Source organism: Klebsiella sp. 141153 (assembly GCF_032601995.1).
GTDB lineage: Bacteria > Pseudomonadota > Gammaproteobacteria > Enterobacterales > Enterobacteriaceae > Klebsiella > Klebsiella aerogenes.
The window spans coordinates 402,071-459,741 of sequence record NZ_JAQIRJ010000002.1 but is presented as its reverse complement, the minus strand read 5'-3'; the positions used below and the strand labels follow the sequence as shown (position 1 = coordinate 459,741).

The 57,671-nt window shown below is 47.7% G+C and carries 57 protein-coding genes, 1 tRNA gene and 1 pseudogene (2 of these 59 running past the window's edge); 36 read left to right on the top strand and 23 right to left on the bottom strand.

The window, feature by feature from the left end; translation table 11 throughout:
• The 6 genes from PGS10_RS05165 to PGS10_RS05140 form a co-directional block, all read left to right on the top strand.
• Nucleotides 1–211, top strand: partial view of a DUF1090 domain-containing protein gene (locus tag PGS10_RS05165; protein WP_064590745.1) — the 3' portion only. Its footprint begins 188 nt before the window's first position; 211 of the gene's 399 nt are visible here — the last part of the coding sequence; the start codon falls outside the window, past its left edge; its stop codon occupies nucleotides 209–211.
• 367 nt (nucleotides 212–578) lie between these two features.
• Nucleotides 579–1,115, top strand: a complete 537-nt coding sequence (locus PGS10_RS05160) for a fimbrial protein (RefSeq protein ID WP_049061436.1) — start codon at nucleotides 579–581, stop codon at nucleotides 1,113–1,115.
• A 109-nt stretch (nucleotides 1,116–1,224) separates the two neighbouring features.
• A complete protein-coding gene (locus PGS10_RS05155) occupies nucleotides 1,225–1,908 on the top strand; it encodes a fimbria/pilus periplasmic chaperone (protein ID WP_289576948.1) in 684 nt (227 codons plus the stop codon).
• Between the two features lie 43 nt (nucleotides 1,909–1,951).
• Nucleotides 1,952–4,549 carry a fimbria/pilus outer membrane usher protein gene (locus PGS10_RS05150; RefSeq protein ID WP_316422520.1) on the top strand — a complete coding sequence of 866 codons (2,598 nt, stop codon included), beginning with the start codon at nucleotides 1,952–1,954 and terminating at the stop codon, nucleotides 4,547–4,549.
• Nucleotides 4,549–5,061 (top strand): fimbrial protein, encoded by a 513-nt coding sequence (locus PGS10_RS05145; protein ID WP_049061433.1) that lies wholly within the window; start codon nucleotides 4,549–4,551, stop codon nucleotides 5,059–5,061. Before PGS10_RS05150 ends, PGS10_RS05145 begins: the two co-directional genes overlap by 1 nt.
• 71 nt (nucleotides 5,062–5,132) lie before the next feature.
• Entirely contained in the window at nucleotides 5,133–6,149 is a 1,017-nt protein-coding gene (locus PGS10_RS05140; protein WP_316422519.1) for a fimbrial protein, read from the top strand.
• Nucleotides 6,150–6,232: 83 nt separating this feature from the next.
• Here the strand turns inward: PGS10_RS05140 and PGS10_RS05135 are convergent, their stop codons facing one another.
• Entirely contained in the window at nucleotides 6,233–6,613 is a 381-nt protein-coding gene (locus PGS10_RS05135; RefSeq protein ID WP_161801954.1) for a helix-turn-helix domain-containing protein, read from the bottom strand.
• Nucleotides 6,614–7,257: 644 nt separating this feature from the next.
• On the opposite strand from PGS10_RS05135, the gene PGS10_RS05130 reads away from it, so the two are divergent.
• The 12 genes and pseudogenes from PGS10_RS05130 to PGS10_RS05075 all read left to right on the top strand — a co-directional run.
• Entirely contained in the window at nucleotides 7,258–8,157 is a 900-nt protein-coding gene (locus tag PGS10_RS05130; RefSeq protein WP_316422518.1) for a winged helix-turn-helix domain-containing protein, read from the top strand.
• A 1-nt stretch (nucleotide 8,158) separates the two neighbouring features.
• Nucleotides 8,159–8,617, top strand: coding sequence for a hypothetical protein (locus PGS10_RS05125; protein ID WP_049061429.1), 459 nt, complete (start codon nucleotides 8,159–8,161; stop codon nucleotides 8,615–8,617).
• Between the two features lie 670 nt (nucleotides 8,618–9,287).
• A complete protein-coding gene (locus PGS10_RS05120) occupies nucleotides 9,288–10,019 on the top strand; it encodes a GntR family transcriptional regulator (protein ID WP_000647589.1) in 732 nt (243 codons plus the stop codon).
• Nucleotides 10,016–10,453, top strand: coding sequence for a PTS sugar transporter subunit IIA (locus PGS10_RS05115; protein ID WP_001071841.1), 438 nt, complete (start codon nucleotides 10,016–10,018; stop codon nucleotides 10,451–10,453). Before PGS10_RS05120 ends, PGS10_RS05115 begins: the two co-directional genes overlap by 4 nt.
• 3 nt (nucleotides 10,454–10,456) lie before the next feature.
• Nucleotides 10,457–11,239, top strand: coding sequence for a PTS mannose/fructose/sorbose/N-acetylgalactosamine transporter subunit IIC (locus PGS10_RS05110; RefSeq protein ID WP_045375555.1), 783 nt, complete (start codon nucleotides 10,457–10,459; stop codon nucleotides 11,237–11,239).
• On the top strand, nucleotides 11,232–12,011 hold the full coding sequence (locus PGS10_RS05105) for a PTS system mannose/fructose/sorbose family transporter subunit IID (RefSeq protein ID WP_316422517.1): 780 nt from the start codon (nucleotides 11,232–11,234) through the stop codon (nucleotides 12,009–12,011). Before PGS10_RS05110 ends, PGS10_RS05105 begins: the two co-directional genes overlap by 8 nt.
• A 27-nt stretch (nucleotides 12,012–12,038) precedes the next feature.
• Entirely contained in the window at nucleotides 12,039–12,530 is a 492-nt protein-coding gene (locus PGS10_RS05100) for a PTS sugar transporter subunit IIB (RefSeq protein WP_047041836.1), read from the top strand.
• A 3-nt stretch (nucleotides 12,531–12,533) separates the two neighbouring features.
• Entirely contained in the window at nucleotides 12,534–13,238 is a 705-nt protein-coding gene (locus PGS10_RS05095; protein ID WP_316422516.1) for a sugar isomerase domain-containing protein, read from the top strand.
• 9 nt (nucleotides 13,239–13,247) lie between these two features.
• Nucleotides 13,248–14,414, top strand: coding sequence for a glycoside hydrolase family 88 protein (locus tag PGS10_RS05090; protein ID WP_316422515.1), 1,167 nt, complete (start codon nucleotides 13,248–13,250; stop codon nucleotides 14,412–14,414).
• Nucleotides 14,411–15,169, top strand: coding sequence for an SIS domain-containing protein (locus PGS10_RS05085; RefSeq protein WP_316422514.1), 759 nt, complete (start codon nucleotides 14,411–14,413; stop codon nucleotides 15,167–15,169). Before PGS10_RS05090 ends, PGS10_RS05085 begins: the two co-directional genes overlap by 4 nt.
• Nucleotides 15,170–15,219: 50 nt before the next feature.
• A complete protein-coding gene (locus PGS10_RS05080; protein ID WP_316422513.1) occupies nucleotides 15,220–16,632 on the top strand; it encodes an OprD family outer membrane porin in 1,413 nt (470 codons plus the stop codon).
• A gap of 131 nt (nucleotides 16,633–16,763) precedes the next feature.
• A pseudogene (locus PGS10_RS05075) lies at nucleotides 16,764–17,101 on the top strand (DUF4942 domain-containing protein); the annotation flags it as partial.
• Between the two features lie 119 nt (nucleotides 17,102–17,220).
• Here the strand turns inward: PGS10_RS05075 and PGS10_RS05070 are convergent.
• Nucleotides 17,221–17,308 (bottom strand) — tRNA-Ser (locus PGS10_RS05070).
• Between the two features lie 143 nt (nucleotides 17,309–17,451).
• A complete protein-coding gene (locus tag PGS10_RS05065; RefSeq protein ID WP_316422512.1) occupies nucleotides 17,452–19,080 on the bottom strand; it encodes an ABC transporter substrate-binding protein in 1,629 nt (542 codons plus the stop codon).
• A gap of 265 nt (nucleotides 19,081–19,345) precedes the next feature.
• Here PGS10_RS05065 and yccA point away from each other — a divergent pair, with 265 nt between their 5' ends.
• Nucleotides 19,346–20,005, top strand: a complete 660-nt coding sequence (gene yccA / locus PGS10_RS05060; protein WP_015704916.1) for an FtsH protease modulator YccA — start codon at nucleotides 19,346–19,348, stop codon at nucleotides 20,003–20,005.
• Nucleotides 20,006–20,092: 87 nt separating this feature from the next.
• On the top strand, nucleotides 20,093–20,422 hold the full coding sequence (tusE, locus tag PGS10_RS05055; RefSeq protein ID WP_316422511.1) for a sulfurtransferase TusE: 330 nt from the start codon (nucleotides 20,093–20,095) through the stop codon (nucleotides 20,420–20,422).
• On the opposite strand, the gene yccX is transcribed toward tusE, so the two are convergent.
• Entirely contained in the window at nucleotides 20,419–20,712 is a 294-nt protein-coding gene (gene yccX, locus PGS10_RS05050) for an acylphosphatase (protein WP_316422510.1), read from the bottom strand. The genes tusE and yccX overlap by 4 nt on opposite strands.
• A 381-nt stretch (nucleotides 20,713–21,093) precedes the next feature.
• Here yccX and PGS10_RS05045 point away from each other — a divergent pair, with 381 nt between their 5' ends.
• Nucleotides 21,094–21,969, top strand: coding sequence for a hypothetical protein (locus tag PGS10_RS05045; protein ID WP_316422509.1), 876 nt, complete (start codon nucleotides 21,094–21,096; stop codon nucleotides 21,967–21,969).
• On the top strand, nucleotides 21,950–22,393 hold the full coding sequence (locus PGS10_RS05040; RefSeq protein WP_316422508.1) for a hypothetical protein: 444 nt from the start codon (nucleotides 21,950–21,952) through the stop codon (nucleotides 22,391–22,393). The genes PGS10_RS05045 and PGS10_RS05040 overlap by 20 nt, the downstream gene beginning before the upstream one ends.
• Nucleotides 22,394–22,532: 139 nt before the next feature.
• On the opposite strand, the gene PGS10_RS05035 is transcribed toward PGS10_RS05040, so the two are convergent.
• From PGS10_RS05035 to PGS10_RS05025, 3 genes are read right to left on the bottom strand one after another with little or no spacing between them, the layout of a single operon-like run.
• Nucleotides 22,533–23,336: an abortive infection system antitoxin AbiGi family protein gene (locus PGS10_RS05035; protein ID WP_316422507.1), complete on the bottom strand. Its 804-nt coding sequence runs from the start codon at nucleotides 23,334–23,336 to the stop codon at nucleotides 22,533–22,535.
• 12 nt (nucleotides 23,337–23,348) lie between these two features.
• Nucleotides 23,349–24,059, bottom strand: a complete 711-nt coding sequence (locus PGS10_RS05030) for a hypothetical protein (RefSeq protein WP_316422505.1) — start codon at nucleotides 24,057–24,059, stop codon at nucleotides 23,349–23,351.
• A gap of 13 nt (nucleotides 24,060–24,072) precedes the next feature.
• Nucleotides 24,073–24,969 carry a hypothetical protein gene (locus PGS10_RS05025; RefSeq protein WP_316422504.1) on the bottom strand — a complete coding sequence of 299 codons (897 nt, stop codon included), beginning with the start codon at nucleotides 24,967–24,969 and terminating at the stop codon, nucleotides 24,073–24,075.
• A 344-nt stretch (nucleotides 24,970–25,313) separates the two neighbouring features.
• Between PGS10_RS05025 and PGS10_RS05020 the strand changes: the two genes are divergently transcribed.
• A complete protein-coding gene (locus tag PGS10_RS05020) occupies nucleotides 25,314–25,880 on the top strand; it encodes a recombinase family protein (RefSeq protein ID WP_059306504.1) in 567 nt (188 codons plus the stop codon).
• 214 nt (nucleotides 25,881–26,094) lie between these two features.
• On the opposite strand, the gene PGS10_RS05015 is transcribed toward PGS10_RS05020, so the two are convergent.
• The 3 genes from PGS10_RS05015 to PGS10_RS05005 all read right to left on the bottom strand — a co-directional run bounded on the left by PGS10_RS05015 (nucleotide 26,095) and on the right by PGS10_RS05005 (nucleotide 27,837).
• A complete protein-coding gene (locus tag PGS10_RS05015; RefSeq protein ID WP_316422503.1) occupies nucleotides 26,095–26,511 on the bottom strand; it encodes a lysozyme inhibitor LprI family protein in 417 nt (138 codons plus the stop codon).
• A 15-nt stretch (nucleotides 26,512–26,526) separates the two neighbouring features.
• Nucleotides 26,527–27,387, bottom strand: a complete 861-nt coding sequence (locus PGS10_RS05010; protein ID WP_316422501.1) for a hypothetical protein — start codon at nucleotides 27,385–27,387, stop codon at nucleotides 26,527–26,529.
• Between the two features lie 186 nt (nucleotides 27,388–27,573).
• Entirely contained in the window at nucleotides 27,574–27,837 is a 264-nt protein-coding gene (locus PGS10_RS05005) for a helix-turn-helix domain-containing protein (RefSeq protein ID WP_084833159.1), read from the bottom strand.
• Between the two features lie 99 nt (nucleotides 27,838–27,936).
• On the opposite strand from PGS10_RS05005, the gene PGS10_RS05000 reads away from it, so the two are divergent.
• On the top strand, nucleotides 27,937–28,548 hold the full coding sequence (locus tag PGS10_RS05000; RefSeq protein ID WP_316422500.1) for a LexA family transcriptional regulator: 612 nt from the start codon (nucleotides 27,937–27,939) through the stop codon (nucleotides 28,546–28,548).
• A 1,625-nt stretch (nucleotides 28,549–30,173) separates the two neighbouring features.
• On the opposite strand, the gene PGS10_RS04995 is transcribed toward PGS10_RS05000, so the two are convergent.
• Nucleotides 30,174–31,904: a recombinase family protein gene (locus PGS10_RS04995; RefSeq protein ID WP_316422499.1), complete on the bottom strand. Its 1,731-nt coding sequence runs from the start codon at nucleotides 31,902–31,904 to the stop codon at nucleotides 30,174–30,176.
• 255 nt (nucleotides 31,905–32,159) lie between these two features.
• On the opposite strand from PGS10_RS04995, the gene rlmI reads away from it, so the two are divergent.
• Nucleotides 32,160–33,362 (top strand): 23S rRNA (cytosine(1962)-C(5))-methyltransferase RlmI, encoded by a 1,203-nt coding sequence (rlmI, locus tag PGS10_RS04990; protein ID WP_015367414.1) that lies wholly within the window; start codon nucleotides 32,160–32,162, stop codon nucleotides 33,360–33,362.
• 98 nt (nucleotides 33,363–33,460) lie between these two features.
• Nucleotides 33,461–33,778: a heat shock protein HspQ gene (gene hspQ / locus PGS10_RS04985; protein WP_015367415.1), complete on the top strand. Its 318-nt coding sequence runs from the start codon at nucleotides 33,461–33,463 to the stop codon at nucleotides 33,776–33,778.
• Nucleotides 33,779–33,834: 56 nt separating this feature from the next.
• Here the strand turns inward: hspQ and PGS10_RS04980 are convergent, their stop codons facing one another.
• Entirely contained in the window at nucleotides 33,835–34,248 is a 414-nt protein-coding gene (locus PGS10_RS04980; protein ID WP_032714178.1) for a CoA-binding protein, read from the bottom strand.
• 157 nt (nucleotides 34,249–34,405) lie between these two features.
• Between PGS10_RS04980 and mgsA the strand changes: the two genes are divergently transcribed.
• On the top strand, nucleotides 34,406–34,864 hold the full coding sequence (mgsA, locus tag PGS10_RS04975; protein ID WP_045395636.1) for a methylglyoxal synthase: 459 nt from the start codon (nucleotides 34,406–34,408) through the stop codon (nucleotides 34,862–34,864).
• Between the two features lie 30 nt (nucleotides 34,865–34,894).
• On the opposite strand, the gene helD is transcribed toward mgsA, so the two are convergent.
• Nucleotides 34,895–36,949, bottom strand: coding sequence for a DNA helicase IV (gene helD / locus PGS10_RS04970; protein WP_047045647.1), 2,055 nt, complete (start codon nucleotides 36,947–36,949; stop codon nucleotides 34,895–34,897).
• Between the two features lie 123 nt (nucleotides 36,950–37,072).
• On the opposite strand from helD, the gene PGS10_RS04965 reads away from it, so the two are divergent.
• Both PGS10_RS04965 and yccS read left to right on the top strand, forming a co-directional pair.
• On the top strand, nucleotides 37,073–37,519 hold the full coding sequence (locus PGS10_RS04965) for a YccF domain-containing protein (RefSeq protein WP_045395640.1): 447 nt from the start codon (nucleotides 37,073–37,075) through the stop codon (nucleotides 37,517–37,519).
• 17 nt (nucleotides 37,520–37,536) lie between these two features.
• On the top strand, nucleotides 37,537–39,672 hold the full coding sequence (gene yccS, locus PGS10_RS04960; RefSeq protein ID WP_047045644.1) for a YccS family putative transporter: 2,136 nt from the start codon (nucleotides 37,537–37,539) through the stop codon (nucleotides 39,670–39,672).
• Here the strand turns inward: yccS and PGS10_RS04955 are convergent.
• Nucleotides 39,660–40,283, bottom strand: coding sequence for a TfoX/Sxy family DNA transformation protein (locus tag PGS10_RS04955; RefSeq protein WP_045395642.1), 624 nt, complete (start codon nucleotides 40,281–40,283; stop codon nucleotides 39,660–39,662). The genes yccS and PGS10_RS04955 overlap by 13 nt on opposite strands.
• Nucleotides 40,284–40,733: 450 nt before the next feature.
• On the opposite strand from PGS10_RS04955, the gene sulA reads away from it, so the two are divergent.
• Together sulA and ompA are read left to right on the top strand one after the other, a co-directional pair.
• Nucleotides 40,734–41,243 (top strand): SOS-induced cell division inhibitor SulA, encoded by a 510-nt coding sequence (gene sulA / locus PGS10_RS04950; RefSeq protein ID WP_020079240.1) that lies wholly within the window; start codon nucleotides 40,734–40,736, stop codon nucleotides 41,241–41,243.
• Nucleotides 41,244–41,595: 352 nt separating this feature from the next.
• The gene (ompA, locus tag PGS10_RS04945) at nucleotides 41,596–42,648 is read left to right on the top strand and encodes a porin OmpA (RefSeq protein ID WP_080473199.1); all 1,053 of its coding nucleotides are present in this window, start codon (nucleotides 41,596–41,598) and stop codon (nucleotides 42,646–42,648) included.
• 93 nt (nucleotides 42,649–42,741) lie between these two features.
• Here the strand turns inward: ompA and matP are convergent, their stop codons facing one another.
• Nucleotides 42,742–43,194 (bottom strand): macrodomain Ter protein MatP, encoded by a 453-nt coding sequence (gene matP, locus PGS10_RS04940; RefSeq protein WP_015367432.1) that lies wholly within the window; start codon nucleotides 43,192–43,194, stop codon nucleotides 42,742–42,744.
• 185 nt (nucleotides 43,195–43,379) lie between these two features.
• On the opposite strand from matP, the gene PGS10_RS04935 reads away from it, so the two are divergent.
• Together PGS10_RS04935 and fabA are read left to right on the top strand one after the other, a co-directional pair.
• Nucleotides 43,380–45,137 carry a Lon protease family protein gene (locus tag PGS10_RS04935; RefSeq protein WP_316422498.1) on the top strand — a complete coding sequence of 586 codons (1,758 nt, stop codon included), beginning with the start codon at nucleotides 43,380–43,382 and terminating at the stop codon, nucleotides 45,135–45,137.
• Nucleotides 45,138–45,206: 69 nt separating this feature from the next.
• Nucleotides 45,207–45,725, top strand: a complete 519-nt coding sequence (fabA, locus tag PGS10_RS04930; protein ID WP_015704907.1) for a bifunctional 3-hydroxydecanoyl-ACP dehydratase/trans-2-decenoyl-ACP isomerase — start codon at nucleotides 45,207–45,209, stop codon at nucleotides 45,723–45,725.
• A gap of 93 nt (nucleotides 45,726–45,818) precedes the next feature.
• On the opposite strand, the gene rmf is transcribed toward fabA, so the two are convergent.
• The 6 genes from rmf to rlmKL form a co-directional block, all read right to left on the bottom strand.
• Entirely contained in the window at nucleotides 45,819–45,986 is a 168-nt protein-coding gene (rmf, locus tag PGS10_RS04925; RefSeq protein ID WP_015704906.1) for a ribosome modulation factor, read from the bottom strand.
• Nucleotides 45,987–46,240: 254 nt separating this feature from the next.
• The gene (gene pqiC / locus PGS10_RS04920; protein ID WP_015367436.1) at nucleotides 46,241–46,804 is read right to left on the bottom strand and encodes a membrane integrity-associated transporter subunit PqiC; all 564 of its coding nucleotides are present in this window, start codon (nucleotides 46,802–46,804) and stop codon (nucleotides 46,241–46,243) included.
• A complete protein-coding gene (pqiB, locus tag PGS10_RS04915) occupies nucleotides 46,801–48,441 on the bottom strand; it encodes an intermembrane transport protein PqiB (RefSeq protein WP_042892880.1) in 1,641 nt (546 codons plus the stop codon). Before pqiB ends, pqiC begins: the two co-directional genes overlap by 4 nt.
• A complete protein-coding gene (gene pqiA, locus PGS10_RS04910) occupies nucleotides 48,431–49,699 on the bottom strand; it encodes a membrane integrity-associated transporter subunit PqiA (RefSeq protein ID WP_316422496.1) in 1,269 nt (422 codons plus the stop codon). Before pqiA ends, pqiB begins: the two co-directional genes overlap by 11 nt.
• 14 nt (nucleotides 49,700–49,713) lie before the next feature.
• Entirely contained in the window at nucleotides 49,714–51,621 is a 1,908-nt protein-coding gene (locus PGS10_RS04905) for an ABC transporter ATP-binding protein (protein WP_063414325.1), read from the bottom strand.
• Between the two features lie 12 nt (nucleotides 51,622–51,633).
• Nucleotides 51,634–53,739 (bottom strand): bifunctional 23S rRNA (guanine(2069)-N(7))-methyltransferase RlmK/23S rRNA (guanine(2445)-N(2))-methyltransferase RlmL, encoded by a 2,106-nt coding sequence (gene rlmKL / locus PGS10_RS04900; RefSeq protein WP_316422494.1) that lies wholly within the window; start codon nucleotides 53,737–53,739, stop codon nucleotides 51,634–51,636.
• Between the two features lie 98 nt (nucleotides 53,740–53,837).
• Between rlmKL and PGS10_RS04895 the strand changes: the two genes are divergently transcribed.
• Nucleotides 53,838–54,947 carry a YcbX family protein gene (locus tag PGS10_RS04895; protein ID WP_316422493.1) on the top strand — a complete coding sequence of 370 codons (1,110 nt, stop codon included), beginning with the start codon at nucleotides 53,838–53,840 and terminating at the stop codon, nucleotides 54,945–54,947.
• Here the strand turns inward: PGS10_RS04895 and zapC are convergent.
• Nucleotides 54,944–55,486 carry a cell division protein ZapC gene (zapC, locus tag PGS10_RS04890; RefSeq protein ID WP_045395659.1) on the bottom strand — a complete coding sequence of 181 codons (543 nt, stop codon included), beginning with the start codon at nucleotides 55,484–55,486 and terminating at the stop codon, nucleotides 54,944–54,946. The two genes, PGS10_RS04895 and zapC, sit on opposite strands and share 4 nt — an antisense overlap.
• Before the next feature lie 169 nt (nucleotides 55,487–55,655).
• Nucleotides 55,656–56,666: a quinone-dependent dihydroorotate dehydrogenase gene (gene pyrD / locus PGS10_RS04885; RefSeq protein WP_020079247.1), complete on the bottom strand. Its 1,011-nt coding sequence runs from the start codon at nucleotides 56,664–56,666 to the stop codon at nucleotides 55,656–55,658.
• Between the two features lie 248 nt (nucleotides 56,667–56,914).
• Here pyrD and ssuE point away from each other — a divergent pair, with 248 nt between their 5' ends.
• A complete protein-coding gene (ssuE, locus tag PGS10_RS04880) occupies nucleotides 56,915–57,490 on the top strand; it encodes an NADPH-dependent FMN reductase (RefSeq protein ID WP_045395662.1) in 576 nt (191 codons plus the stop codon).
• Nucleotides 57,483–57,671 carry the start of a sulfonate ABC transporter substrate-binding protein gene (locus tag PGS10_RS04875; protein WP_045395665.1) on the top strand. 774 nt of this gene lie beyond the right edge of the window, so 189 of the gene's 963 nt are visible here — the first part of the coding sequence; its start codon is at nucleotides 57,483–57,485; its stop codon lies off the right edge, out of view. Before ssuE ends, PGS10_RS04875 begins: the two co-directional genes overlap by 8 nt.

Genomic DNA, 57,671 nt, shown 5'->3' with positions numbered 1-57,671 from the left:
CAGAAGAGTAGAAGCGAACTGTAGCGATGAATCTCTGCGCTGGGAACATGAACAAAAAATCAGAGAAAAACAGCAAAAAGTCAGTGAGCGAGAATTTGAACTTAAAGAAGCCAAACGTAGCGGGGATCCGAAGGACGTGAACAAAAAGCTAAAAAAACTTAACCAGGCTCGAGAAGAACTCGCCGAGTATCAGCAGTCGCTTTATCCATAATAGTAACTTCAGCGAGAGCAGCACGTTGCAGCGATCCGCGCTGTCACCCTAAGTATTCAGTATCAATTTGACTGTTGGATATCGCCAGTACCAGCTTTTTGCTTTCGCTGAGTGGATATTCCCATACCATAAATAGGACTATTTTGAATAACCGCAAGAGGCGTCCTATATCTTTTGCTCTGTTACCGCCGTACTATCGTTAGTATAAAAGCGGCAACTTAGCTTTCAGTAGCCAATAAGCCAAGAAAACTCAATGTTTTATTATGTAATAAGTAACCGGAGCAGTCATCTCTGCTCCATGGAAATTAATCAACCTGATTAAGCCATCAGTTTTTTCACATTGCATTAATTAAAAAGGAATTAGTCCATGTTCAAAAAAAGAATTATTTATGCGTTAATTGCCTCTTCAACCTTATACTTTGCAGTTAACTCTGCATATGCCCTGCCGGTAACGGATGGTACTATTAATTTTACGGGTAAAGTTGTCGATGCTAGTTGTACCGTCGCAGCTGGCAGTGTCAGCCAGACTATTCCTCTTGACCCAGTAAGTACGACATTACTGAAAACAGCTGGTGATACTGCTAATCCTACGAATGTACCTATCGTACTTGAGGAGTGCAACACTAATACATCAAATACGGTACAGGTGGTTTTCTCAGGCAACAGCATCCCTGGCGATTCAACCGTATTATCTTTAGTTGACGGTGGAAACTCAGCAACTCAGGTTGGAATTAAATTGTATGATAGCGAAAACAATGAAATTAAACTGGATGAGCCAACCGCGCCAATTAGTTTAACTACCGGTCAAACTACGCTGAATTTCATGGCTAAATATTATGCATTAGGCCAGGCCGGCGCTGGTGATGTGAATGCTACTGCAACTTTCACCATGATTTATCCATAAGAACTTTTATTTAAAGTCATGTTCGTTCCGGGGGCATATTTATGCCCTTAATTGGATAAGCATTCACCAGTGCGAAAAATATTTTTCTTACAGTTAATTGGAGTGCATTTTGAAAAGTTTTTTTTCACTGTTAATTCTATCTACTTCCATAATTTTATTTTCTAGCAACTCCTCTTTTGCTGGCGGAGTCGGACTTGGGGTAACCCGTTTAATTTATCCCTCTGATGTCAGGCAATTATCTCTCTCAGTCAGAAATACAGACGAAAATATGGCGTTTCTGATTCAACCCTGGACTGAAGACTATCAGGGTAACCGAACCAGCGACTTTATGATCACTCCGCCACTCTCCGTGCTAAAGCCGAAGAGTGAAAAGCTTCTGCGTATAATATACGCGGGTCCGGAGTTACCGACAGATAAAGAAAGCCTCTTCTGGTTGACGGTAAAAGCGGTGCCTCCTGTAAACGAAGAGAAACAAGGTAATACATTGCAATTGGCATCGGCTAATCGCATTAAACTATTTTATCGTCCGCAGACCTTAACGATAAGGCCACAAGATGCACCAGCAATGTTAAGCGCTAAAAAAAATGGTAACGAAATCGAATTAGCTAACCCTTCGCCCTATTTTTTGACCATGGTAAATATAACCGTCAATGGGCGTAATTTAAATCCACTAATGGTTCCGCCCCAGCAAAGCATTAAAATTAAAAATGGCGCAACACCAGGTGGAGTAATAAAGTTTCAGACAATTAATGACTATGGTGCTCAAACCAAACCAATAACGTTGCATTTCTAATTTGTCTGGATGATATGATTCGACTCTCAGGACTTGAAGTAAAATGGATGCTGAACATTCTCTTATACACACTACCCCCCTATTTTTAGCAACTGGTTTTGTTATAATTTTCTTCACCCTAACACATGAAAGTCAAGCTGCCGGCTATAAATTCAACCCTGCATTCATCAGTGATAAAAACAATACAGTTGCCGATCTATCATCGTTTGAACAAGGCCTTGAATTACAGCCTGGATATTACAAGGTAGATATTTTTGTAAATAATAAGTATCTCAAAACTGATACTTTTTTGTTTGAGGTTCAAACCAGAAATAATACAGCCATTTTAGCCCCTTGTGTTTCCTTTGCTGCCCTGGGAAACCTGGGTTTGAACCCAATTGTCTTGAAAAAATTTAAATCTACTCATGCTACAGAATGTATAGATTTTAGCCTATTCCCTGATATATCAGTAATATTTGACCAGCAATTGATGAAACTCTCCTTTTCCATTCCTCAGATTTTATTAAAAAATAAAGCGAGAGGAGCCATCGCCCCCGAAGAATGGGAAAACGGGATCACTGCGGCAATGCTTAACTATACGTTTAGCGGCAACGATTATCATTACCGTTCGGGTACTAACTCTCCACAGAGCAATTATTTTCTCGGCCTTAATGGAGGAGTCAACTGGGGTCCATGGCGATTAAGAAACCAGCAAAACTGGGTTTATAACACCCACAATGGCGGTGAGTGGAGCCATATTAATAGTTATTTACAACGTGATATTCGTGTTCTCAGGAGCCAAATCACTCTGGGTGAAACGAATACCGCCTATAACATATTCGACACCGTTGGACTTCGCGGAATTCAACTTGAATCGAAGGATTCCATGCTGCCAGACAGTCTACAGGGATTCGCCCCGACAGTACGCGGGATTGCGAAAAGTAATGCCCGGGTGACTATCAGGCAAAATAATAATGTTATTTATCAGACGTTCGTTGCGCCTGGTGCTTTTGCTATTGACGATTTATACCCAACATCAGCCAGCGGAGATTTGAACGTTGAAGTGATGGAAGAGAACGGGCAATCAACAAACTATATCGTACCCTACTCTAGCGTCCCTAACCTTGTCAGAGAAGGACACCTAAAATATGCGCTCAGTGCAGGTCATTATCGTTCTGGTTTAAAAAGCGAACAAAACAAGCCTTTTTACACACAAACTTCTTTATTTTGGGGCTCCCCCTGGGGTTTGACGCTGTATGGTGGAGTGCAATTATCACAAAGATATAAGGCGACCGCACTGGGCCTCGCCAGAAACATGGGGGCATGGGGAGCCATTTCCCTGGATATTACCCATGCGGAGAGTCAGCTATCAAACGATGAAAAACATCGTGGTAATTCACTGCTACTTCGTTATGCCAGGTCACTTACTGATTTTGGTACCAACTTTAATTTTGCTGCATATCGCTACTCTACCGATGGCTTCTATTCATTTAGTGATACCACTTATAAAAAGATGAAAGGTGAAACCATCGAGTATAATACTGATGAAAATGGCAAACCGGTGATTAACACAACTAATAGCTATAACCTGCGCTATGCTAAAAAGGCGATGTCTCAAATCCTGATTTCGCAAAGCTTACACGGGCTTGGCTCCGCTTATGTATCGTTCAACCATCAGGACTATTGGCGTTCAGAGAAAAAAAATACCAACTTGCAATTTGGCTATTCCGGCAGCGTGGGCAATCTTTCTTATACCCTAAGCTATGCTCAGAACCGTAATCCGTGGAACGCAGAAAAAGATAAAATCGTCAATCTGGCGTTTTCTTTGCCTATTTCGAGTTTTTTAACCAACGCTTCTAAAACTACAGCAAGAATCAATACTTCAATGATGAGAACTGATAAAGGTGATTATAATGAGATTATCGGCCTTAGCGGTAATGCACTTGATTATAATAAGCTAAGCTACAACCTCTATCAATATCACCAACGCCATTCACCTGTCGGCGGTAATATAGCCTTGAATTATAAAGGACGCTATGGCATTACCGATCTTGGTTATAGCTATTCCCGGGATAATCAGTCTTTGAAATATGGATTTACCGGAGCAATGGTCCTCCATGAAGACGGACTGACGCTGGGCCAGCAGTTAGGAAACACAAATATTCTGGTGAAAGCCGTGGGGGCGTCTGATGCAGAACTGGTGAATGGGACCGGCATCCAGACTGACGGACATGGATATACGATTATTCCTTATGCAACCGCCTATCGTGAAAATCGAGTTCAACTACGCGAGGAGACATTAAACCAGGACGTTGAATTGGATGAAGCAGTTAAAACGGTCATCCCTTCAGAAGGCGCGCTGGTGCGCGCGACCTTCAAAGCGCGAGTCGGTAAGAAAGTCATGTTCAGACTCGTTAAAGACGATCGACAGCCTTTGCCTTTTGGCACCATCGTCAACGCTGAAACGGATGATGGCGCCATTAATAACGGCATCGTTGATGATTCTGGTTTTGTTTATATCAATGGACTAGCAGATGTTGGCCAATTAACCGCCAGATGGGGAAAATCTAATACTCAAGTTTGTACTGCAAAATACGATATCAGGGCATTAAAAAGCAATACAGTGACAGGTATTTATTCGACGTCAGTAAGGTGTAAATAATGAAAATTGTCATGCCGTTATTGGTTTTATTTATGCCGTTTTTGATACGCAACGCTTTCGGATATGATGTTTTACTTAATGTTACCGGACAAATTACCGCTAGCGGTTGCGTCGTTGAAAACGACTCCAGAATGATTGATGTAGATATGAAAGAGATCAATATAACACAGCTGACGCAGACCAATAGCAGCGCACAAATGGTACCTTTCACCATCCGATTAATGGATTGTGCGGCCTCGGTCAGCGGTGCGGTAGTGACATTTTCCGGCGTTCCCGATCGAACAAATAGCGATTTTTTAGCATTGTCCGAAGGTGGCGCCAGCGGCGTCGCGATTAAAATCTTGAATGAAGATAAAACGATCGTTCCTCTGGGCAGCGCATCAAAAAATTACTTGCTGAACGAAGGTAACACCATGGCATTACAGTTTTATGCTCAGTACATTGCCACCGGCGCCTCACTTAGCGCAGGAGAAGCAAATAGTACGGCGACTTATATCGTTACTTTCCCGTGATTTTATCTAGTAGGTCAATTTTTCATTCTATTCTCGCTAACTTATTAGCTATAAAATGGACCCCATCATTAATGAAAATTATATTAAAAATATTAATTACGATTTTATCTATTTCATATAGTTACTTAGCGTTGGCCATTACCGCCACGACACCTCAGATTGTGCTTACCCCTGCGCCAATCAGCGTCACACAAAATGCTGACGCCTCCACCTTTGGTCAGCAGATAGGCGCTACCACTACAGTCAGCGTAGACAATGTTTTTAACTGTCCAAACATATTCTTCCTTTGTAGATCAGCAACCGTTAGGCTTGCCAACGGAATACAACCTTCTGGCGTCACATTAACGGTAGATGGTCAGGTTTACGGTGTTTATGAAACAGGCGTACCTGGTATCGGTTTTACTATTGGCGTCAAGGATACTAATGCTTCTAAGTATATTCCGCTGACCGATCAAGAGAGCCAAACCTGGAGCGGTACAGTTAGCTATATAGGCTTTAGTGTACAGATTCATTATGTTAAAATTAGCGGGCGTCTGGAAACCGGAATAGTTACAACGCCTGAAATTACTGCCGCAGTGCTGACCGGACTTGAGCATGGAACAGGGGTAACAGCCACTTCCAATATAGTGATTAGTCCTACCACTATCTCAACAACTGCCAATGGCTGCGAGGTGGACCAATCTTTAATCAACTTTCCCATGGGAGAGGTCAGCGAGAGCGTATTCAAAGGCGTGGGAAGCCGCTCCGACGGCATTTCATCCACAATTACATTGAACTGTGATGCCAATATAGCATTGGCAATGGTTATTACCGATCAATCTGATGTATCTAATACCAGTAAAACCGTAGGATTGACCCCTGACTCTGATGCAAAAGGGATCGGCGTACAGTTTTTTGTTGATAGCGAAGAACCCATTTCGTTAGGGCCCGATAGTTCATTAAAAGGCACCACCGGCCAGATTCAACTGGTCACAACTAAAGAACAGGGAAATGTCGCTATTCCCGTTACGGTAAGATATGTGCAAACTGGGGAGATTACGGCTGGTAGCGCGAATGCAATTGCCAGTATAACTTTCTCCTATCAATAGAAAAATATCACCAGTGGTTGCTATAATCCGCAAGAAAATGGTTGTGCCAGAATAAGCCATGCAATACCTTGCATGGCTTATTATCAAGTATCGAAGATATTAATATTGTTTTTAAATTTTTGAATGTATAGCTCATTAAAAGTTCTCAGCCCATGGCGTCTGACTGCTTTCATTTTATATCCGCTGACCGTTGTCACAGATAGATTTAATATTTTTGCTATTTGGTTTTGAGTGTAACCCTTAAAAAGCAGGTCGAGGACTTCATACTCTTTCTGTGTTCCTTTCAGGACATTCCCCCAAATATCGCCCAGAAAATAGTCCTCAGTATCCTTTGGCGGTGCTTTTAGCATCCACTCTATCGCTTCTTTTAAAAATGAATATGATGCTTTCTTGCATATCACCAGGTCGGACAAATGATTAATTATCGTCGAGTAATTTTTCTTCCTCGCGGTTAGCGTTACCATAAAAATGTTCTTACCGCGCTTCCTTTCGAGATAAATCTTTTTAGCATGCAGACTAACGTTAGGCGAGTCTCCATCTATAAAAAAGACATAGCAATTGCTGTTATGGTATAAACCGCTCAAGGTTTTGTTCATATCATCAATAATTGATGTAAACGTGACATTACTTAATTGGCAAGGATAATCGGATCGACTAAGAATCAAGGCGCATTCTCCCTATAAAACACTCGCATAAGATAACTTTGTTGATTATTCATTTGTCTTTTGTTGAACAATCTTTAAGATTTATCCTACTTGTGTTCCATAAATTTCCTCACTCATTTTTTCTGAATCTTTCTCTGTCAGTTACATTCCCTAAAATAAGAATTCATGAGTTCTCATGAGAGCCATAAAAAACCAATTAAAACAATATATTGCGTTAAACTTGTCATAAATAAATGATAATCAATATTGCTTGCGTTAACGTTTAAATGAAGCAACAAAAAATTATAAAAACCTGTCATGCATTTATTATTTCACTACTGATAACAGTAACGCTTTACATAATTTTCACCAATTAACCATCAATACATATTGTTGTGTTATATGTTTTTTTGTCATATACTTTTATCGTAACAGATCTATCATATTAATTAGCGTTCTAATGAATGAAAGAAAAATATCTTATCAATAACAGTGTGTACTTCTACCCTGCGCAGCAATTATTAGTACCAATATCAGAAGAGTATGCGCAAGTTTCTTTAAATGTGCCGGCAAGCAGGTGCTTAACCCTACTATTAGAAAAGAAGGGTGAGATCGTCACAAAATATGATTTTTCGCAAGATGTTTGGCAAAGCAGGGGTCAATACACCAGCGCCAATACGCTTTATCAAAACATTTCGCTAATACGTAAAGCTCTGCGAGAAGTAGGTATTTCTCATGATGCTATCCATACCATACCTCGAGAAGGATTCAGCTTTCTGGGTACAGCTATTCTTATGCAGGAGGATAATACCCCTACAGAAAACGTACCTCCTGGAGGATCTGCGTCTAAGGAAAAGCGTCATGATGTATCTGTAAGTTATAATATGGAAATTATAAATAATGACTACAGTGCCCATGGTATATATTCCCCTACACAACATAAAATACCAGAGATTAACCCTGGACCTCCCCAGAGAACCAGCGTTTCTCCCTTGAAAGCTACGCTTAATTTCATCGACATTATTTATCAATACAAATGGCTATCAGTTTCTGCGGCCCTATTATTGATGCTATCAATTTTCACCTTTTATTATTACTTAAGTGATAACACTCATGATTACTTTAAAAACTATTACAGCATAGGTGATATAAACAACTGTACCTTAATGAAAAGTGAGAAGGATAAGCTTAGACAAAAAGCGGATTATTTTTCTATTTTTCAGCAGAAAGATATTCACTGTGAAACGGCAAAAAATGTCTACATCGCAATGAATACTCGTGCCACGAAGATTTTTATGCATTTTTGTAATAAAAACACCGATGATACCTCTTCTTGCTTTTCAACTTTTTTTATCGAGCGCTAACATGAAAAAGAAATGGATTTTTGTTTTGGTATTGTTAACCCTCGCCTTATCTCCATTGTTACTCAATGTCACTGAAAATTATGATAAAGATCACTTCTCCTGCTGGGGGAAAATTAGTTTTAACAGGCAAGCGGGAACTTACTCAGTGAAAGTGAGATATGTTTTTAATGGCGATACCGGAAAGGTTATTACGATTGGAGAATATAATGAACCAGGATTGCCTGCGCGCAAAGTAACACAGAATTTGGCTTTTAAATTTACCAGGCAAGGGAATGTATATACCATGATCTCGACTCTCTCACTGCTTACCGCTTCCCAGGCCCGGCTTTTGAGCGGTGTGGTACCTGATTTTTACCTCTATGAAGATCGAGGCTTACAGCTATTTATCCATAAACAAGGACGCAATGGACTCGTCTTCTCTACGGCGTCTTTACCCATATTTATCTGTACCTTACAGTAGATGCGAGAGCAACTGAAGGAAAAGAATTGCTGACTTCACCGGCAAGATTAAAGTGGCTCCCCTCCCCGATGTTTACTCTGTTGCTCAAAACCCAATCAGATCAGAGGGCAATAGCTGAAGGATAAAGCTAAAAGAATTTACGTGGATGGGAGTTTACATGGCCTTCTGTCAATCTGACTGATCCGCAACGGCGGGAAAAGAGTATGTATGCAGTTTCATGTTCTGCATATCCAGAGCGTATCTAATATTGAAATGCCACAGGCTATAGATAGAAGACTAAATCCATAAAGTGTGGTCATCAAAGCGTTGTCCTGAGTAGGTGTAGGGCTCTTCAGCAGTAAAGCTCCTTTCGTTCAACAGCACTTCCCGTATGAATAAACCTTCAGTGAAGCCATGTACGCACCATTACTGAATGGTTGTCTCTACTGGCTTTTGCTGATGCCTGTCATGTGATCGTTCACAATCAGTCGTGTTCATACACAGCCAGTTAGACATAGATTCATTACGTTCTCCCTTATCAGTAGCTACGAAATTGAGAAATGCGTCACAATACAGAAAACAACTTAACAGGTTAACCGGTTAAGTTGAGTTGAGTGGTTGATCGGGCAAACTGGTACAGGTATCGTAAGACTACGAAATAAAATCAATGTAGACAGAAACTGGCGAAACAATGAAAGCATCGGCACAGTCAACGAAGTACCAGGTGATTAAAACGGCCCTGTTAGACGAAATTAGAGACGGTACCTTTAAGCCCGGCGAAAAATTTTACAGCGAGTCGGAATTAAAAGAACGCTACTCTGTGAGTTCTGCCACGGTAATTCGTGCCATTCATGAATTAGTGAATGATGGTTATTTGATCCGCTACCAGGGAAAAGGTACTTTTGTTTCGAAAGCCAAACGCAATGAGAGTATTATTTTTTCAGAGTCAGATAACGATTTAAAAGGTATGCAGTCAGTTAAAGTTATCCAATGCGAATTAGAAAACGTTTCTGACATTAAAGAAAAGCTTGGTTTAAAAGATGATGAAAGATATTACCGCATTGCGCGCTTGAAATTTGACAGCAACAAACCTTACGCACTGCAAATTTCCCATATACCGGCTCACTATTTTTCCAGTAAATTGACGGTTAAAAACTCGGCTCTCAGTTCCATTTACGAGGCATTTAAAGTCAACAATGGTCTTGATATGTATACCATGCCGTACCGACAAACTATCTGCGCCCAAACCGATGTCGAGCCTGAAGTACTGCAGCACCTTGGTCTCGGCGCCAATCAGCCCGTTATCATGATGAAGCGTTTTACCAATAACGAGCAGGGCCAGATCATTGAATATATTGAAACCTGGAAACGGTTAGAATCATTTTATATTGAAATCAGAACACCAGATAAGGGGGCAGGATGAATCAAATATTATTAATCTCTCATGGAGGTTTCGCCAGCGGCGCCAGACAGGCTACAGAATTGATTCTCGGCGCACAGCCTAACCTCCATGTAGTTGAACTGGATGGTGAGAAAGGTATAGCAGTATTTAAACAGGAACTTCGCGATAAAATAACCGCCCTCAGTACAGCAGAATCAAACATTATTATTCTTTCTGATTTAAAAAGCGGTTCGCCGTATAACTCCGCAATGGAAGTTATTGTCAGCAACAACCTGTGGGATAATATCACCCTACTCTCTGGGATGAATTTAAACTTAATTCTCGAAATAACAATGGCGATTGATGAAAATCATACTCCCGCCTCGCTGAATGAAATAATAACAACGGCGCGTGATGGTATTTACCATTTACAGCAGGCAGCGCTTGCCGCGCAAACAGATGACGGAGACGAATAAAAAATGGAGCACATTGCGGTCTGGCAGATAGCGTTACTAACGCTCTATTCAGGGCTGGCGATATATGACGGCAACAACACGACGCTTGGGCTGGTGAAACCGAGCATGGCGGGCTTCTTTGCCGGGATGATTATGGGTGACATGAACACCGGTCTTATCGTTGGCGGCACCCTGAACCTGCTGGTGCTGGGCGTGGGTAACTTCGGCGGCGCATCGATTCCGGACTACATGACCGGCGCGGTGCTGGGAACCACCTTTGCCATCATCAGCGGCCAGGGCGCGGCGTTCGGTGCCACCATTGCCGTACCGATTGGGCTCTTAATGGTGCAGCTGGATATCCTCGCCCGCTTCACCAACACCTTTATTCATCATAAGGCCGATAAGCTGATTGAAGACGGTCAGGTGAAGGCGGCGGCAAGAATGAACCTGCTGGGCCAGGTGCCGATCTCGCTCTCGCGGATGCTGCCGGTGCTGTTAGCGCTGCTCCTCGGGGCAACCTTCGTTAATGACGTCGTGACCTGGATCCCTGCTTCCATCATGAACGGTCTGAAAGTCGCCGGCGGCGTACTGCCTGCGTTAGGTATCGCCATCCTGCTTCGTTATTTACCGATTAAGAAGAACATCTCATTCCTGATTCTGGGCTTCTTTCTGTCGGCCTATCTGAAAGTGCCGGTGCTGGGTGCCGCACTGCTGGGACTGGCGATTGCGCTTTACGTCTTCAACTCAGAAAAACAGGCAACGCAAACCACCGAGTCCCCGGCAAATGGAGCAATGGGCGATGAATAAAGTACTAACACGCGTATTCTGGCGCTGGTTTCTCTTCGGTCAGTCTGGCTGGAACTACGAAAAAATGCAGGGTCTGGGCTATCTGTACAGCATCTACCCGTTCCTTGAGAAGAAATACACCAGACCTGAAGAGCAGAAGGATGCAGCTAAAGCACACAGCCAGTTCTTTAACACCAACAACACCATGGCGCCAGGGATCCTCGGGGTAAATATCGCCCTGGAAGAGCAGACCGGGCTTGCGGGTAAAGATGCCGTTGCCGGGATCAAAACCGGTCTGATGGGGCCGCTGGCGGGCATCGGAGATACGTTGTTCTTCGTTATCCCGACCACCATTATCGGTTCCGTCGCGTCATACCTCGCGCTACAGGGCAACCCGGTAGGGCTTATCCTCTGGCTGCTATTCGCTCTGGTTCGCATGTTGTTTATGCGCTTTAGCATCAGTAAAGGGTATCAGGAAGGGGTGAACCTGCTGGGATCGTTGACCAACAGCCTCAACAAAATTACCCGTGCGGCCAACATTCTCGGGCTGACGGTCATCGGGGCGCTTATTCCCTCGGTGGTGAAGGCAAATCTTAACTTCGAGTTCAGCTACGGCGAAGTGTCGCTGAAGCTGCAGAGCATTGCCGACCAGATAATGCCGGGGCTTATTCCACTGCTGGTTGTGGGGTTCACTTACTGGCTACTGGGGCTCAAAAAGATGAACTCAACTCGCGTCATTTTCGTTCTGATTATTTTAGGTATCGTTGGCTACAACCTGAATATTCTCGGTTAAGCAACACATTGATTTAAGGAAGTTATTATGAAAGGTATTGTTCACATCCGCGTCGATGACCGACTGATCCACGGCCAGGTGGCTACCCGCTGGGTAAGCCATTTCAACGCCAACCGCATTATGGTGATTGACGACACCGTTGCTGCAAACGACGTCGAAAAGATGCTGCTGCGCAGTGCGGCACCGGAAGGCTGCAACACCTCTATTCTCTCTTTTGAGAAAGCGAGCGCCAATATCCTCGCCGGGAACTACGACGGTCAGCGAGTGCTGATCCTGCTGAAAACGCCGGAGCTGGCGCTGAAGCTGATGAACTGCGGCGCTGCCCTCACCCAGCTCAATATCGGCAATATGTCCAACAAAGACGATCGTCGCCAGATTAAACGTTCGGTAAGCGTTAACGATGCAGAGATTGCTGCCATCAACGCGTTGCTGGAAAAAGGCGTAGCGGTCACAGCACAGATGACCCCGGAAGAACCAAACGCCTGTATCACTACGTTTTTAAAAGCCGATAAGGGATAAGGAATGTCACCACATCAGCAGCAGTATTATCAGCATGTATTAGCAACGCTGGATCAGGTGTTTCTTACTCAGAGTGCTGAAGTTGAGCAGGCGGCGGCGCTGTTTGCCGAGTGCGTCAAAGCCAACGGCATCATTCACGGTTTTGGCTCCGGCCATTCGTTTGCCGCGGCGGTCGAGCTGGCCGGTCGTGCGGGTGGCCTGGTCAACACCAAAGCCATCGATCAGTTCTATGGACCAACCGGCTGGTTTGATTCGCTCAAAGGGATTGGCGATATCTTTTCCGGGCTGCTGGATCTGCGCGAGGCAGACTGCTTTGTGATTATCTCCAACTCCGGCACCAAGCCGCTGCACGTTGAGCTGGCACGCAAGGTTAAAGAGATGGGACTGAAGCTGGTTGTTATCACCCGCTACACCGGAGAGTCTGTATCAACGAGCGAGAGCATTTGCGACTATGCCGACGTCATTCTCGATAACGGCTGTCCGGCCGGTGACTGCACGCTGAGTATAGATAACGGCAACATCATGACCGGCCCGGTGTCCTCGCTTTCTGCGGCCTTCATCATCAATAACGTAGTAATCCGCTGCATCGAGATGCTGCTGGAACAGGGTATCGCGCCGCCGGTGATGCGCAGCATCAATCTGGCCGGTGGCAAAGAATACAACGATGCGCTGATGAGTCAGTACAAAGAGCGCGTGTTTACGCTGTAGGGGAAAAACATGAAAGAGACTCTGTCTAATCGCCTCGCACCGCTGCCCTTTCCTGCTATCACTCCCGACGAGTGTCGGGATGCGCTGGCGGCATGTGTGCAGCGCATCACGCGCAACATGGGCCTGTATGGCGAGAAATTCCCCTCAGCCTGCACTCACCACAATCGCTACGTCCTGAAAGAGAATAACGACTGGACCAATGGTTTTTGGACCGGGATGCAGGCCATGGCCTGGGAGTTCAGCGGCGATACGGCATACCTGGACGGCGTTGAACGTAACGTCGCCAGTTTTAAAGCGCGCCTGGTGGCACACCATGTCCTTGACCATCACGATATCGGCTTTCTTTATAGCCTGTCGGCGGTCGCGCACTGGAAACTGACGGAGCGCGACGAGTTAACCCCGCTTATCGTGGCGGCAGCCGATCTGCTGGTGAATCGTTTTCACGACAGCGCCGGTTTTATCCAGGCCTGGGGAACGCTTAATGACCCGCAGGAGTACCGGCTTATTATCGATTCACTGATTAACCTTCCTCTGCTCCACGTGGCGGCGAAGATCAGCGGTGAGTCGCGTTATAGAATCGTTGCTGAACGTCACTATGCGGCGGTTATCAACAACATTTTTCGCGCAGATGGCTCTACTTTCCATACCTTCTATTTTGACCCGAAAAGCGGTGCGCCTTCACACGGGAAAACCTTCCAGGGGTACAGCGACAACTCCTGTTGGGCGCGCGGACAGGCGTGGGCCATTCTCGGGATCCCACTTCACTGGTCTGCCACCGGGGAAACCGACTACTACGAGCGCTGGCAGCAGGCCTGCGAGTACTTCTTCCGCTACCTGCCGGAGGACGGTGTTCCGGCCTGGGATCTGCTGCTTGCCACTGATCCGGCGGCGCCAAAAGACAGCTCCGCGCTGGCCATTGCCGTGTGCGGCATGCTCGAAGCGCACAAGCACTTCCCGGAGGCCGGGTACGAGAAACTGGCGCGTCAGCTTCTGCAGGCATTAATGCGCGGCGCTTCTGCCCGCGATGACGACGCCTGCGAAGGCTTACTTAAACACGGTGTTTACGCCTATGCCCTTGGCAAAGGCATCGATGAATGTAATCTCTGGGGGGATTACTTCTACATGGAAGCGTTATACCGAATCTACCAACCGCAATGGTCAGGATACTGGTTATGACAATGATTCAAAGTTATTTAAATATCGTCCAGAAGAAACTTAACGACATTACCCAACAGGAAAGCCATAAAATCACCTCCGCCGCCGGGCAACTGGCAAAGGTCATTAATCAGGGTGGTGTAGTTTATATTTTCGGCTGTGGTCACTCTCATATTTTCGCTGAAGATATGTTTTATCGCGCCGGCGGTATCGCCCCAGTCCGGCCGATATTTATCGAGCCTTTAATGCTACATGAAGGTGCGGCTGCTTCATCGTATTATGAAAAGCAAAATGATTATATCGCTGGGCATCTGGAGAAGTTCGCGATAACCAATAAAGATGCATTAATTGTTATTTCAACTTCCGGGATCAACCCCGCGCCGGTGGATGCGGCATTGTGGGCAAGACAGCACGGGGCATTGACGTTGGCGCTGACCAGTTTCCTGTATGCCGAGACCCAACCGTCGAAGCACAAGGCTGGCCTCAAACTGCGCGACTGCGCAGATATCGCGATAGATAACCAGGTACCCATCGGTGATGCGGTGCTGTCGCTTGCGGATCATACGACGCCGTTTGCGCCAGTCTCCTCGATGACCGGGCTCTTTATTATGCACAGCCTGTTTGCAGAAATCATCGCAAAGCTGGGGCGTGATAATAAATGTCTACCGGTGTTTTTGAGCGGTAATATTGCTAATTCGGCGCAACATAATGAATATCTCCTGGAAAAATATGGCCCCCGGATCCCGGAGCTGATAAATAACAATAATTTTAAATAAGTAGTACGTCCCCTCGCCCTACAATACAGGGTTTTATAAGGTATATAATAATGACAATTCATAAACTCAGAGTTTCTCTGTGTGCATCGCTGTTGCTTTTTATTGCCCCAAATGCCTTTGCGGAAGAAGAAACGGATTATGAAGCGCCTTCGCAGTTTGAGAAAGCGTTTTATGATGAAGGCAAATTAAACTTCAATACCTCGTTATACATTCGTCATCGTGCAGTCAAAGATCCTACTACCGGTAAATACGGACTGGGTCCGGCCGGGATCCAGAACCAGACCGGTAACGTGGCGATTAGCTATATTTCTGGCTATTACAAAGATGTCATTGGCTTTGATTTCTGGGGCAACGCCAATATCAAACTCGGGCATACTGTCGGTCAGTCGGAGATCCTTTACTACGACTACGAATGTGGCCAACCAGGCAAGTTCAGCCCATGCGAGAAGTCCTACATGAGCGTGTCGGTTGCCGCACTAAAGCTCAATCTTGGCGATGCAGGTACCAACTTCAAGCTGGCGGCGGGTTATACCCCCATCAACTCCGGTACCGTTAAAAGCAGTTGGGGTCTCAACCCCCACGCTTTCCGCGGGTTTGACAGTGCCCTGACCCTCGATAAACTGCGGCTAACCTACGCCTGGGCCGACCGCTTCAAGAACGACTGGAGCCGTGATTTTAAACCGATGACTACGGCCTGGCACCAAAACAACGCCGCCGGGCTTGATGACAACGGCAAAATTATTAAAGCCGGTGAAATAATCGATTACATTCACACGGTGGGTGCGGTCTATAACTTCGGAAATACCGTTCTCGACGTTGGTTACGGCGAAGGTAAAGGCTATCGTCGCAACTGGCAGGCGCTGGTCGAACGGAACGATACTTTGACCAAAGCTTTCTCCCTGCAAAGTAAGCTCTTCTATCAGGGCGCGCGCTACATCGAAGATCTGTCGAAGATTAAAGCTCCATCAACGGAATACTATGTAGGGATAGGTTTTAACCTGAGTCACAACAATACCGTGTGGTCGCTCGGCTACAGTCAGAACTACGCACCCAACACCGGGGATTACAACTTCCGCTTAACCCCGTGGGCGAACTCCGATAAGCGTGATTATCAGCCAACGCTGTCACAGCTGGAAGACTTTAACGTTTCCGGCGCCCATGCTGTTCGTTTTGGCGTGAGTTATAACTTCGCAGATTTTAATCTACCGGAGCTAACCCTGGGAGGGGCCGGAACCTACGGCTGGCATGTGGTGAGCGATGTCAGCAAAACCGGTTCAGTGAGAAAGTACGACGGTAGTATGGTGTCTTTCGATCTATCCGCTCGCTACTCGGTAGCCGAGGGCATGGCGAAAGGCCTCTCCTTCACCCTGCTCCCTGCACTGTTCAGGTCGACGGACAGCAACTATAAAACCGATCGTAACGACGTGAAGTTTATCGTCGGCTACAGCTTCAATATCTTCTAAGCCGTGCCCCCTCAATAAAACATGAGGGGGCGCACATAGGTTCATAATATTTGTTCTAGTGCTCAGGTTGCAACGAGAACCGGTTCGATGTGTTCATGATTGCAGGTCATTTAATTTATGGAGATAACAACATGCAGACTGAACCTGAAGTATTAATCGACCATACCGACGTGATTCGCTTCACCAGCATTGAACGTATCATCACCGGGCGTAACACTGCACCAGCACAGATTGAAACGCTCATTCAACAACTTGCCGATATCTCGGCACTGACCCGCAGTATCAGGGGAAAACGGTCCTCGACTGGACTATGACTCAGGACTTCCACCGTGGCTGCTGGCTGATAGAGAAACCAGAAGCCGCCATGAAAGCCATTATCCGTAATCTTGAAAGCAGTATATGGCGTGATTCGATGAAGAAGTCCGGTATGCTGAGTCTGATAGATGTTCAGGCGCATGACCAATGGTATTGTCCGACGAATTCTCAAGCTCACCATCACAGCCAGGCTGTTATGGCATACCAGATGGTAACTTAATACCGATAAAAAAGAAAAAGCCCCGAGCTAATAATTAGCTCGGGGCTTATATTTGGCGGAAGCGTAGAGATTCGAACTCTAGAACCCTTTCGGGTCGCCGGTTTTCAAGACCGGTGCCTTCAACCGCTCGGCCACGCTTCCGGTATGGGGCGCACTATAAACACCTCTGCCGATGCTGTAAAGCATCATTTTGTTCAACTGCCTTAAAAACAAACAAATCTGCGTTATTCGTCTGAATTTCAGGCAGTTTGCGCAGAAATTCGGCGTTAAGAACGCCCTTTGACTCAATGTTTTATGATGTACATATCTTTGGTGTAGTAATAGCCCAGCTTATCCGGCTCGAACCCGCCGACCCACGGCTTCACTAAATGGGTTCGCACATAGTGATAAACCGGAATCGCGGGCACATCCTCAGCCAACAGATCCTCGGCTTGCTGATAGAATTTGCCTCGCGCGGCGGTATCCGCCGCCTTCGCCGCATCATGCAGCGCTTTATCATAGGCCGGGTTACTGTATTGGCTGGTGTTTTCGCTGTCGCCGGTGCGGAAGTTATTCAGGAATGACGCCGCATCGTCATAATCGGCGATCCAGGCATAACGCACGGCATCAAAATTATGCGTATGCATGGTATCCAGCATCGTCTTCCACTCCTGGTTCTGCAGCTTCGCCTCTACGCCGAGATTTTTCTTCCACATTGAACTGGCGGCGATGGCAATGCGCTGGTGCGTCTCCGAGGTGTTATAAAGCAGGTTAAAGACTAAAGGATGACTTTCGTTAAAGCCCGCCTCGTTAAGCAGTTTTTTTGCCTCAGCAATGCGTTTGTCGCGCGGCCAGCTGGCGTAATCCGGTTGTTTCAGCGTGACGCCGCCAATATCGGGCTGGCTAATTAGCCATGCCGGACGCTGTCCCTGCCCCATCACCTTATCGGCGATGATATCTTTATCCAGCCCCATGTTGAGCGCCCGGCGCACTCTGGGGTCATTAAAGGGCGGTTTAGTGGTATTGAGTTCGTAATAGTAGGTCGCCAGCTGCGGAGAAACATTCAGCTGCGAGCCCATCGTTTTCTTCAGTAACGCAAACTGGTTCACCGGCACCGTATAAACAATATCTATCTCACCGGCTTTATAACGATTCACATCCGCCGCTTCGGAGGTAATCGGCAGATAGGTCACTTTATTAATTACCGTATGTTCATTATCCCAGTACGTAGGGTTGCGTTGCGCCACGATGCGCTCGTTGACGACCCACTTCGAAAGCGTATAAGGGCCGCTGGTGACGATATGTTCCGGTTTAGTCCATTTGTCACCAAAGCGCTCCACCAGCACCTTATCAATAGGCACCAGCGACGGGTGAGCAAGCATTGCGAGGAAGGCGGCGTTAGGCTGATCCAACGTGATCTGCAGCGTGGTATCGTCCAGCGCTTTTACGCCGAGAGTTTCCGGCGACTGTTTTCCCTCCGAGATATCGCGGGCGTTAACGATATGCATATTACCCGGATAGCTGGCGTACGGCGAAGCGGTGGTCGGCGTGACCAGCCGCTGCCAGCTCCAGACGATATCCTGCGCGGTAATCGCTGTCCCATCGGACCAGGTGATGCCAGGACGCAGATGGAAAGTCCAGACGAGGTTATCTTTATTCTCCCACTTCAGCGCCAGCCGCGGCTGAATCTCGCCCTGCGGTGAAACGCTCACCAACCCTTCGAACAGATCGCTGATGATAATAAACTCGACGTCGCTTTCGACCTTATGCGGGTCGAGCGAAGCGGGTTCATTACCGTTGTTCCTGACGAGCTCCTGTTTTGCTGCAAGTTCGGTACCCTGCGGGACCTGGGCGGCCATTGCCGTGGCCGCGCTGCCGAGTAAACCCAAAACCAGTAATGCGTGTGTGATGTGGTTATATTGTTTTCGTTTCATTTCCCTTGCCTTTATGCTTCGTTGATACCCCTTCCACACTTAGTCGCTGACTGGCATTAAGGCAATATTTTTCAGTGACCTATAAGATTCAGATCTGCTTTCCGACGTTGAACGCATAAACATACTGTCTTAATCTATTTTACCAGAATAAAACGCTACCCCACCGGCGCCGGGATCTGAGTAAAGATGGGTAAAAGCATTATGGCTTTCGGCTCGCTTTTCTTATGCTTCATAACTAATTACATCTGTCATAAGAGAGTGACTCATGGATCGTATAATTACCTCATCGCGTGACCGTTCATCGCTGCTCAGCACGCACAAAGTTCTGCGTAACACCTATTTTCTGCTCAGCCTGACGCTGGCGTTTTCGGCGATCACCGCCACCGCCAGCACCGTGCTGATGCTGCCGTCTCCGGGGCTCATCCTCACCCTGGTGGGCATGTATGGTCTGATGTTCCTGACCTACAAACTGGCTAATAAACCAAGCGGTATTCTGGCGGCCTTCGCCTTTACCGGCTTCCTCGGCTACATCCTGGGGCCAATGCTGAACGCTTACCTGTCCGCAGGCATGGGCGATTTGATTGGTCTGGCGCTGGGCGGCACCGCGCTGGTCTTCTTCTGCTGCTCGGCTTACGTATTAACGACGCGCAAAGACATGTCCTTCCTCGGCGGCATGCTGATGGCGGGCGTGGTGGTCGTTCTGATTGGTATGGTGGCGAACATCTTCCTGCAGCTGCCGGCTCTGCACCTGGCCATCAGCGCGGTGTTCATCCTTATCTCTTCCGGCGCGATTTTGTTTGAAACCAGCAACATCATCCGCGGCGGCGAGACCAACTACATTCGCGCCACCGTTAGCCTGTATGTTTCGCTGTACAACATCTTCGTCAGCCTGCTGAGCATCCTCGGCTTCGCCAGCAGAGACTAACCTTCTCTCCTGCAACACCAGGCCTCGCTTATGCGGGGCCTTATTTTTTGCTACACTGCGCGCAGTTTCCGCATTATGTGAAAAATCATGTTTATCTTTGAAGGCAGTGAAATAGAGACCGATAGCGAAGGCTATCTGAAAGAGACGACTCAGTGGAATGAAGCGATGGCGGAAGTTATCGCCGCTCAGGAAGGGATCACCCTGTCCGTCGAACACTGGGAAGTGGTGCGCTTCGTGCGCGATTTTTATCTGGAGTTCAACACTTCGCCAGCCATCCGTATGCTGGTCAAAGCAATGGCGAATAAATTCGGTGAAGAGAAAGGCAACAGCCGCTACCTGTACCGATTATTCCCCAAAGGCCCGGCTAAACAGGCGACTAAAATCGCCGGTCTGCCGAAGCCCGTAAAATGCATTTAATAGAGAATAGCGAATTTTTGCCACTCTCTGGTGGGTTGATGGGGCTCGGTTAACACCCTGTCGACCCTTGCGCTACGCGGCCCGCCGGCCTTAAGCCAGGCAATCAGTTTCTCCACCTGCTCCGCCTCCCCGCAGGCCAGCACTTCCACGCTGCCATCATCCAGATTTCGCGCATAACCTGTAAGCCCCAGCTGCAGCGCTTCACGCTGCGTTGAATAGCGGAATCCCACGCCCTGAACGACTCCGTGAACCCAACATCTAACACAAATACAACCACTTTTATTGTTCATCTGTTCACCTGTCTATCGGCAAAATTCTCTTCTCAATGGCATAAAAATCATGATAGTTATAATTATAAACATGTTTAATAAATTCAGGAAGTTACCTAATAATCTGTATTTTATGGTAATTATCATAAGGTTATATACATCGCATTCCTAAATACTCCTGATTTGATCAGGTTTTGGAGAAGACTAATTCTAAATTCATTATAAGCAATTGTTTTACAACAACTATATAGGGTTCAGTCCTTTCAATATGGTCATATATTATTTGATTACAGAATGAAAATGGACTTTACCTGTATAAATTTACAGGTATAATATTCATATTGTTTTTCATAAAAACAAAATGGAGTATAGTGCCTTAACTCATTGATTAAGGGCTTTAAAATGGCAGATTCCTTTGGGATTAGGATTGATTACAAAGTAGGCAGAAATAGGCCCGAGAAAGTCTTTGAGGCAATGGCAATGTACATCAATGCCTACGAAGACCTCATACAATTACTGTCTCAAACTGTAGGTTGCAAAGAGGAATTCAGTTTTGTACTCGATACAGTCGAAAAAGGTTCCATAATCACTTATTTAAAAAAACGCCATGAGCAAGCTGTTGATTTAGTTACCGCAACAATTCTAAAAGAAGTTAAAGAGACCAGTAAAATTTTAAAAGGAATTTCAACCATTGAAGGCGAAAAACAGATCGATGAAATCGCTGAAAAAGTGGACGAAAGATTAACTAAAGCTTTTCCTGAAACTTTTTCTATAGCACATCCTGAAATCGAAAGAAAAACTTTAGCGAGAATACTAAAACGCTTAGCCGATGCTAACTTAAATATGCGACAGGATGAGTCTGTCGACTTAATTTTGAATAAAAATAAAGATATGGCGGTAAAGCTAAATACTCATTTCAAATTTTCTGCAAACTTAGATGATTTATATGTTGAGGGTAAAATTCATAAGAATGGTATTACCGATAGATTGTTTATTGTAAAGCCTGTCAATGATGGAAATTCACGTTGGGATTGTAAAAGTTTGAATATGAATCAAAGGTTTGATGCTGTCATGATGGATAAAATCTGGTTGGAACGTTATCAAACAGGATTAATCCCTGCAATTGGTCCAAGTGATATTATGCTTGCAAAGATGAATTTAATTATTAAAACTAAAAAAGATAGTAAATCAAATAAAGTATTACATGCCGAAATATTCGAGGTCATCGATATAATAAAGAACAGTGAGGGAATGAAAAATGAATCGCTTCATTTCTAACTTAGCAAATGGTGATAATGATAAGGCAATATATATAAAAAGACTTCTTTCGTCTTGGTACTTTGTATTTCTGCCGTTTGTATTGTTAATTATTACTAAAATATACTCATCGAGCCTCACTGATATTTTTTTAGTATCAGATTGGTCTGTAGCTTCTTTCATAATCTATGGGCAATTAATTAGTCAAATAACAGCAAATAGCATCAGTATTAAAAATGTCTCCGATCACGGCTTGGAATATTATGTAACAAAAAGAATAGTATTTGGACTGACTTCAAATATCGTAATTTATATATTAATATCTCTCAAACCAAATTTATTTTTAGGTATCGCACAAATAATTTTATTCATATTCTCTAATATTAGATATTTTAGTGATAATATAGCGATTTATGACCTCAAAAATTCAAAAGCTAACTCCTGAGATAGGAAATTTAATAATATGAACATAAAATTTTTTTATATATAATGATGCCTTTCGTTATAAATGAAGTTTAATATTTTTTATATATTCTTAACAACGCCCGCATGCAATCACATCCAGGCGATGCTAACACTTCATCTCATAAATCATTAAAAATTTGTCGAGATATAAATAGTTTAGATATTAAATGAGCATAATCATCACCGCTCACAACATCTCCAAAATACTCAATTAATTGAGAGGCATAGTTTTCGTTAGGTACCAAAATGTACTTTATATCGCTTATTTCAAATTTTAACTGTGACGAGTCTGATTTCCACATTCTTTGGTTAGCTTTTATTTTCCATTCCGGATCACTATCTCGTGCAATTTTTATTGGAACTATGTCTGCCTGAATGTCAGGAACATATCTCCATTCATTCTCATTTGCAAATCTATAATTTTCATTTACAAGCTCGCCTTTTCTAACAAGTGGCCCCTCATAATTCTTCATATATCGCAAAATGTTTATAAGGTCGCGGTACTTTGCCTTCTCTAAAGAATAAACTTCCTCGTATTCTTTCAAACTACGTAATTCTCTATTCATTTCTTTAAGGCGTTCATTAAATGCTGTGAACATAGAGCAATTTTTATTCAGATAGCTTACAGGGTTTAATCCATGTTTTATTGCCCACTCTTTTTTTAATCCAACCCCAAACCGCCCATACTTCCTAATATGCTCATACAGATGTGATAATCTAATATCACAAAATGAAACCATTGGTATACCAAACTCCCGTTTTGAATCAGGTCCTATTATAGATTCCTTCGCATAAGAGGCTCGAAAGTAGCCACTGCTAAGTATACTTTTCAATGACTCGATATCTTTAGTAAAATGTAATATTGTGCTGGGATACAGGCTTTTCTCGATCCGGCATGCTGTTTTCTTAGCTCTAAACTTCATAATAAACAACTCCTAAGTTACATCTTCACCAAATGAATAATCACAATCAATATTTCTTGTTCCCAATTTCTTTTCAAAAATAGTAGCTATTTGTTTCTGTAGTTTGATTACTTGGGATTCAGCTTTTTTCACCTCATCACACTCTATGAATTCTATATTTTTTGCAAGTAATAATAAGTATTCATAATGTGAATTTAAATAATCACTACGTAATGATAATATTTCCATAATCACCTTATTAAATGAATCATTTACTGTGACATTAAATCTTCCTAAAAGGGTTCTTTCATTATATATCTCACTTAACTCATCAAGATCAGAAGTAGTAATCTTGGCGATCTCAGAGATTATTTTTTCATTGACATCCACATTGGATCTTTTATTAATAATGTCATTAATAATCTTTTTTCGAAACAATACATCAGCATAAAGGCGATGATTTATAGACCACAACTTCTTATCAAATTGAATTGCAACTTGATGTGCTGAGTCAAGAGTATTCATTCTTTTCTTCTGTTTTAGCCAATTATTAGTGATACTCCCGGCCCAAGTGGCAGCACATAAAAGCCCTATATTGCATATTGCACTGACCCAATCACTAATTGATCCCCACTCTATTTCTTTTTCACCTATAATAAGTACCTTCAACAACACCAATCCGGCCAAAGATAAGATGGCTACAGTTAACCCTAACAAACCACGATTCCAATACTTTAATTCCATAGTATAATCTCTTTTAGAATAATGAAAGTAAAAAATCGACGCTAAAGATGACATTACCTAACTTATAATACATAAAGCTTAAGAATATTATTAAGCCGTAAATAGAGGTAAACAAGGAAATAACAAGAAATTTATTTATAAATTTCTTGAGAGAACTACTTAAATTGTCTTTAGGTATTATACGAACAAAATAAGATGTGACAAACACATCTTGAGTTTTATTTTTAGAGAGAGTAAAAATCACTATATATACTACGGATGCTATCAAAATAATTAACAATGGGATGATGAAGTTTTCATTTTCTTTTAGCACAAAACCTAAAATAACTAACCAGCATATATATATAGCCATAAAGAAAAGAAGTAACATTCCTGAAATGGATGTTCTGTTTTCGGATGAAACCAGATGAGTAGAATATATTCTTCCTGAAAAAAGTGGTTCCAGCATTGAGATATGAAGCTCCCAATTTCTTTTCCAGTACTCACCACTAACCATCATTAAATGTGACATTATAGTAAAAATCACACCGAGGAAAGATATAAAAGCTATGAGTAACAGAAGATTGTGATCACGTTCACTAATATTTGGTTTAAAATATGTTGATGCAAGTACACCGCATAATGTTATTAATGCCGCAATTATAGTGAAGCAATAACTTGCCCTCTTCCAAAAGAGTTCTATTTCAAAGTTTCTTATCGAATGAGCTTTATCATATGCTTCCTTAAGAATGGTAATATCAGATAACGTTAATTTTGATTTTCCACTTAATCGGGAACCTAATAGGTTGTTAAAGTAGATTCTGTTCTGGTCAATATATTCTTGATGGTAGGGGTCAACATCACTGCTCTCTTGATATGTAGAGCTTGCTGTCTGGACAGAATGAGGCTTAATATATTTCCACAAAAACATGCGACGTCCTATCTGATAGTTATGTCCCTGATACTTTACTACTGTGTACGATAAAACTCACTAAAAACAAGTCCCTAATCAGTAACATCATTCTATGGGTATAATTGCATCCAAGATGATTAAACTTGCAATCATAAAAGTTGAAGTAAAGACAGTGCGTTATGGGGATCACAATTTTAAAGAAAATATCCATATTTGATGTGTAGCGATTAAGCATCCTTAATCGCTACATACCGCACATCCCCCTAAAGCCTGATTAAGCGTAGCGATCTGCCTTGATTTTTCATCGCTACACTCTATAATAAATCGCAACATACAAATCGATACAGTATAGAGATTTTGACATGGCACACATCGCTTATATTCGTGTATCCAGCTTGCAACAAAACAGCGAGCGACAATTAGCAGATACGGGGATCACCTTTGAAAAAGTATTCACTGAGAAAGTAAGTGCGAAAGATACCAATCGTGAAGCATTCTTAGCGATGATGGAGTACTTACGCGAGGGCGATACTTTGCATGTGCATGACATAAGCCGCCTTGCCCGTAATACAACCGACCTTCTCTCAACTGTAGATACTTTGACTAAACGGGGTGTCGCGATCCAGTTTCATCATGAAGGCATTAAGACGGGAGATAACTCACCTACTGGTAAACTGGTTCTAACTTTACTTTCGGGAATTTGCCAAATGGAACGTGAAATGATGCTGCTCAGGCAAAGAGAGGGTTACGAAGCAGCTAAGGCTGCTGGTCGTATTGCTGGACGTGGAAATGGTAGGCATATCCCGCGTACTGAAATCCTCGCGGCATTGGCATCTGGCGGAAGTGTTCGCTCTGTAGCTGCTGACTTCGGTGTAAGTACCAACACTATTAGCCGAATCAAGAAAGAAATGAACTGTGCGGCATCTTAAGTTAAGCAAATGATTTCTTTCACACAAACAGAAAAGACTTTGCATGACCTAATGCACAAATACTTTGATACTGGAACAGAAGATTACGTGATGTTTGGCGTTTTGCTGTGTGAATGGAGTGATGAAAGTACTTTAAGAATTATTAATAGCGGTTTTCCACCAGCCCTGACTCATCGATGGCAATAAAAAAGGTAGCCTACGCTACCTTTTAACATCAGCCACCAAGATTTGTACTATTCCTGAGTCGATAAAGATCTAATGTTTTATCGCGGATGATATTCATTTTGCTTTCAGCCGCAATCAAAATCCAGATAGTACCCTCTTCTTTTTGATAAAAAGCCTCAATTCCTTTATTATACGAATCTCTGTATTTTATCCATTGCCTTTGTGAATCTCTTAGGGCAGCACGCACATTTTCAGGCTGATCTTTCATTAACAGTTTATATTGATTCCCAAGCTCAGTATCCCACGCTGTAGTAGCTTTAATATAGCAATTCTGTGAGTCAATGGTACTAACAGCATCCATCTTGCATTTTTGTAATGTGCTATCAATATTTTGCTTAAGTTCATCAGCAGAGGCCGATAAACACAATAGCAAACTTAAACTTATAACAACCGCTTTGAAATACATAATCCTGAATCCATTTCAATTATCAGTTTGTACTGTAACACGATGTTCTATCTCGTTAAGATGAGCTATACCACAATTTTCTAATTGAGAACGGGCAAATCTAATATCATTGCTGGTTCTCTGGATGTCAGGATCGGTTGTAGGACTCCTCCCCCCTGCAAATGGCGAAACACCCGACCGGGTTAAAGAATCAGAGGTTTCATTCCAGTACTCAATGGCTTGCTCAGACGCTGCATTAGCAGCTAACAGTCGATTGAATTCACGTGAGCATGACTTCTTTTGAACAGCAATGTAATCATCGACCCAAACACCATGTTGCTTGTAGATATTTTCAGCTACTAAGTACTTACCACTACTCTTGTCGAGATTATTAATCTTACTTTCGATGTAGTCTTTGTTATTTTTTTCTAATGTTGCAGCGGTGGCTTGTTTATCGGCTAATTTTATTGACTCATCTTGCTTAGCTTTAACCTCAATCCACTTTTCTCTGTTAAAGATCCCGGCACTCTTCGCTTCAGAGAATTGATCTTCGATCATAAAACCAAGATTCTTTCCTTGTAGGTTCATCATATATACATTAGCTTGCCCAGCTATTAATAATAAAATGACAATGACGATAGGTAGAAGAAAGTTATTAAAAAACTTTGGAAATTTTTGCGTTAATGCGGGGTGGTTTTCTTGTATAAATGGAATGGCTATAATTGACCACCAAAATGAGATGATCATGACCATACTCCAAAATGCTAAAGTAACTAATGCAAGTAATACTGTAGCAAATGACATCCCTGGTTCATTGAATGTACTAAAATAACTATAAACCATGGACGCCATGATTAACCCGAATCCCATATAAACAAAAAACTGTATTTTCTTCATTTTTATTTCCCCTTGTTATTTTAATACTCGTTTTATATTACCGAGAGAGTCAACTTCTACTCTGACAAGTTTTCTGCATGCTCCGCACGAACCTACACCTGTACCACTGCTTTTTATTCCGGTGTTAACTGTCGTAGTACTTCCACAATGCGGACAAACCACTGTATATGTTGCGTATGCCACAATTTATTCCTCACTATTGCTGTAACGTTCGGGCCAGATTTCTTCTCGGGTGACCCCAATATAATCGGCAATGATCTGCTCACCTTTTGGCCAATGCCTCTCAAGGGCGTTGTATAGCGTTCGTTCATGTAAGCCGTTGTCTCGGGACAACTTAGCCAACGAACTACCTTTCTTGCGTATAGCTGCAAGTACATCGGCCCGATGCCAGTTTCGAGTACTGGCATTTGATTCCTTTTTTTGAGATCCTTCTTGTTTATGATTCTTCATTATGATCACTCATTACTTAATCATGAACATGATTGATCAATAAAATGAACAAGTCAAATCGAATTAGGAATACAATTCCTTAAGTTGAATGGCGATAGAATGAACAATAAAAAGCAGAGTACTAAAGAGTTCAGTGAACGCTTAAAGCACGTCATAGCAGAACTTGGAACAACGGGTAGAGAGTTCTCAAAACGTGCGGGTATTGGCTATAGTACTGTTCACAACTACATGCACGGTTCATCAAGCCCTACACTGGATAACTTGGTACTCTTGGCAAAAGCAGGCAATGTCTCTATTGAGTGGCTGGCTACAGGCCAACAATCGAGCATGGGCATCACTGATTCAGATGTCATATGTGTACCTTTTATTGATCATGCCGATGAAATGTTGAAACTTGATACTCAACTGGTTGAGGTGAAGGATTTACACTCTCTGCGTGCCATCAGGGTCAGTACCGATGTAATGACTCCTACTTTTCTTACGGGTGCAGTGCTACTCATTGATACTTACGATACAGATTTAACTGATAACAAACTTGTAGTATTAAAACAGAGCGGGAATTATTTGTTTAAGAGAGTACAGGTGCTCATGGATGGAGTACGCTTACTGAGTGATAATGACAATTACCCATCAATCACGGTCGCTTTTGAAGATATGAAAAGCATCAATGTCATTGGTACTGTAGTGATGATTATTAACAAAGTTAATTAGCACAATTAGTACTTCCACCAATCACCGTTAACAAACCTACCCGAGGTAGTGAAAGGTGGAAGTTCTAACTATAGTACATGACTCAACAAGTTCGATCCATTAGCAATTTTAATAATCATGCTTAAACGCTCTGTAAACGCCTATGGCAAGTTTATAAAATGAGTATCATACAAGTGTCATTATTATGTACTAATGTTTCCTGAGTCATTGTAACTGCATTAAACACAAACATTAATTAATGAAGAGTTCATAGCAAGGCGTGCTCACAAAGAAAAATTGAAATTATCAATCCTTACGATATCTGATTGAACTGATACTTTCATTGAATATTGACTGTCTCGCTTTACAAGCGAACCAGGAATTTCATTCGATTTAATTTCACTGCGTTCAATTAAAGTCGAATATCAATTCATTGGATATTAAGTTTTGCTTTAGTGATACGTTTATTAGGTACTGATTAGCTTTAACAGCGTTACCCCTTGACGGGATTTCTTGGATACATTTTGATCCCCACTAAGGGGGAAGAAATTCAAGATATACAAATAATTTGTATTTCTTGACGCTGATACTCATCAACATTTCATACAGCGAATTTTGAATACAACTATATTGTACTCAAGCGGAAGCGGGTTGCCCTGTTTCTTCCTATCGCCATTCTCTGCAACGGTCGTAGCTCATCGCTACTCTTCTTATAAAAGCTGTATGAATAACTCCTATAAGCGTCTAAGTACTTTTCAAATTCTGGACGGATCTATATTGTATAAATTCGCCACAGAATCTATTAGAAGTAATAGACTCCCTTATACCATTTGGTAAGGATTGGCCTTATATGTCTATCAAGGGAATCTACGGGGTATTATCCGATTCCTTTATAGTGCCACATTGCCGTGACTCCTGCGTTTTCGTCTTTTTTGTCTGGAATTTACGCTCGGGAAATTTGCACGGGTTTCATTTGCACTGCGTTCTGTTGAACAACTCATCTGCCATCTACTTGTCGATAGGATCAGGTTTTAATTTATTATACCAGGAATAATGACGCTCTTATCATTAACCCACGACTAACGGGTACACCAACAGGATTGTTAACTATACATATAGTATAGGACATAATTTAAATTCATTTCATTTTTTCTTCTCTCCCTATAAATATCTATCGATATTTATAGGTATTAAAAAGTAACTTAAGTACTTTATCTTTCTATATGCTTATTAACATTTCATAAATGCACAAGATGATTAAATTGCCACCTTCTAAATATGCAACAACTAAGCATATTAGGTTTTGTTGTTACTGCATAAAGGTGTGGATATACATTCGAATCAGAATATATGATACTGGCTCGTTCTACATAATTGTTTGCACCTGTATCAAAACAAAAAAACGTATTTTACTGCATGTGAACATGAAATCAATTAAGGGACTTGTCTTTAGTTCAACAAAAAAATTGAAAGCCAGCCTATCTATTTTTTAACAAAATAGTTAAAGTAATCTTTTACTCAGATAAAAGTACATGTGTATTTTATTTCAATCAAGATATTTCTTGATTAAATTGTAAAGCATCTCACTAAAAATGATGATGCTGTATTATGAAATTTTGAAAGTTCTAAATACAGCATTATGCAGCTCAAATAATTTCAGCCACCGCTAAACTATTGTCATATCCTTTTAATACTTTCTCGATGTTTTCCAATGTTGATTTGACAATCATTGCCTCAATATAATTAGGTGCATGCTTAGTGGTAATATCACCTGTTTTAAAATTAACATCCATACAGGATGATTTTAGGCACAGTTCGCCTTTATCTTCTATGTAACTATATCCAATCAGACTGCCATCTAAATTTAATGCAACACAATGCATTGCGTATTCAGTGTGGTATTCAAATTTAATAATAAAGATCTTATCACCACTGCCATTATCCTGAATTATTTTTATTGATTTAATTACTTTCTTTAAGACACTATTAAATCTTTCACGTAATTCTACATTGTCTTGATTACAAATTGACTCTAAATCCAGAATAAAATCTTCATCACACACATCGATAGTACGCATTAGCTCTGTTAATTCATAACTAATTTTATCTTTTTCCTTTACCCTCTCCCGTCTCGCTTTGGTCAACGCCACAATTTCTGAGCTATTATCTGATGTATAAAGCAATGATTCTATTCCATTGATTTCAGCCGTAACAACGGTCATCCTTTGCTGTAGAGAATTTATCACAGACGTATTATTTTTATTGTTACCGTATATAGATTTAAAATCTATATTTTTAACATAACTGATTACTGCAAGTTCACACTCTTTATACCGAATCAAACTACTATTGCAGGTACCCAATTTTGAACGTTTACCTAAACAACGCAAATAACTTCCCTTTTGGGTAAAATGGCCCACTAATGGCTCATTGCAAATACCACACCTTGCTACACCATTAAATAATGAAATTTGTTTTGATGAAGATCTAACCTTTTTTGTCACAGCATTAGAATCAATTTTTCGTTGTACTAATTCAAATAGATTAGTATCAATAACTTCTGGATAAATTTTAATCTCCCGCAATTTCCAATCCGCTATTGTCTCATTTTTTTTACGCTTTCCAGTCAACCAACCAATCAAACGACGATCTCTGAGCATTACATTTATAAAATTTGTACTGAATGCTTTCTTATCATACTTACCGCCAGCTTTGTTTAAGTCTCGAACAATAGCTGTAACACCTTTACCGTTAGCATAGTCATCAAAGATAGTTCTGATGCGTTCCACTTCTGATTTGTTGAGTTGATAATTATCGCCATCAATTACAAGCCAGTATGGTACATTACGCTTTAGTGCAACACCCTCATCAATGGCTTTGCGTTTTAGATTTGCCCAGCTTTTAGTGATCAATCTCGATTTTCGTTTGCTTTCCTGATACGCCCTTTCAATGCTTGTCGATAACTGCGTCAGCTTGTGATCAAGCCTATAGCTGAAAATTTGCTCCGTTTCGACTTCGATAATATCGATGTTACGCTTGAGCAGGAATGTAAATTCATCAATTGCGTCATAGCCTTGCCGCCTGGAAAATCTATCTACAGATTCTATTAGCAAGCATCCAGATGTTATCTCCCCGTTGGCTACACGACTTTTGAATTTTCCGAGTGACCCTTTTGTGAAGTTGTGGCCTTTATAGCCACTTAACCCTTCATCAGAATCCAGGATTTCATAGTTCTTCGGATCTAACTGGTAGCCAAGTTCTTTTGGTAGTACGGCATTCTCAAGAAAATCCATTAAGGTATTGATTTGACGTTCAATCCCGAATCCATCGATTTGCTGTAATGTTGATACCCTTGTATAGATGTATGCCTTAGTCACTTACTTCACCTTAAAGTACTGGTTTGTATTAATGTTAGCATTTGTACCCATGCCATCGTGCATACCTTCGCCATATTACCCCCTCTACTACGCTATCCTGTTGCAGAGAATAGCAAATTCTCTCCAGCATACTCACTTTTGCCTGACGCTAATACATCCGCCCGGCGTCAGCAGGAATGGTGCTTGCCCCAGCCAGTTATGCTAATCTACGCGCCATTTTTCGGTGCCGACGCTCCGTCGCTTAAAGGTAGCCCCATGACAGATTCCATTATCCCACGCTTAGTATTAGCCAAAGGACGCGAGAAATCCCTGCTGCGTCGCCATCCATGGATTTTCTCCGGCGCCGTCGCCCGGATGGAAGGTAAAGCTCGTTCCGGCGAGACGATTGATATCGTTGATTCCCAAGGGAAATGGCTCGCTCGCGGAGCCTATTCGCCCTCCTCGCAGATCCGCGCCCGTGTCTGGAGTTTCGATCGTCATGAAGCTATCGATAATGCTTTTTTCGAGCGTCGCCTGCAGCAGGCGCAAACCTGGCGCCAATGGCTGGCAGAGCGCGATGGTCTTGACAGCTATCGTTTAATCGCCGGGGAATCCGACGGCCTGCCTGGCGTGACAATCGATCGCTTTGGTGATTTCTTCGTCCTGCAGTTGTTGAGCGCCGGCGCCGAATATCAGCGTGCGGCCATTGTCAGCGCCCTGCAGACCCTGTTCCCGCAATGCTCGATTTACGATCGCAGCGATGTGGCGGTGCGTAAAAAAGAAGGGTTGGATCTGGCGCAGGGCCCGGTGGTAGGCGAACTGCCACCGGCGCTGCTGCCCATTACCGAGCACGGTATGCAGTTGCTGGTAGATATCCAGGGTGGCCATAAAACCGGCTACTATCTCGATCAGCGCGATAGCCGTCTGGCGACCCGCCGCTACGTCGCCGATAAGCGCGTCCTCAACTGCTTCTCTTATACCGGTGGATTCGCGGTTTCTGCGCTGATGGGCGGCTGCCGTCAGGTTACTAGCGTTGATACTTCACAGGAGGCGCTGGACGTCGCCAGGCAGAACGTTGAGCTCAATAAGCTGGATCTGTCCAAAGCCGAATTCGTGCGCGATGACGTATTCAAACTGCTGCGTAAATATCGCGATCAGGGGGAAAAATTCGATGTCATCGTCATGGATCCGCCAAAATTCGTCGAAAACAAAAGCCAACTGATGGGCGCCTGCCGCGGCTATAAAGACATCAACATGCTGGCGATCCAGCTGTTGAACCCCGGCGGCGTGCTGTTGACTTTCTCCTGTTCCGGCCTGATGACTACCGATTTATTTCAGAAAATCATCGCCGATGCCGCAATAGACGCCGGGCGTGATGTACAATTTATAGAGCAGTTCCGTCAGGCTGCCGATCACCCGGTGATCGCAACCTACCCGGAAGGACTGTATCTGAAAGGGTTTGCCTGTCGCGTCATGTAACTTGAAAAGCGGAACATCGCCCACACGTTATTCTCATGACTCAAGAACATTTGAAGATGATGGATACAGTGGGCGCCAGCGTTTCCCGGGAGGTGACTATGATTGCCAGCAAATTCGGTATCGGCCAACAGGTTCGCCATACGCTACTCGGCTACCTTGGCGTAATCGTTGATATCGATCCAGAATATTCGCTTGACGAGCCCGCCGCGGATGAAATCGGCGCCAACGATGAACTGCGCGCGGCCCCCTGGTATCATGTTGTGATGGAAGATGAGGACGGCCAGCCGGTCCACACCTACCTCGCGGAAGCGCAGCTCAGTAGTGAAGCCAGCGATGAGCATCCCGAACAGCCATCGATGGACGAACTGGCGCAGACTATCCGTAAACAGCTGCAGGCGCCGCGGCTGCGGAACTGACTGGCCTTTGTTCCCGATGCTTTGTTAAAAACCCCGTTAACACGGGGTTTTTTATTTTACTTCGCTAGCCCAAGCCGCGGAATTTCAATCGCAGGGCAGCGGTCCATGACCACATTTAACCCCGCTTCACGCGCCATAACCGCTGCCTGTTCATTAATAACGCCAAGCTGCATCCACAACGTCTTCGCTCCGATGGCGACGGCCTCTTGCGCCACGCCCCACGCCGCTTCGGAATTGCGGAACACATCGACCATATCGACCTTTTCAGGTACCTCCGCCAGGGTGGCATAGCCTTGTTGACCGAGCAGCGTTTTGCCCGCCACCTTGGGCGAAACAGGAATGACATGATAGCCCTGTTCCAACAGATATCTCATTACCCGATAGCTCGGGCGATCGGGCTTGTCGCTGGCGCCTACCAGCGCAATCGTCCGCGTCGCGGTTAGAATGCCGGCAATATCGTTCTCTTTCATCATAATCCTCCTGCTCTTTAGCCCTAGTGTAAGCTAATACGGGTAAAGCAGCCATCCAGACTAACTCACAGATACAGCAAAAATTTTCTCCCCAACGCTTGCAGCATCAGTCACTTCCAGTAATCTGTCTGCAAGTTAATATAAGTGGAACCCCATTATGGAACTGACAACACGCACCTTGCCCGCTCGCAAACATATCGCGCTGGTAGCACACGATCACTGCAAAGATCTGCTGATGAAATGGGTCGAACGTCACCAGGCGCTACTGGCTCAGCACCAGCTCTATGCAACCGGGACCACCGGCAACCTGGTCTCACGCACCACCGGGCTGGAAGTGAAAGCGATGCTGAGCGGCCCGATGGGCGGCGACCAGCAGGTGGGCGCGCTGATTTCTGAAGGGAAAATTGATGTGCTGATCTTCTTCTGGGATCCGCTGAATGCGGTGCCCCACGATCCTGACGTCAAAGCGCTCCTGCGTCTGGCGACGGTGTGGAATATCCCGGTTGCCACGAATGCCGCCACCGCTGACTTTATTATTCAGTCGCCGGATTTCAACCAGCCTATCGATATTCTCATCCCTGATTACCAGCGTTACCTTGCCGAGCGCCTGAAGTAATTCCCACGGCGGCCAGACGGCCGCCGATGATCAGGGCTTTCGCGCCACCGGCACGCCCAACTCCTGCAAAACCTCAACAAACGGCGATGGTCGTTCTTTATTGAACAGCAGCCAGACCCGCAGGCGGGCGCGGGTTATCGCCACATACAGTAGCCGACGCTCTTCAGCATCAGGGAAATCTTCCGGCTGTGGGAGCAATGCCTGTTCCATCACCGACTCTCTTGCCGGCGCCGGGAAGGCGTCATCACCCTCCTGCAAGCCCAGCACAATAACAAAGTCAGCCTGCTGGCCTTTGCTGGCATGAATTGTCATAAAATCTAGCTGCAGATGCGGCCAGCGGGTCGCGGCTTTTTCCAGCGCGGCGGGTTTCAGATGGTGATAGCGCGCCAGCAGCAAAATCCGCTGTTGCGGTTTAACGTAGCCGCTCAACTTGTCGAGCAGATCGTCGAGTTTATCGTCGGGCAGCAGGGTTACCGCTTTCTTATCGCCAGCGGTCAGACTATTCAGCGGTTTAGCCAACTGATGCGGGTTTTGCTGAATAAAACCGTTGGCGATTTCGCCGATACGACCATTAAATCGATAGGTGGTATCCAGCGCGCAACAGTCCCCTTCGCCAAAGTAGTGGTTAAATGCCGTGGTTAAAGAGAGCTGCGCGCCGCTAAAGCGATAGATAGCCTGCCAGTCGTCACCCACCGCAAATAACGTGGTCTGTTTATTTTGCCGGCGCAGCGCCGCCAGCAATTCAGCGCGCTGTGGAGAGATATCCTGAAATTCATCCACCAGAATATGTTTCCAGGGGCTCACAAAACGGCCTTTATCCAGTATGTTAACGGCCTGGTGAATAAGCCCGGAGAAATCAACGGCATTCTCCTCTTTCAACGCCGTTTTCCAGGCTTTCAGTAGCGGGGCCATCAGTTTCACACGCTTATTAAAGAGGTCGCGTACTTCTTCAGGCGCGCTGGCGATCATCTCCGCCTGCGAGCCGCCATGCATACGCATCAAACTAACCCAGCGGTCAAGACGGCCAGCCAGGCGACGCAGCAGCGCGCGATCCTGCCAGAAATCGCCTTCGTCAATCTGCCACTCCATCTCATCCATCAACCACTGACGCCAGCCTTTAGCCTGCGCTTTTTTCTCCTGACACTGCTGCTGCCAGGCCTTCAACAAAAGCTTTTGCCGGGCGGCGGTATCGTTTTCCAGCTTACTGATCGCCGGAACCTTCTTACTACCCTGCTGAATAATATGTAACGCCAGTGAATGAAAGGTCCGCGCAGCAATCTCGTCGGTTCCCAATCGCTCCTGAATACGTTCATCCATTTCCTGAGCAGCCTGACGGCCAAACGCCAGGAGCAGGATCTGATCGGCTGCCGCCTCGCCGCGATTTAACAACCACCCTGCACGGGCGACCAGCACCGAGGTTTTTCCGCTACCGGCGCCGGCAAGCACCAGCAACGAACGCTCGCCGTTAACCACCGCCCGCGCCTGCGCCGGGTTGAGCGGTGAAGACTCGACCTTATCGAAGAAAGCGCGATACTGTTCCAGCATGGCTTCGGTATAGGCTTGATTATGTGCCAGGCGAGCCTCGTCGATATCGCTAAGCCAGCATTGACACTGGCGCCACAGTTCGCGGCAGTTATCAAATTCATCCAGACGGCTCTCAGGGAAAGGTAGTCCGGTTAAGGCGCGGCGTATCTTCGCCTGAACATCGGCGACCTGCTGGCGGGTCAGCCACTTACCTTCGGCGCTGGCGCGTTCAATTTCACTTAACTGTTGGCGCAGTAATTGCGCGGCAATTTCACTCATCTCCGCGCTCCACTGCTGCCAGAGATTATTGAGATGATGATAGAAATGTTGCGTCTCAGCCCACTCGGTACCATGCAAACGCACAACTTTGCTTTCAGGCAGTGCGAACTCCAGCTCGCCCCACACCAGGCCACGCTTACATTGAACTGACAATAACTGATTGAAAGGTATAAGATACTCATGACGATCGCCGGAGACTTTAACCCCGGCATTCAGCAACTGCACCCGATCATAAGGATGCTGCGCCATGCGTTTGCCCAATGTTGTCGCTTTAAGTTCCATATATCGCCAAATTTCAATCAGTTTGAATGTTTTTAAGTTTAACCGCCCGCGAGCAGGTGCTCCAGCGCAAAAAAACGTTACAATTGCCGGGTCTTATTATCCATAGGGTTAACCAGAGGGTTTATGCGTACCATTCTGAATATTTTAAACTTTGTTCTTGGCGGTTTCGCCACCACGCTCGGTTGGCTACTGGCGACGCTGGTCAGTATTGTTTTGATTTTCACGTTACCGCTGACCCGTTCATGTTGGGAAATTACCAGGTTATCGCTTTTCCCCTACGGTAATGAAGCCATTCATGTTGATGAACTGGAACCTGAAGCAAAAAACAGCTTACTGAACGCGGGCGGCACTATTTTGAATATTTTGTGGTTCATGTTCTTTGGCTGGTGGCTGTGCCTGATGCATATCTTCAGCGGTATCGCCCAGTGCCTGACCATCATTGGTATCCCTGTCGGGATCGCCAACTTTAAAATTGCCGCTATTGCGCTTTGGCCAGTAGGACGCCGCGTGGTCTCCGTTGAAACGGCTCGCGCCGCACGCGAAGCCAACGCCCGCCGCCGCTTTCAGTAATTGTACGGATCACTGTTATGTTAAGCCCCCTGCTCCGCCGTTATACATGGAATAGCGCCTGGTTATATAACGCCAGGATTTTTATTGCGCTTTGTGGCACCACGGTTGCGCCGTGGTGGATTGGCGAAGTCAAACTCACGATCCCGTTAACGCTCGGGGTGGTAGCCGCTGCGTTGACCGACCTCGACGATCGCCTCACCGGGCGGCTACGTAATCTCGCCATTACGCTGGTCTGCTTCTTTATTGCTTCCGCATCGGTGGAATTACTGTTTCCGTGGCCATGGCTGTTTGCTATAGGCTTAACCCTGTCCACGACGGGCTTTATCTTGCTCGGCGGTCTGGGTCAACGCTATGCCACCATTGCTTTCGGCGCCTTACTGATCGCTATCTACACCATGTTAGGGGTCACTCTGTATAACAGTTGGTACCTGCAGCCGCTCTTTTTGCTGGCTGGCGCCATCTGGTACAACGTATTAACACTCGCCGGTCATCTTATTTTCCCCATTCGTCCGCTGCAGGATAACCTTGCGCGCAGCTATGAACAGTTGGCGCAGTATCTTGAACTTAAATCACGGTTGTTCGATCCGGATATCGAAGATGAAAGTCAGGCGCCGTTGTACGATCTGGCGCTCGCCAACGGCAAACTGGTTGCGATGCTGAACCAAACGAAAGCGTCTTTACTGACGCGCCTGCGCGGCGACCGCGGGCAGCGCGGTACTCGTCGTACCCTACAGTACTATTTCGTCGCTCAGGACATTCATGAGCGTGCCAGCTCGTCGCATATTCAGTATCAGACGCTTCGCGACCATTTCCGCTACAGCGATGTGATGTTCCGTTTCCAGCGGATGCTGTCGATGCAGGCGCAGGCGTGTCAGAAACTCTCCCGCGCCATCCTCTTACGCGTTCCGTATCAGCATGATGCGCATTTTGAACGCGCCTTTATGCATCTTGACGCGGCGCTGGATCGCGTTCGCGCCAGCGGCGCGCCGCAAGATCAGGTCAAAGCGCTGGGTTTTCTACTCAATAACCTACGCGCCATTGATGCGCAATTGGCAACCATCGAATCGGTGCAAACCAGCGTGCTGGCCAGCAACCATCCCGAAAACCTGCTTGCAGACGATCGCCCCAGCGGCTTTAGCGATATCTGGCTACGGCTGCGCAGCAATATGACGCCGGAATCGGCGCTTTTCCGCCATGCGGTGCGCATGTCACTGGTGCTGTGCGCGGGCTATGCCTTCATTCAGTTTACCGGCCTCAACCACGGTTACTGGATTCTGCTGACCAGCCTGTTTGTTTGCCAGCCGAACTATAACGCTACCCGGCATCGCCTGGCGTTAAGGATCATCGGGACATTGGTAGGGGTCGCTATCGGGCTACCGGTGCTGCTGCTGGTTCCCTCGGTCGAAGGCCAGCTATTGCTCATTGTACTAACCGGTGTGCTGTTTTTCGCCTTTCGCAACGTCCAGTATGCGCATGCCACTATGTTTATCACGCTGCTGGTACTGCTGTGCTTTAACCTGTTGGGCGAGGGATTCGAAGTCGCTTTACCGCGTATCCTCGATACATTAATCGGCTGCGCTATCGCCTGGGCGGCAGTGACCTTTATCTGGCCAGACTGGAACTTCCGTAATTTACCTCGGGTACTTGATCAGGCTATCAACGCTAACTGCCGTTATCTGGACGCTATTCTTGAGCAGTACCATCAGGGGCGCGACAACCGTCTTGAGTATCGCGTCGCCCGACGTAATGCACATAACCGGGATAGCGAGCTGGCATCAGTGGTATCCAATTTATCCACAGAGCCAAAAGCCGACAACACAATGCGTGAAACCGCATTCCGCCTGCTGTGCCTTAACCATACGTTTACCAGCTATATTTCCGCGTTGGGGGCGCACAGGGAGAAACTGACGACGCCGGAAATACTGGCGTTACTCGATGATGCCGTCTGCTACGTCGATGATGCGCTGCATCATTCTCCCGCGGACGAACAGCGCGTTCAGCAGGCGCTCAGCAACCTGCAATCACGTATTCAACACCTGGAACCGCGAGCCGACAGCAAAGAACCATTGGTCCTGCAGCAGATTGGGCTACTGCTCGCACTGCTGCCGGAAATATGTCGCCTGCAGCGCCGGATTGCCGGTCAACCAGAATAATCCTCCACGCCGTACCCTTGCGTATTAGCCCACTCCCGTAGCTCCTGGCGCCGCTGCGCCGGGAGCGCGGCGGAATGGGTGCCGGCAATCGCGCCCGCCAGGGACTCAAGGACATTGATTGATATTCCTTTATTATGCTCCCTCAATTTTAACCAGCTTTTTTCCGCACCAATTGTACGCAGCATTTTCACATCGGTTATTCCGGCATGAATCAACATCAATTCCATGTGGAAACTGATATTAGGCAAATCTTTTAGCCTGCCAGAATCACGCTGATGCTGCTTTTCGCTACGCGCCGTATGCAAAGACAGCTCCGAGAGGTGAAACAGCATTTTACTGTCCTGCCATAATGCTTCATCTATACGGTAATATTTTAGCGCTACCGGCCGACCATTTTTGCGCATGGTTAACATTGGGCTATGATGCTCGACCCGATATTCTGCGCTTTGCTCACACACTCTAAGATAGATTTCGCCTTCGGCCACCATGGCAAACACGGTATTGTCTATCGCCAGGCTGTAACCGCCAAATAGAGGCCGGCTACTGATTTTGCCTAAGGGAGAAAGGCACTCCTGAAACTGGAGGAACCGTAATTTTGATAGTTTCTTCATGATCATTCCTTTGGTAATCATGCATATAAAAGTAATTTTTATTAACGGATCCGTTATTGAAGAAAATAAGTGAGTTCGTTTTGTGCAGCAAGATGAATTTTGGCTTCATTTCAACCAGCTCGCCGTTTTGCGAGGCGCTTTCAGGAAAAAGTTATTCTGCAAATCGTGTTGCAGAGACTCGCTGAATACTTAAGCAATGTTAATTGATAAACAGCATATCGGCCCCATCGACATCATGCCCGGTAGCCGTGAAGCAAAGATAAATAGAGGGAAATATCTCCTGCGGCTTCAGCATGGGGACAGTGAATTCATATAAACAAGTCGCCGCAGCTCTGATTCATAGCCGGGTAGAGTGCATAAAATATATGCAAAAGTGGGAAAATGAGGTTGACGTTAACCCCTGGTGGATATACTGTATATACATACAGTAACTCACAGGCGAGATAGACTATGTTTACTTCAGCTCACGCAAATCGTTCACCACTGACTTCGGCTTCAGTACGTCGCCCTTCGCACAGCGTCGTCGAACATTCAGCCACTGGGCTGATTAGTGAAATCGTCTATCGCGAAGATCAACCCATGATGACGCAGCTTTTGTTGCTACCTTTATTACAACAGTTGGGCCAGCAGTCGCGCTGGCAACTGTGGCTCACGCCGCAGCAGAAGCTGAGTAAAGAATGGGTACAATCATCCGGTCTGCCGCTATCAAAAGTGATGCAAATTAACCAGATGTCGCCCTGCAACACTCTGGAATCGATGATTCGCGCTTTACGTACCGGGAATTATAGCGTGGTTATTGGCTGGCTGACGGATGAACTTACTGAACAAGAGCATGAACGCCTGGCGCTCGCCGCAGAAGAAGGTCATGCGATGGGCTTTATCATGCGCCCGGTGAGAAATACAAGCCAGCCTGGGAGACAATTAAGTGGGCTAAAAATTCACTCAAATTTATATCATTGAGTGAAATTAGGATTAATCCTGGAATTTTTTTTGCCTCATCAAAAACCATTCTCGTAAAGTGGTTAATTTCACAGAGATCCCGGTGTGGTGCGGTTTCGCGACTTTTTACCGTGTTCACAAATTAACCATATTTGTTAAATATTGTGTATACAACCCTTTTTTTTCATATGCCTGACCGAGTTCACACTTGTAAGTTTCTAACTAAGTTGTAGACTTTACATCGCCAGGGGTGATCGGCTTACGCTGCATGTATCAGCATAGTTAACAACGAGTCACGCCCCCGGTGAAGGATTTAACCGTGAGGTCTTATGTACCATCATGGCGAATTTTGGATGATAATGAGGCGCAAAAAATGAAAAAGACAGCTATCGCGATTGCAGTGGCACTGGCTGGCTTCGCTACCGTAGCGCAGGCCGCTCCGAAAGATAACACCTGGTATGCAGGTGGTAAACTGGGTTGGTCCCAGTTCCATGACACCGGCTGGTACAACAGCAACCTGAACAACAATGGCCCGACCCACGAAAGCCAGCTGGGCGCTGGTGCGTTCGGTGGTTATCAGGTTAACCCGTACCTCGGTTTCGAAATGGGTTACGACTGGCTGGGCCGTATGCCTTACAAAGGCGACAAAGTTAACGGCGCATTCAAAGCTCAGGGCGTTCAGCTGACCGCTAAACTGGGTTACCCGATCACTGACGATCTGGACATCTACACCCGTCTGGGCGGCATGGTATGGCGCGCTGACTCCAGCAACAGCATCGCTGGCGACAACCACGACACCGGCGTTTCCCCAGTATTCGCTGGCGGCGTTGAGTGGGCAATGACCCGTGACATCGCTACCCGTCTGGAATACCAGTGGGTTAACAACATCGGCGACGCAGGCACTGTAGGCGTTCGTCCGGACAACGGCATGCTGAGCGTTGGTGTTTCCTACCGTTTCGGTCAGGAAGACAATGCACCGGTTGTAGCTCCGGCTCCGGCTCCGGCTCCAGAAGTCACCACCAAGACCTTCACCCTGAAGTCTGACGTACTGTTCAACTTCAACAAAGCAACTCTGAAACCAGAAGGTCAGCAGGCTCTGGATCAGCTGTACACCCAGCTGAGCAACATGGACCCGAAAGACGGTTCTGCAGTTGTTCTGGGTTACACCGACCGCATCGGTTCCGAGCAGTACAACCAGAAACTGTCTGAGAAACGTGCTCAGTCCGTTGTTGACTACCTCGTAGCTAAAGGCATCCCGGCTAACAAGATCTCTGCTCGCGGTATGGGCGAATCTGATCCGGTTACCGGCAACACCTGTGACAACGTGAAAGCTCGCGCTGCACTGATCGACTGCCTGGCTCCGGATCGTCGCGTAGCGATCGAAGTTAAAGGTTACAAAGACGTAGTAACTCAGCCGCAGGCTTAAGTTTTCTACGATAAAAAACCCCGCTGATGCGGGGTTCTTTTTGGCCTGATTTTGAGCTCAAAAGAAAAATCACAAGCAACGTCGCGACAATACTTACTCTTTTCCTAAGAGCACCTGCAGATCGTGCTTCAGGCTCGACATCTTGCTGGCATATTTTTCTTTATGCTCGGCGTCTTCAATCAGCTGTACGATGGTTTCTGATAATGTCTTTCCTCGCCGTTGGGCAAGCCCGGCCAGGCGTTGCCAGACAACGAACTCCAGATCGATGGACTTTTTCCGCGTATGCTGATGCTCGGCGTTAAAATGACGCTTGCGTCGTGCGCGAATAGTCTGCTTCATCCGGTTAGCCAGCTCCGGATTCATATGCTGATCGATCCAGGTATTCACCAGAACAGGTTCATTTTCGAGCGTCAGCAAGACATCGACCGCGGCTTGCGCAGCGCTGGCTTCAATATAGCGGGTAATCAGCTCACCTTCCCGGTGCTTCTTTACCAGATATTTCCATTTCCAGCCGCTTTCAAGGTTTTCCAGTTGTTGATATTTCATTGCGATCTCAATGTGACCGTGTAACTCATTTCAGGATATCAGTTTTTTCTGGATGTGCTGAGAATAAATCATCTTTCGTGATGTGGACGATTCCATTATCAGCGTGATAAACGCAATCCTCCGTGTGCTCAGACGCGGCATCGGGTATAATCGCTCGTTTTACATCTGACTAAAAAACAGCGACTTTGACCATTACGAAACTTACCCGAAACGACCTCGCTCCTGATACGGAAAGTTATCAGGCGCTGTTTACCCAGGTCAATCTCGCCGAGGCAGAGGCATCCCTCGCCGGCGATCTACAGCCCCGTTTATTTTATGCGCTGGAACAGCTTCTGATCACGCCAGCCATTTCATCTTTTATGCTGGTAAAGGCGCCGGAAGAACCGGAATATCTGCATTGGGTAGCCGAAGCCGCCCGCAGCCTGCAGCAACCCACAACAGCGCTCTTCGGTGTACGCTATCAGGTCAACGGCGGCAACGTAACCATGTCGCCAGCCCAAAGCGCGGAAGACAATTTTGCCAGCAGCGGTCCGGTTGAATCCGCCGACTGGATTGAAGCGGAACAGCTCTTTGGCTGTGTACGCCAGTTTAACGGCGAAATTTCGCTGCAGCCTGGCCTGGTCCATCGCGCGAACGGCGGCGTCCTGTTGCTCTCCCTGCGCGCGCTGCTGGCCCAGCCGCTGCTGTGGATGCGCTTGAAGAACATGGTGACCCGTCAGTGCTTTGACTGGCTGTCTATTGACGAATCCCGCCCTCTTCCCGTTAGCATTCCCTCCATGCCGCTGAACCTGAGGATCATTCTGATCGGCGAGCGCGATGCGCTGGCTGATTTCCAGGAGATGGAACCGGAACTCGCGTCGCAGGCCATTTATAGCGAGTATGAAGACAACCTGCAGATAGCCGATGCCGAGACCCTGAAACTCTGGTGTCAGTGGGTCTGGCAGAATGCTCGCCAGCTTTCGCTACCGGGGCCGGCGGCGGACGCATGGCCGCTGCTGATTGCAGAAGGCGCTCGAGACACCGGCGATCAGGAGACGCTTCCGCTTTCCCCTCTCTGGATTAGCCGCCAGCTGCGTGAAGCGGCAGCCTTCTGCGAAGGCGAATGGATTAGCGGCGCGGAGATGCAAACCATGCTTGAGCGCCGTGAATGGCGTGAAGGCTATCTTGCCGAGCGGATGCGCGATGAAATTCTTCTCGATCAGATCATGATTGATACCGAAGGCGAATGCATCGGTCAGATCAACGCCCTGTCGGTAATCGAGTTTCCAGGCCACCCGCGCGCCTTTGGCGAACCTTCGCGCATCAGCTGCGTAGTGCATATCGGCGACGGCGAATTCATCGATGTAGAACGCAAAGCTGAACTCGGCGGCAATATTCACGCCAAAGGCATGATGATCATGCAGGCGTTTATCATGTCCGAGCTTGAACTTGAACAGCAGCTGCCGTTTAGCGCATCGCTGACCTTCGAACAGTCCTACAGCGAAGTGGATGGCGATAGCGCCTCAATGGCCGAGCTGTGCGCTCTCATCAGCGCGCTGGCCAATGTGCCGATTAACCAGAGTATTGCGATTACCGGTTCGGTCGATCAGTTCGGTCGCGTCCAGCCGGTCGGCGGACTGAACGAAAAGATTGAAGGTTTCTTCACCATCTGCCAGCAGCGCGGATTAACAGGCAAGCAAGGCGTCATTATCCCGTCTGCCAACGTCCGTCATCTGAGCCTCGCCCAGGAACTTCGCCAGGCAGTGGCTGACGAGCAGTTCTTTATCTGGGCCATTGACGACGTTACCGAAGCCCTGCCGCTTCTCACCCAGCTGCAATGGGATGGCGAAGGACAAACGCTACGACAAACTATTCAGGAACGGATTGCGCAGGCGATGCAACAAGAGACTCGCCATCGTTTTCCATGGCCGCTACGCTGGTTAGGCGGATCAAATTCGAACTGATCGGACTTGTTCAGCTTACACGTGTTAGCTATCCTGCGTCCCGAACTCAAAATAAGGCTTACTGAAAACATGGTAGATAAACGCGAATCCTATACAAAAGAAGATCTTCTTGCCTCTGGTCGTGGTGAACTGTTTGGCGCGAAAGGCCCGCAACTGCCGGCGCCAAGCATGCTGATGATGGACCGCGTCGTCAAGATGACCGAAACCGGCGGCAACTACGACAAAGGTTACGTTGAAGCTGAGCTCGACATCAACCCTGACCTGTGGTTCTTCGGTTGTCACTTCATCGGCGACCCGGTAATGCCTGGCTGCCTGGGTCTGGACGCAATGTGGCAACTGGTTGGCTTCTATCTGGGCTGGCTGGGCGGCGAAGGGAAAGGCCGCGCGCTGGGCGTAGGCGAAGTGAAATTTACCGGTCAGATTCTGCCGACGGCGAAAAAAGTCACCTATCGTATCCACTTCAAACGCATTGTAAACCGTCGCCTGATCATGGGCCTGGCGGATGGCGAAGTGCTGGTTGATGGTCGTCTGATCTACTCTGCAACTGACCTGAAAGTCGGTCTGTTCCAGGATACTTCCGCGTTCTGATTTACCTTCCGTACTTATCCTGAAGTACAAAAGGTCCTGAAGTACAAAAGGCGAAGCCTTCGCAGAGCGAAGGCTTCTTTTTTAAAGAGACAGTCAGGCAGTTTGCACCCTGTCCTCCATGGCTTCTCGCCAACCTCCTAGCCAATGGGACCTCTGATTAAGGGTCTGGTAGGGACACATTTCTTTCGATCTGCCGGTAATGCCGGCCTGATATCCACGCTGATGTGCCCGTTCCAGGCGATCTCGTTTTTGTCTCTTCATGCCTCGTTTCCCTCATTATTTGATCTGGTGGAAAAGAAAACAGTGGTCACTAAATATGCAACCACGTATAACCTTTACCGCGAAACGCAGGCAGCGTCAATGCGCAAAATTCACGCCAGTGTCATATTTGTGAGCTATATGAAAGTTCATTTGTACAAAAATCGTGAGCCAGCACAACTATCAACCTGACGCGGCAAATAAAAAAGCCGCGGCGATTTTTCAGGTCGCGGCGGCTTGTATTGTATTAATTTTACTTATGGCAGGCGGTTCAGCTCACTCGCAATCGCGGTGGCTTCCTGGCTCCAGGCCTGCGCCAGGGTCTTAACCATCGCGTCGTAGCCATCCTGCTGTTGCTTAAGTTCAATATTGAACGGACGCTTAATTAACTGCCCCTGATGCTTAAGCAGCCATTCACCGCTAACGATGACCCGGCCGTCGTAGCGACCGTGGAAACCGCTTACGGAGACGTTAAGCGTATCCTGCTCGCTGCCTAACGGCTGCGATGCCACCACCCAACCCGGCAGTTGGTTACTCAGATTCGCCACCAGCGTGGTACGTAACTGCTGGTCCAGCGGGCTGGCCCACAGATTGTTATTAGCAATCACATACTGCACATCGGTCGTCTGATAAACCACGCCATTGCCGGCCAGATAATCAGGGATACTGACCTGCTCAACCCACAGCAAATTCTTGCTCTGGTTGACGGCGCTTTGCGCGCCGCTCTTTGCTACCGGTAATTGATAGTAAGTTTTACTCTCACCACCGCTGCTGCAGGCCGTCAGTACGCATACCGCTGCCGCCACTAACCACTTTTTCATTGTTTCGCTCCCTTCGGCTGCGGATCTTTTTTATCCTTGGCCTCAAATACCAGCGCATTGCTCTTGTCGTTGAGGGTTTTCAGTACCGGCTGCAGTTCACGAAGCACCTGATCCAGCCGCTGCATATCCGCAACCATCTTATTGTAGGCCGCCGAGCCCGGTTGGAAGCCCTGCATACTGCGATTCAACTCGCGCAACGTGCTCTGCATATCGGCAGGAAGCTGCTGCATCGACTGGCTTGAAGTGATCTTATTCAAGTTGTCGAGCGTAGTCTGGACACGCTGCATGGTTTTCTGGCTCTGCGCCAGGGTACTGGTCGCCTGCTCCAGCAGTGGGTTAATCGGCAGGTTGTTAATCTTATCGAGCGCATCCATCAGACGCTGCTGGATCTGCGCCAGACCGCCGCTGACGGTTGGAATGATCGGATAGCCGCCGAACTCCTGAATCTTGCCGCGCGGAGGCGCTTTCGGATAGAAGTCGAGATCGATATACAGCGCCCCGGTGACCAGGTTGCCGGTTTTCAGCGAACCGCGCAGGCCGCGGTTGATCAGATCGTCAATATGCGCGCGAATGTTAGGGTCGCCGCCCAGCTGGTTGATTAGACGTTCTGGCTCAATACGCACTTCTACCGGAATACGATAATCATCGTTCAGGCTCTGTTTCAAACCGGGGATAAAGAACGGTACTTTGCCGACGGTACCAAGGCGAATACCGCGGAATTCAACCGGCGCTCCCGGCTGCAGACCACGCACCGAATCTTTAAAGAACAGGACGTAATCGATATGCTGGGTGAACACCGAATCCTGGATACTCTTCTGATCGTCAAACAGGTGGTATTCCGTTTTATTCGCCACCGGCTCGCCGAGATCCAATCCTTCCGGAATATCAAAGCTTACACCGCCGCCAAACAGCGTCGACAGCGATCCCATCTCAACGCGCATTCCCGCAGAGGTAAGATCAACCGCAATACCACTATCTTTCCAGAAGCGAACGTTAGTGGTCACCAGACGGTCGTTCGGCGCGTTGATAAACAGCTGATAAGTGATGCGGCGCTTCTGCGTATCAAAGGTGCTGGTTTCAACCGAACCAACGCGATAGCCGCGGAACAGCACCGGATCGCCGGGCGAGAGTTGCCCGGCTTTGCTACTTTCCAGCAAAACACGGATACCTTTGGCATCCGGTGAAGCCAGCGGCGGCGAATCCAACAGCGGATACTGCGGCGCGACAGAGCCTTCTTTACCCGGCTGCAATTCGATATAGGCGCCGGATAGCAAGGTGCCGAGGCCGCTGATCCCCTCGCGCCCCACCTGCGGTTTCACCACCCAGAACACCGAATCTTTATGCAGTAGCTTCTGCATCCCCGAGTTCAGACGCGCTTTAATTTCTACGTGTTTCAGGTCATCAGTCAGGATAGCGCTTTCCACCACCCCGACATCAACGCTGCGGCTCTTGATACGCGTTTTACCCCCTTCAATGCCTTCGGCGTTGGTGGTAATAAGCGTCACCTCCGGCCCCTGATGGCTGTAGTGGTAAAACAGTATCCATGCGCCGATGAGCACAGTCACAATCGGAAAGATCCAGACCGGTGACCAGTTTTTCACCTTCTGCACTTTCGCTTCTCCGCTCTTATTTTCCATGCTGTTGCATTTCCTCATGGCTTGGATCTGGTTCACGGTCCCACAATAGACGTGGGTCAAACATTATGGCCGAGAACATGGTCATGACAACGACCAGCGCGAACATCACCGCGCCTATCGCCGGATAGATATTCATCAAGCCTCCCATGCGCACCAGCGCCGAGAGTACCGCGATGACAAAAACGTCGATCATTGACCAACGGCCAACAAATTCAACCACTTCATAAATCAGGTGCATACGCTCTGAATCACGCGCGCCGTTTCCGTTCGCGCTCCAGCACAGCCAGCCGATAGCGATCATTTTTAACGTCGGCACCATGATACTGGCGATAAAGATAACCAGCGCGACCGGGTAAGAGCCCTCACTCCACAGCAGAACGACGCCCGCCATGATTGTCGACGGCATTTTATCGCCCAGCAGATCGGTAATCATAATCGGCAGAATATTGGCGGGTAAATAGAGCACAAACGACGTCATCAGCAGCGCCAGCGTCCACTGCAGGCTGTTTTTACGCCGCGGGGTACCTTTGGTGTGACAGCGCGGACACTCTTTCTCATCCGCTGGCAGCACCGCCGTGCAGCACGAGCAGGAGCGCAGACCCTGACGCAGCCCCGGCACGCCAGGGCGCAGCGGCTGCTTGATGACCGGCATTGGCGCAATATCTTCCCACAGCCAGCGGCGATCGACGCACTGAAACGCCCGCAACTGCAGCAGGCAGAACAGACACCAGGGAACAAAGCTCAGTCCAACGCCGATATCACCGTAGGCCATGAGTTTAACGAAGCTGACCAGCACCCCGGCGAGGAAAATCTCGGCCATCCCCCAGCTTTTGAGGTGAAACAAAATCCGCGCCAGAAACGCCTTCAAGCGTGAAGGCATATGAACGCGATTGACCAACAATAAGATGGTCACCAGACAAAACGCCGGGACCAGTTGGACAAACAGTAAAAAGAACGTACCAAGGCTGGCGTAATCCTCGGTGAACAGCACGTTTGGTATTTCCAGCAGCTCAATTTCGCTGCTGATCCCGCCGACTTTCATATAAACAAAAGGGAACAGGTTTGCCAGTAGCAGCATGAACAGCGCCACCAGCGCATAGGCCGTGGGACGCTGCCGCGGCGCGTCCCACGATGTGGTGAGCGTGGTGCCGCAGCGTGGGCATGCGGCTTTCTGGCGATGCTCCAGCGGCGGCAAAGCCACCAGCAGATCACATTGTGGGCACAATATGTGCCGCGCAGCATGATGATGATCGCACATGAACACTCCTCAGCTTAAGCGCCGTTTTTGAGTCCTTCGAGATATTCCCAGCGTTCAAAGGCCGCTTCCAGGGCCTGTTCCGCTTCCGCTAACTGCGCCAGCACCTGCTGGGTCTGGTCATGCGGCTGGCCGAAGAACGAAGGATCGGCAACTTTTTCCTGCAGCGTCTGCAGTTGAATTTCCAGATCTTCCAGCTTCTGCGGCAGCTGTTCCAGTTCGCGCTGCAGGTTATAGCTTAGTTTGCTGGCGGCGCGTTTGACACTTTCTGCTTTCGGTTGAGCGACTTCCGCCGGTTTTTTTACAATCGTCTGTTTATTCGCCAGCGACTGCGCTTGCTGTCCGCGCGCGTCGTGATAACCGCCGATATATTGGCCGATACGGCCGCCGCCCTCGAAGATCCAGCACTCGGTCACGGTGTTGTCGACAAACTGACGATCGTGGCTCACCAGCATCACGGTGCCCTGGTAGCCATCGATCAGCTCTTCCAGCAGCTCCAGCGTTTCGACATCAAGGTCGTTAGTCGGTTCATCGAGGATCAATAAGTTACTGGGTTTCAGGAACAAGCGCGCGAGCAGCAGGCGGTTACGCTCCCCGCCGGACAACGCGCGTACCGGAGTCATCGCCCGTTTTGGATGGAACAGGAAGTCCTGCAGATAGCCCAACACGTGACGCGGCTTACCGTTAACCATCACCTCTTGCTTACCTTCCGCAAGGTTATCCATCACCGTCCGATCCGGATCCAGCTCCGCGCGGTGCTGGTCGAAGTAGGCGACTTCCAGCTTGGTACCGACGTGAATACGCCCGCTATCGGCCTGTAGCTGGCCGAGCATCAGCTTCAGCAACGTGGTTTTACCGCAGCCGTTCGGGCCAATCAGCGCAATCTTGTCGCCACGCTGGATTTGCGCGGAGAAATCTTTGACCAGCACTTTGCCGTCAACCTGATAGTTGACGTTTTCCATCTCAAAGACGATTTTGCCGGAGCGAGAAGCCTCCTCGACCTGCATCTTCGCGCTGCCCATCACTTCACGGCGTTCGCCGCGCTCGCGACGCATCGCCTTCAGCGCGCGGACGCGCCCTTCGTTGCGGGTACGACGCGCTTTAATCCCCTGGCGGATCCACACCTCTTCCTGCGCCAGCTTGCGGTCGAATTCAGCATTCTGCAGCTCTTCGACGCGCAGCGCTTCTTCTTTATCCAGCAGATATTGATCGTAATTGCCCGGATAGGTCACCAGCTTGCCGCGATCGAGGTCGACGATGCGCGTTGCCATATTGCGGATGAAAGAACGGTCGTGCGAAATAAAGATGATGGTGCCTTTAAAGGATTTGAGGAACCCTTCCAGCCAGTCGATAGTTTCGATATCGAGGTGGTTGGTCGGTTCATCCAGCAGCAGCACGCGCGGCCCGCTGACCAGCGCGCGACCCAGCGCCGCTTTACGCAGCCAGCCGCCGGAGAGCGACGCCAGCTGCGCGTCGGCGTTAAGGCCAAGCTGCTCGATCACTTCATTAATACGGCTATCTAACTGCCACAGCCCAAGGTTATCCAGCTGTTCCTGCAGGCGAGCCAGTTCATTTAAATTTTTGTCGCTCGGATCGGTCATCACCTGATGCGAAACATCATGGTAGGATTTCAGGTACGCCGCCTGCTCGGCAATACCTTCCGCGACAAAATCGTACACCGTGCCGGCGACATTACGCGGAGGATCCTGCTGCAGACGCGCGACGATCAGATCCTGTTCATAAATAATACGCCCATCGTCCAGCCCCTGCTCGCGGTTGAGGATTTTCATCAGGGTCGATTTGCCGGCGCCGTTACGCCCTACCAGGCAGACGCGTTCGTTATCTTCGATATGCAGTTCAGCGTTATCCAGCAGCGGCGCATCGCTGAACGAAAGCCAGGCGCCGTGCATACTAATCAGTGACATTCTTTATTCCTTTCAGGCCGCGGTAATCAGCCAGCAGTTGTGGATCTGACGGTTGCGGGCAAAATCCTGCGACAGCGTTTTTTGCGAAATTTCTTGCGCCTTCAGGCCAAGCGCCGCCAGCCCGTCATGATCCATACGGAAACCGCGTTTGTTATTCGAGAACATAATCGTGCCGCCTTTACGCAGCAGACGTTTTAAATCGGTCATCAGACGGATATGGTCGCGCTGCACGTCAAAGGCATCTTCCATACGTTTGGAGTTGGAGAAGGTCGGCGGATCGATAAAGATCAGATCGAACTGCTCGGTGCTTTCCCGCAGCCAACCCAGTACGTCCGCCTGCATCAGGCGATGCGCGCGGCCGGTTAAGCCGTTCAGACGCAGGTTGCGTTCCGCCCACTCCAGATAGGTGCGCGACATATCGACGGTCGTGGTGGAGCGCGCGCCGCCGAGACCGGCGTGGACGCTGGCGCTGCCGGTATAGGAGAACAGGTTGAGGAAATCCTTACCCTTGCTCATCTGGCCCAGCATACGACGGGCAATACGGTGGTCGAGGAACAGACCGGTGTCGAGATAGTCGGTAAGGTTAACCCACAGACGCGCGTTATACTCCTGTACCTCGATAAAGTCGCCCTTCTCCGCCATCTTCTGGTACTGATTTTTACCCTTCTGCCGCTCGCGGGTCTTCAGCACCAGCTTATTCGGCGCGATCCCTAACACCGCGATAGTCGCGGCGATAATATCGAACAGACGCTGGCGCGCTTTGTGCGCATCGACGGTTTTCGGCGGCGCATACTCCTGCACCACCACCCACTCGCCGTAGCGGTCAATAGCCACGTTGTATTCCGGCAAATCGGCATCGTACAGGCGATAGCATTCAATGCCTTCCTGACGCGCCCACTTTTCAAACTTCTTCAGGTTTTTACGTAAGCGGTTGGCGAAATCTTCCGCCAGCATCGCCGGCTTGCCGCCTTCGCTTTCCGCCAGATGATAGTTCTTCTGTACGCAGTCCAGCGGGCCGTTTTTGGCTTTAAACTGTTTATCGGCACGCAGTTGCAGGCAGCTCAGCAATTCCGGCGAGGCGCTGAAGACCGACAGGTTCCAGCCGCCAAACTGGTTTTTCATAATCCGCCCCAGCAGGCTGTGCAGGGCAATCAGCGCCGGTTCGCTTTCCAGGCGCTCGCCGTACGGCGGGTTGCTGATAACGGTGCCGTACGGGCCTTTCGGCAGCGGATTATTGAGCTGTGCGACGTCTTTCACTTCAAAGTTGATGAGCTCGCCAATTCCGGCGCGGCGGGCGTTGCGGCGCGCGCGTTCAATCACGCGCGCGTCGACGTCAGAACCATAGAAGCGCGATTCATAAGCGGCCAGCCCCTGGCGCGCGCGCGTTTGTGCCTCGGCTTTCACCTCTTTCCAGATGACGTCATCATGCTGTGCCCAACCGCCAAAGCCCCAGTGGCCGCGGTGCAGGCCCGGCGCGCGATCGGTCGCCAGCATCGCCGCTTCAATCAGCAGTGTGCCGGAGCCGCACATCGGATCGAGCAGCGGTGTTCCCGCTACCCAGCCGGAGCGCATAACGATTGCCGCCGCGAGGTTTTCTTTGATAGGCGCCATGCCGGTACCGTCACGGTAGCCGCGCAGATGCAGGCCTTCGCCGCTCAGATCCAGCGAGATATGCGCCGTCTCTTTGTTCAGCCAGACGTTGATACGCAGATCGGGGTTTTCACGATCGACATTCGGACGCGGCAGGTTTTTACGCGTGAAGCTATCGACGATAGCGTCTTTGACTTTCAATGCGCCATACTGACTGTTGCGGATCTCCTCGTTGAGGCCGCTAAAATGCACCGCAAAGGTGGCGTCAGTGGTAAAGATCTCCGTCCACGGAATCGATTGAACCCCCAGGTAGAGATCCAGATCGCTATACACGCTGCACTCACCCAGCGGCAGCATGATGCGCGAGGCCAGCCGGCTCCACATCAGGCTTTGATACAGCAGTCGCGTATCTCCCTGAAAATGAACCCCGCCCTGGACAACCTGGCACTCCGTGGCGCCAAGTCCTTCCAGTTCAGTTTTTAACAGCTCTTCAAGACCACGAGCCGTGCTGGCAAACAGAGATTTCATATCGTCACTTTTACTTAAAGAAAATTGGTGCGCATTATAGCCAATATGTGCCCTATGTCATAAAGTTAAAGGCTTATTTTTGAACCCAGGGGCAGCGTATGGTAACGCTATCGAAACTTTTTATTCATCCCGTCAAATCCATGCGCGGAATTGGCGTCACCCATGCCTTTGCCGATATTAGCGGCATGGCCTTCGACCGCATCTTTATGCTGACTGAAACCGACGGTACGTTTATTACCGCGCGGCAGTTTCCGCAGATGGTAAAATTCCTGCCTTCGCCGCTTCATGACGGCCTGCACTTGACCGCGCCGGATGGCAGCAGCGCGCTGGTGCGCTTTGATGATTTCGCTCCCCAGGGCGAGCCGACGGAGGTGTGGGGCAACCATTTCACCGCCTTGATCGCGCCGGCCGCCATCAACCAGTGGCTCAGCGGCTTCTTCAACCGCGACGTCCAACTGCGCTGGCTCGGGCCGCAGCTAACCCGGCGAGTAAAACGTCACGACGCGGTGCCGCTCTCCTTCGCCGACGGTTATCCCTACCTGCTCGCCAACGAGGCCTCACTTCGCGACCTGCAGCAGCGGTGCCCTGCCAGCGTAAGCATAGAACAATTTCGCCCTAATCTGGTGGTCACCGGCGCGGCGGCGTGGGATGAAGATAGCTGGAAAGTCATTCGCATCGGCGAGGTAGTATTTGACGTCGCCAAACCCTGCAGCCGCTGCATTTTTACCACCGTCAGCCCGGAACGTGGGCAAAAGCATCCGTCCGGCGAGCCGCTGGAGACGTTAAAGCGTTTTCGTACCGCGCAGGATAATGGCGATGTCGATTTTGGCCAGAATCTGATCACCCGCAACAGCGGCGTGATCCGCGTGGGTGATGAAGTGGAAGTGCTGACCCGTGGTCCGGCTAAAGCCTATGGCGCCGGCGATAGCGACGATACGCTGGCGGCGGATACGCAGCCAAAAGCGACGGTTGAGATTGAGTGGCAAGGGCAACAGTTTACCGGCAATAACCAGCAGGTACTGCTGGAGCAACTGGAACAACAGGGTATTCGTATCCCTTACTCGTGCCGCGCCGGGATCTGCGGCAGCTGTCGTATCCGCCTCGAAGAGGGAGAAGTGAGTCCGTTAAAGAAAAATGCGGTCGCCGCGGATGGCACCATTTTATGCTGCAGCTGCGTACCGAAAACCGCGCTGCGCCTGGCGCCTTAAACCGCCTGCCCGAGGCTGTAGCTGGCCGCGCTCTGCGCCGGCTGCAGCCTGTCATTCATAATTTTTATCACATCGCCTAACTGCATCACCCGGCCAGCCAGAGTTAGTCCAGGCTGCGCCAGCAGGCAAAGCGTGGCGTTTTCACCCGGTTCGACCACCAGCAAATTGACCTGCTCGCCGGTATCGCTGATCCACACGCTGGCAGCGTCGCCGCTGGCGGGTTGCCAGTTCTGCTGATGCGTGGTGAAATGCCAGCTCTTCGGCATCTGCGGTTTTAGAAAACGGATCGCGGTTAAGGCATTTAATACTAATTCGGCACGCTGCTCTTTGTTTAATTCAATTTCGCGGCATTTTTCTTCAAAAGAAAAATAAAGCGCCGCGTCATCGACGCAGAATCCCGACGGTGCGAAAGCGTCAGGCGTTAACATGCGCCGGGCAAAACGTGAGCGAAATAACATACCATTGGCCAGATCGAGCATCATGCGGTCATGCTCTTCGTCGTAATACCAACGCCAGTTATCGTCAGGTTTAATCCGCATTTCTACCCCCGTCCTCTTCCACTTCCTTCTGCAAAGCAATGGCATCCTGCTACAGAATAATTTCTAAAATTAAGAAAAGACTAAAATGTCTAAATAAGCAACAATGAAGGAATATAAAACAACCAGGGCCGGAAATAAAGCCCTGGGGAAGATTCAGAGACGGAAAAGATTAGATGTGTGTAACAATTTCTTTAATCAGCGGCGGGCCTTTAAAAATAAACCCGGAATAAATCTGCACCAGCGTGGCGCCAGCAGCCAGCTTTTCACGAGCGGCAATCACCGAGTCAATACCGCCAACTCCGATAATTGGCAAACGACCATTTAATTCCGTCGCCAGCATACGAATAATTTCGGTGCTTTTTAATTGTAATGGACGACCACTCAACCCACCGGTTTCATCACAATGCTTCATCCCCTGGACCAGTGAACGATCGAGGGTGGTATTGGTAGCAATGACGCCATCAATATTATGGCGAACTAAGCTGTCGGCCACCTGGATCAATTCCTCGACGGAAAGATCCGGGGCGATCTTCACCGCCACAGGAACATATTTTTGATGTTTCTGTTGAAGTTCGAGCTGCTTATTTTTAATACCGCCGAGTAAATCATCCAGCGCTTCACCATATTGTAGAGTACGTAGCCCTGGGGTATTCGGCGAGGAGATATTAATGGCGATATATCCAGCGTATGGATAGACTTTTTCCATACAAATCAGATAATCATCTTTACCCTGCTCAACCGGGGTATCTTTATTTTTACCGATATTAATCCCCAGTACGCCGTCAAAATGCGCTTTTTTCACATTCTCGACCAGGTTATCAACACCGTGGTTATTAAAGCCCATGCGGTTGATCAAACCTTCGGCATCGACGAGACGGAAGATCCTCGGCTTGTCATTGCCCGGCTGTGGACGCGGGGTTACGGTACCAATTTCAATTGAGCCGAAGCCCATCGCACCGAGCGCATCAATGCACTCGCCGTTTTTATCAAGCCCGGCCGCCAGCCCCAGCGGATTCTTGAAAGTGAGCCCCATGCAGGTAACGGGTTTCGACGGTACTTTTTGCCGAACCAGTATTTCCAGCGGCGTGCCGGTTACGCGGCGTAATTGTTGGAAGGTTACTTCATGAGCGCGCTCAGGATCGAGCTGAAAAAGAGCTTTACGAACGAAGGGATAGTACATGAACTCTCCTGGATTCCCGGTGTGCAAACCGGGGGCGTATTATGTTCGATCCGCGCCCGAAAGGGAATTGACCTGCGACAAAAAATCACGTGTCCAACGCAAACGTTTACTTCTCTACCGCCTGTTATGCGCATTTTGGCAATTTAACGCCGGAAAAATCATTTAGGGAAATAAACGCCCTCTGTCACACTGCCATAAAATGTTATCAATTATAGATAAATGCAAACATTTGGTTATAAGGAGAGAGTATGCGCGTTATTACACTCGCGGGCAGTCCCCGCTACCCTTCTCGCTCAAGCGCATTGCTGGAGTACACCAGAGAGAAACTTGCCGCAGCCGACATCGAAGTCTATCACTGGCATTTACAGAATTTTGATCCCGAAGATCTGCTTTACGCCCGCTTCGATAACCCCGCTCTGCATACCTTAAATGAACAACTGGCCGGCGCCGATGGCCTGATTATCGCCACCCCCGTCTATAAAGCCTCTTTTTCCGGCGCGCTGAAGACGCTGCTCGACCTGCTGCCGGAACGCGCTCTGGAAGGCAAAATTGTCCTGCCGCTGGCGACAGGCGGCACCATCGCCCATATGCTGGCGGTCGATTACGCTCTGAAACCGGTGCTTAATGCCCTGAAAGCGCAGGAAATCTTACATGGCGTTTTCGCCGATGATAGCCAGGTCACCGATTATCAACACAAGCCGCAGTTCACACCGAATCTGCAAAACCGTCTCGACCAGGCGCTGGAGACCTTCTGGCAGGCGCTGAATCGCCGCAACAGCCGTATCTCCGGACTAAAGACATTACAGGGGGTTGAGCATGCTTAATCCTCTGCGCGCCCTGACTCTCGGCGGGCTACTCATGCTTTCCTTTATTACGCATGCGGCCCCGCAGGCGCCGGAAGCGTTACGCATCGGCTACCAGAAAGGCAGCGTCAGTATGGTGCTGGCGAAGAGCCATCAGTTGCTGGAGCAGCGCTATCCGCAAACTAAGATCTCATGGGTCGAG

Coding starts and splice junctions, on each gene's coding strand:
- PGS10_RS05120 (WP_000647589.1), top strand. CDS start 9,288: ATGAAAGCATCGGCACAGTCAACGAAGTACCAGGTGATTAAAACGGCC.
- pqiC (WP_015367436.1), bottom strand. CDS start 46,804: ATGAAAAAGTGGTTAGTGGCGGCAGCGGTATGCGTACTGACGGCCTGC.
- PGS10_RS04980 (WP_032714178.1), bottom strand. CDS start 34,248: ATGAAAGAGAACGATATTGCCGGCATTCTAACCGCGACGCGGACGATT.
- PGS10_RS05015 (WP_316422503.1), bottom strand. CDS start 26,511: ATGTATTTCAAAGCGGTTGTTATAAGTTTAAGTTTGCTATTGTGTTTA.
- hspQ (WP_015367415.1), top strand. CDS start 33,461: ATGATTGCCAGCAAATTCGGTATCGGCCAACAGGTTCGCCATACGCTA.
- PGS10_RS05160 (WP_049061436.1), top strand. CDS start 579: ATGTTCAAAAAAAGAATTATTTATGCGTTAATTGCCTCTTCAACCTTA.
- PGS10_RS04905 (WP_063414325.1), bottom strand. CDS start 51,621: ATGTCACTGATTAGTATGCACGGCGCCTGGCTTTCGTTCAGCGATGCG.
- tusE (WP_316422511.1), top strand. CDS start 20,093: ATGTTTATCTTTGAAGGCAGTGAAATAGAGACCGATAGCGAAGGCTAT.
- PGS10_RS05080 (WP_316422513.1), top strand. CDS start 15,220: ATGACAATTCATAAACTCAGAGTTTCTCTGTGTGCATCGCTGTTGCTT.
- helD (WP_047045647.1), bottom strand. CDS start 36,949: ATGGAACTTAAAGCGACAACATTGGGCAAACGCATGGCGCAGCATCCT.
- PGS10_RS05000 (WP_316422500.1), top strand. CDS start 27,937: ATGAACAATAAAAAGCAGAGTACTAAAGAGTTCAGTGAACGCTTAAAG.
- rlmKL (WP_316422494.1), bottom strand. CDS start 53,739: ATGAAATCTCTGTTTGCCAGCACGGCTCGTGGTCTTGAAGAGCTGTTA.
- PGS10_RS04955 (WP_045395642.1), bottom strand. CDS start 40,283: ATGAAGAAACTATCAAAATTACGGTTCCTCCAGTTTCAGGAGTGCCTT.
- rlmI (WP_015367414.1), top strand. CDS start 32,160: ATGACAGATTCCATTATCCCACGCTTAGTATTAGCCAAAGGACGCGAG.
- pqiB (WP_042892880.1), bottom strand. CDS start 48,441: ATGGAAAATAAGAGCGGAGAAGCGAAAGTGCAGAAGGTGAAAAACTGG.
- yccS (WP_047045644.1), top strand. CDS start 37,537: ATGTTAAGCCCCCTGCTCCGCCGTTATACATGGAATAGCGCCTGGTTA.
- fabA (WP_015704907.1), top strand. CDS start 45,207: ATGGTAGATAAACGCGAATCCTATACAAAAGAAGATCTTCTTGCCTCT.
- PGS10_RS05110 (WP_045375555.1), top strand. CDS start 10,457: ATGGAGCACATTGCGGTCTGGCAGATAGCGTTACTAACGCTCTATTCA.
- PGS10_RS05035 (WP_316422507.1), bottom strand. CDS start 23,336: ATGAAGTTTAGAGCTAAGAAAACAGCATGCCGGATCGAGAAAAGCCTG.
- pqiA (WP_316422496.1), bottom strand. CDS start 49,699: ATGTGCGATCATCATCATGCTGCGCGGCACATATTGTGCCCACAATGT.
- PGS10_RS05125 (WP_049061429.1), top strand. CDS start 8,159: ATGAAAAAGAAATGGATTTTTGTTTTGGTATTGTTAACCCTCGCCTTA.
- PGS10_RS05065 (WP_316422512.1), bottom strand. CDS start 19,080: ATGAAACGAAAACAATATAACCACATCACACACGCATTACTGGTTTTG.
- matP (WP_015367432.1), bottom strand. CDS start 43,194: ATGAAATATCAACAACTGGAAAACCTTGAAAGCGGCTGGAAATGGAAA.
- PGS10_RS04895 (WP_316422493.1), top strand. CDS start 53,838: ATGGTAACGCTATCGAAACTTTTTATTCATCCCGTCAAATCCATGCGC.
- PGS10_RS05115 (WP_001071841.1), top strand. CDS start 10,016: ATGAATCAAATATTATTAATCTCTCATGGAGGTTTCGCCAGCGGCGCC.
- mgsA (WP_045395636.1), top strand. CDS start 34,406: ATGGAACTGACAACACGCACCTTGCCCGCTCGCAAACATATCGCGCTG.
- PGS10_RS05040 (WP_316422508.1), top strand. CDS start 21,950: ATGAATCGCTTCATTTCTAACTTAGCAAATGGTGATAATGATAAGGCA.
- sulA (WP_020079240.1), top strand. CDS start 40,734: ATGTTTACTTCAGCTCACGCAAATCGTTCACCACTGACTTCGGCTTCA.
- PGS10_RS04965 (WP_045395640.1), top strand. CDS start 37,073: ATGCGTACCATTCTGAATATTTTAAACTTTGTTCTTGGCGGTTTCGCC.
- PGS10_RS05140 (WP_316422519.1), top strand. CDS start 5,133: ATGAAAATTATATTAAAAATATTAATTACGATTTTATCTATTTCATAT.
- PGS10_RS05030 (WP_316422505.1), bottom strand. CDS start 24,059: ATGGAATTAAAGTATTGGAATCGTGGTTTGTTAGGGTTAACTGTAGCC.
- PGS10_RS05090 (WP_316422515.1), top strand. CDS start 13,248: ATGAAAGAGACTCTGTCTAATCGCCTCGCACCGCTGCCCTTTCCTGCT.
- PGS10_RS05145 (WP_049061433.1), top strand. CDS start 4,549: ATGAAAATTGTCATGCCGTTATTGGTTTTATTTATGCCGTTTTTGATA.
- yccX (WP_316422510.1), bottom strand. CDS start 20,712: ATGAACAATAAAAGTGGTTGTATTTGTGTTAGATGTTGGGTTCACGGA.
- PGS10_RS05085 (WP_316422514.1), top strand. CDS start 14,411: ATGACAATGATTCAAAGTTATTTAAATATCGTCCAGAAGAAACTTAAC.
- ssuE (WP_045395662.1), top strand. CDS start 56,915: ATGCGCGTTATTACACTCGCGGGCAGTCCCCGCTACCCTTCTCGCTCA.
- PGS10_RS05025 (WP_316422504.1), bottom strand. CDS start 24,969: ATGTTTTTGTGGAAATATATTAAGCCTCATTCTGTCCAGACAGCAAGC.
- PGS10_RS05135 (WP_161801954.1), bottom strand. CDS start 6,613: ATGGTAACGCTAACCGCGAGGAAGAAAAATTACTCGACGATAATTAAT.
- PGS10_RS05150 (WP_316422520.1), top strand. CDS start 1,952: ATGGATGCTGAACATTCTCTTATACACACTACCCCCCTATTTTTAGCA.
- ompA (WP_080473199.1), top strand. CDS start 41,596: ATGAAAAAGACAGCTATCGCGATTGCAGTGGCACTGGCTGGCTTCGCT.
- PGS10_RS05095 (WP_316422516.1), top strand. CDS start 12,534: ATGTCACCACATCAGCAGCAGTATTATCAGCATGTATTAGCAACGCTG.
- zapC (WP_045395659.1), bottom strand. CDS start 55,486: ATGCGGATTAAACCTGACGATAACTGGCGTTGGTATTACGACGAAGAG.
- yccA (WP_015704916.1), top strand. CDS start 19,346: ATGGATCGTATAATTACCTCATCGCGTGACCGTTCATCGCTGCTCAGC.
- PGS10_RS05010 (WP_316422501.1), bottom strand. CDS start 27,387: ATGAAGAAAATACAGTTTTTTGTTTATATGGGATTCGGGTTAATCATG.
- PGS10_RS05105 (WP_316422517.1), top strand. CDS start 11,232: ATGAATAAAGTACTAACACGCGTATTCTGGCGCTGGTTTCTCTTCGGT.
- PGS10_RS05020 (WP_059306504.1), top strand. CDS start 25,314: ATGGCACACATCGCTTATATTCGTGTATCCAGCTTGCAACAAAACAGC.
- PGS10_RS05045 (WP_316422509.1), top strand. CDS start 21,094: ATGGCAGATTCCTTTGGGATTAGGATTGATTACAAAGTAGGCAGAAAT.
- PGS10_RS05100 (WP_047041836.1), top strand. CDS start 12,039: ATGAAAGGTATTGTTCACATCCGCGTCGATGACCGACTGATCCACGGC.
- PGS10_RS05005 (WP_084833159.1), bottom strand. CDS start 27,837: ATGAAGAATCATAAACAAGAAGGATCTCAAAAAAAGGAATCAAATGCC.
- PGS10_RS05130 (WP_316422518.1), top strand. CDS start 7,258: ATGAAAGAAAAATATCTTATCAATAACAGTGTGTACTTCTACCCTGCG.
- rmf (WP_015704906.1), bottom strand. CDS start 45,986: ATGAAGAGACAAAAACGAGATCGCCTGGAACGGGCACATCAGCGTGGA.
- pyrD (WP_020079247.1), bottom strand. CDS start 56,666: ATGTACTATCCCTTCGTTCGTAAAGCTCTTTTTCAGCTCGATCCTGAG.